This window comes from Roseomonas mucosa ATCC BAA-692 (assembly GCF_000622225.1).
Taxonomy (GTDB): domain Bacteria; phylum Pseudomonadota; class Alphaproteobacteria; order Acetobacterales; family Acetobacteraceae; genus Roseomonas; species Roseomonas mucosa.
Genome location: NZ_JHWD01000024.1, coordinates 1 through 56,357, shown reverse-complemented (window position 1 = coordinate 56,357; position 56,357 = coordinate 1). Strand labels below are relative to the sequence as shown.

Annotated in this window: 49 protein-coding genes (1 of these 49 running past the window's edge); 15 read left to right on the top strand and 34 right to left on the bottom strand. The window is 71.1% G+C overall.

Annotated features, from left to right (window positions below; all coding sequences use genetic code 11):
- Together murJ and trpS are read right to left on the bottom strand one after the other, a co-directional pair.
- On the bottom strand, nt 1-743 hold the start of the coding sequence (murJ, locus tag BT98_RS0116880) for a murein biosynthesis integral membrane protein MurJ (protein WP_019462241.1). 805 nt of this gene lie to the left of the window's left edge; 743 of the gene's 1,548 nt are visible here — the first part of the coding sequence; its start codon is at nt 741-743; its stop codon lies off the left edge, out of view.
- Nucleotides 744-976: 233 nt separating this feature from the next.
- Nucleotides 977-1,978, bottom strand: a complete 1,002-nt coding sequence (trpS, locus tag BT98_RS0116875; RefSeq protein ID WP_019462242.1) for a tryptophan--tRNA ligase — start codon at nt 1,976-1,978, stop codon at nt 977-979.
- A 316-nt stretch (nt 1,979-2,294) separates the two neighbouring features.
- Between trpS and BT98_RS0116870 the strand changes: the two genes are divergently transcribed.
- Nucleotides 2,295-3,716 carry a M20 family metallopeptidase gene (locus BT98_RS0116870; RefSeq protein ID WP_019462243.1) on the top strand — a complete coding sequence of 474 codons (1,422 nt, stop codon included), beginning with the start codon at nt 2,295-2,297 and terminating at the stop codon, nt 3,714-3,716.
- 201 nt (nt 3,717-3,917) lie between these two features.
- Here the strand turns inward: BT98_RS0116870 and BT98_RS0116865 are convergent, their stop codons facing one another.
- Nucleotides 3,918-5,405 carry an MmgE/PrpD family protein gene (locus BT98_RS0116865; RefSeq protein ID WP_027297306.1) on the bottom strand — a complete coding sequence of 496 codons (1,488 nt, stop codon included), beginning with the start codon at nt 5,403-5,405 and terminating at the stop codon, nt 3,918-3,920.
- Between the two features lie 213 nt (nt 5,406-5,618).
- Here BT98_RS0116865 and BT98_RS0116860 point away from each other — a divergent pair, with 213 nt between their 5' ends.
- From BT98_RS0116860 to BT98_RS0116850, 3 genes are all read left to right on the top strand, one after another.
- A complete protein-coding gene (locus BT98_RS0116860) occupies nt 5,619-6,326 on the top strand; it encodes an FCD domain-containing protein (RefSeq protein WP_019462245.1) in 708 nt (235 codons plus the stop codon).
- Between the two features lie 115 nt (nt 6,327-6,441).
- Nucleotides 6,442-7,260 (top strand): shikimate 5-dehydrogenase, encoded by an 819-nt coding sequence (locus BT98_RS0116855; RefSeq protein WP_019462246.1) that lies wholly within the window; start codon nt 6,442-6,444, stop codon nt 7,258-7,260.
- Between the two features lie 16 nt (nt 7,261-7,276).
- Nucleotides 7,277-7,891 carry a pyridoxamine 5'-phosphate oxidase family protein gene (locus BT98_RS0116850; protein WP_019462247.1) on the top strand — a complete coding sequence of 205 codons (615 nt, stop codon included), beginning with the start codon at nt 7,277-7,279 and terminating at the stop codon, nt 7,889-7,891.
- Between the two features lie 37 nt (nt 7,892-7,928).
- Here the strand turns inward: BT98_RS0116850 and BT98_RS0116845 are convergent, their stop codons facing one another.
- Nucleotides 7,929-9,191, bottom strand: coding sequence for an arabinose transporter (locus tag BT98_RS0116845; protein ID WP_019462248.1), 1,263 nt, complete (start codon nt 9,189-9,191; stop codon nt 7,929-7,931).
- Between the two features lie 374 nt (nt 9,192-9,565).
- Here BT98_RS0116845 and BT98_RS0116840 point away from each other — a divergent pair, with 374 nt between their 5' ends.
- Both BT98_RS0116840 and BT98_RS0116835 read left to right on the top strand, forming a co-directional pair.
- The gene (locus tag BT98_RS0116840) at nt 9,566-11,809 is read left to right on the top strand and encodes a TonB-dependent siderophore receptor (RefSeq protein ID WP_019462249.1); all 2,244 of its coding nucleotides are present in this window, start codon (nt 9,566-9,568) and stop codon (nt 11,807-11,809) included.
- A gap of 59 nt (nt 11,810-11,868) precedes the next feature.
- Entirely contained in the window at nt 11,869-12,102 is a 234-nt protein-coding gene (locus tag BT98_RS0116835) for a hypothetical protein (RefSeq protein ID WP_019462250.1), read from the top strand.
- A 115-nt stretch (nt 12,103-12,217) separates the two neighbouring features.
- Here the strand turns inward: BT98_RS0116835 and BT98_RS0116830 are convergent, their stop codons facing one another.
- From BT98_RS0116830 to BT98_RS24820, 6 genes are all read right to left on the bottom strand, one after another.
- Nucleotides 12,218-13,333, bottom strand: coding sequence for a zinc-binding metallopeptidase family protein (locus tag BT98_RS0116830; protein ID WP_019462251.1), 1,116 nt, complete (start codon nt 13,331-13,333; stop codon nt 12,218-12,220).
- Between the two features lie 145 nt (nt 13,334-13,478).
- On the bottom strand, nt 13,479-14,051 hold the full coding sequence (locus tag BT98_RS0116825) for a peroxidase-related enzyme (protein ID WP_037251289.1): 573 nt from the start codon (nt 14,049-14,051) through the stop codon (nt 13,479-13,481).
- On the bottom strand, nt 14,048-14,563 hold the full coding sequence (locus tag BT98_RS24825) for a CMD domain-containing protein (protein ID WP_019462253.1): 516 nt from the start codon (nt 14,561-14,563) through the stop codon (nt 14,048-14,050). The genes BT98_RS0116825 and BT98_RS24825 overlap by 4 nt, the downstream gene beginning before the upstream one ends.
- The gene (locus tag BT98_RS0116815; RefSeq protein WP_026033405.1) at nt 14,560-16,146 is read right to left on the bottom strand and encodes an ABC transporter substrate-binding protein; all 1,587 of its coding nucleotides are present in this window, start codon (nt 16,144-16,146) and stop codon (nt 14,560-14,562) included. Before BT98_RS0116815 ends, BT98_RS24825 begins: the two co-directional genes overlap by 4 nt.
- A gap of 241 nt (nt 16,147-16,387) precedes the next feature.
- The gene (locus BT98_RS0116810; protein WP_019462255.1) at nt 16,388-17,851 is read right to left on the bottom strand and encodes an NAD(P)-binding domain-containing protein; all 1,464 of its coding nucleotides are present in this window, start codon (nt 17,849-17,851) and stop codon (nt 16,388-16,390) included.
- A complete protein-coding gene (locus tag BT98_RS24820; RefSeq protein WP_019462256.1) occupies nt 17,848-18,834 on the bottom strand; it encodes a LysR family transcriptional regulator in 987 nt (328 codons plus the stop codon). The genes BT98_RS0116810 and BT98_RS24820 overlap by 4 nt, the downstream gene beginning before the upstream one ends.
- A gap of 161 nt (nt 18,835-18,995) precedes the next feature.
- Here BT98_RS24820 and BT98_RS0116800 point away from each other — a divergent pair, with 161 nt between their 5' ends.
- Together BT98_RS0116800 and BT98_RS0116795 are read left to right on the top strand one after the other, a co-directional pair.
- The gene (locus BT98_RS0116800; RefSeq protein WP_051004938.1) at nt 18,996-20,477 is read left to right on the top strand and encodes a sulfatase family protein; all 1,482 of its coding nucleotides are present in this window, start codon (nt 18,996-18,998) and stop codon (nt 20,475-20,477) included.
- A 222-nt stretch (nt 20,478-20,699) separates the two neighbouring features.
- Nucleotides 20,700-22,226, top strand: coding sequence for a sensor histidine kinase (locus BT98_RS0116795; RefSeq protein ID WP_019462258.1), 1,527 nt, complete (start codon nt 20,700-20,702; stop codon nt 22,224-22,226).
- A gap of 21 nt (nt 22,227-22,247) precedes the next feature.
- Here BT98_RS0116795 and BT98_RS0116790 read toward each other — a convergent pair whose 3' ends face one another.
- Both BT98_RS0116790 and xseA read right to left on the bottom strand, forming a co-directional pair.
- Nucleotides 22,248-23,090: a M23 family metallopeptidase gene (locus tag BT98_RS0116790; RefSeq protein ID WP_019462259.1), complete on the bottom strand. Its 843-nt coding sequence runs from the start codon at nt 23,088-23,090 to the stop codon at nt 22,248-22,250.
- Nucleotides 23,087-24,571 (bottom strand): exodeoxyribonuclease VII large subunit, encoded by a 1,485-nt coding sequence (xseA, locus tag BT98_RS0116785; protein ID WP_019462260.1) that lies wholly within the window; start codon nt 24,569-24,571, stop codon nt 23,087-23,089. The genes BT98_RS0116790 and xseA overlap by 4 nt, the downstream gene beginning before the upstream one ends.
- Before the next feature lie 83 nt (nt 24,572-24,654).
- On the opposite strand from xseA, the gene purD reads away from it, so the two are divergent.
- A complete protein-coding gene (purD, locus tag BT98_RS0116780) occupies nt 24,655-25,932 on the top strand; it encodes a phosphoribosylamine--glycine ligase (protein ID WP_019462261.1) in 1,278 nt (425 codons plus the stop codon).
- Nucleotides 25,933-26,175: 243 nt separating this feature from the next.
- Here the strand turns inward: purD and BT98_RS0116770 are convergent, their stop codons facing one another.
- The gene (locus BT98_RS0116770) at nt 26,176-27,267 is read right to left on the bottom strand and encodes a siderophore-interacting protein (protein WP_019462263.1); all 1,092 of its coding nucleotides are present in this window, start codon (nt 27,265-27,267) and stop codon (nt 26,176-26,178) included.
- Between the two features lie 140 nt (nt 27,268-27,407).
- On the opposite strand from BT98_RS0116770, the gene cynS reads away from it, so the two are divergent.
- A complete protein-coding gene (gene cynS / locus BT98_RS0116765; protein WP_019462264.1) occupies nt 27,408-27,857 on the top strand; it encodes a cyanase in 450 nt (149 codons plus the stop codon).
- 75 nt (nt 27,858-27,932) lie between these two features.
- Here the strand turns inward: cynS and BT98_RS0116760 are convergent, their stop codons facing one another.
- The 3 genes from BT98_RS0116760 to BT98_RS0116750 are packed head-to-tail and all read right to left on the bottom strand — an operon-like array spanning nt 27,933 to nt 31,072.
- Nucleotides 27,933-29,069, bottom strand: a complete 1,137-nt coding sequence (locus BT98_RS0116760) for an iron-containing alcohol dehydrogenase (RefSeq protein ID WP_019462265.1) — start codon at nt 29,067-29,069, stop codon at nt 27,933-27,935.
- Nucleotides 29,069-29,860, bottom strand: coding sequence for an AttM family quorum-quenching N-acyl homoserine lactonase (gene attM, locus BT98_RS0116755; RefSeq protein WP_019462266.1), 792 nt, complete (start codon nt 29,858-29,860; stop codon nt 29,069-29,071). The genes BT98_RS0116760 and attM overlap by 1 nt, the downstream gene beginning before the upstream one ends.
- A gap of 42 nt (nt 29,861-29,902) precedes the next feature.
- Entirely contained in the window at nt 29,903-31,072 is a 1,170-nt protein-coding gene (locus tag BT98_RS0116750) for an iron-containing alcohol dehydrogenase (protein ID WP_019462267.1), read from the bottom strand.
- A gap of 472 nt (nt 31,073-31,544) precedes the next feature.
- Here BT98_RS0116750 and BT98_RS0116745 point away from each other — a divergent pair, with 472 nt between their 5' ends.
- Nucleotides 31,545-32,855 (top strand): dicarboxylate/amino acid:cation symporter, encoded by a 1,311-nt coding sequence (locus tag BT98_RS0116745; protein ID WP_019462268.1) that lies wholly within the window; start codon nt 31,545-31,547, stop codon nt 32,853-32,855.
- Between the two features lie 45 nt (nt 32,856-32,900).
- Here BT98_RS0116745 and BT98_RS24815 read toward each other — a convergent pair whose 3' ends face one another.
- The 8 genes from BT98_RS24815 to BT98_RS0116705 form a co-directional block, all read right to left on the bottom strand.
- On the bottom strand, nt 32,901-33,443 hold the full coding sequence (locus BT98_RS24815; protein ID WP_019462269.1) for a cytochrome b: 543 nt from the start codon (nt 33,441-33,443) through the stop codon (nt 32,901-32,903).
- A gap of 147 nt (nt 33,444-33,590) precedes the next feature.
- Complete coding sequence (lldD, locus tag BT98_RS0116735) at nt 33,591-34,778, bottom strand: FMN-dependent L-lactate dehydrogenase LldD (protein WP_019462270.1); 1,188 nt, start codon at nt 34,776-34,778, stop codon at nt 33,591-33,593.
- A complete protein-coding gene (locus tag BT98_RS0116730) occupies nt 34,775-35,617 on the bottom strand; it encodes an FCD domain-containing protein (RefSeq protein ID WP_019462271.1) in 843 nt (280 codons plus the stop codon). Before BT98_RS0116730 ends, lldD begins: the two co-directional genes overlap by 4 nt.
- On the bottom strand, nt 35,617-37,323 hold the full coding sequence (gene lldP, locus BT98_RS0116725) for an L-lactate permease (RefSeq protein WP_019462272.1): 1,707 nt from the start codon (nt 37,321-37,323) through the stop codon (nt 35,617-35,619). The genes BT98_RS0116730 and lldP overlap by 1 nt, the downstream gene beginning before the upstream one ends.
- A gap of 747 nt (nt 37,324-38,070) precedes the next feature.
- Complete coding sequence (locus BT98_RS0116720) at nt 38,071-38,697, bottom strand: non-canonical purine NTP pyrophosphatase (protein ID WP_019462273.1); 627 nt, start codon at nt 38,695-38,697, stop codon at nt 38,071-38,073.
- Complete coding sequence (gene rph / locus BT98_RS0116715) at nt 38,694-39,440, bottom strand: ribonuclease PH (protein ID WP_037251288.1); 747 nt, start codon at nt 39,438-39,440, stop codon at nt 38,694-38,696. Before rph ends, BT98_RS0116720 begins: the two co-directional genes overlap by 4 nt.
- A 520-nt stretch (nt 39,441-39,960) precedes the next feature.
- Nucleotides 39,961-40,602, bottom strand: a complete 642-nt coding sequence (locus tag BT98_RS28555) for an NADH-quinone oxidoreductase subunit B family protein (protein WP_314209574.1) — start codon at nt 40,600-40,602, stop codon at nt 39,961-39,963.
- Between the two features lie 64 nt (nt 40,603-40,666).
- Nucleotides 40,667-42,301, bottom strand: coding sequence for a hydrogenase large subunit (locus BT98_RS0116705; RefSeq protein ID WP_051544297.1), 1,635 nt, complete (start codon nt 42,299-42,301; stop codon nt 40,667-40,669).
- Nucleotides 42,302-42,615: 314 nt separating this feature from the next.
- Between BT98_RS0116705 and BT98_RS0116700 the strand changes: the two genes are divergently transcribed.
- Together BT98_RS0116700 and BT98_RS24805 are read left to right on the top strand one after the other, a co-directional pair.
- Nucleotides 42,616-43,968 carry an amidase gene (locus tag BT98_RS0116700; RefSeq protein WP_019463410.1) on the top strand — a complete coding sequence of 451 codons (1,353 nt, stop codon included), beginning with the start codon at nt 42,616-42,618 and terminating at the stop codon, nt 43,966-43,968.
- Nucleotides 43,965-44,354 (top strand): cupin domain-containing protein, encoded by a 390-nt coding sequence (locus BT98_RS24805; RefSeq protein ID WP_019463409.1) that lies wholly within the window; start codon nt 43,965-43,967, stop codon nt 44,352-44,354. Before BT98_RS0116700 ends, BT98_RS24805 begins: the two co-directional genes overlap by 4 nt.
- 55 nt (nt 44,355-44,409) lie before the next feature.
- On the opposite strand, the gene BT98_RS24800 is transcribed toward BT98_RS24805, so the two are convergent.
- On the bottom strand, nt 44,410-45,384 hold the full coding sequence (locus BT98_RS24800) for a hypothetical protein (RefSeq protein ID WP_019463408.1): 975 nt from the start codon (nt 45,382-45,384) through the stop codon (nt 44,410-44,412).
- A gap of 237 nt (nt 45,385-45,621) precedes the next feature.
- Between BT98_RS24800 and BT98_RS0116685 the strand changes: the two genes are divergently transcribed.
- Nucleotides 45,622-45,912 (top strand): hypothetical protein, encoded by a 291-nt coding sequence (locus BT98_RS0116685; RefSeq protein WP_019463407.1) that lies wholly within the window; start codon nt 45,622-45,624, stop codon nt 45,910-45,912.
- 531 nt (nt 45,913-46,443) lie between these two features.
- Here BT98_RS0116685 and nth read toward each other — a convergent pair.
- Nucleotides 46,444-47,115 carry an endonuclease III gene (gene nth, locus BT98_RS0116680; protein ID WP_019459311.1) on the bottom strand — a complete coding sequence of 224 codons (672 nt, stop codon included), beginning with the start codon at nt 47,113-47,115 and terminating at the stop codon, nt 46,444-46,446.
- A gap of 156 nt (nt 47,116-47,271) precedes the next feature.
- Here nth and BT98_RS26240 point away from each other — a divergent pair, with 156 nt between their 5' ends.
- Nucleotides 47,272-47,802, top strand: coding sequence for a DUF2244 domain-containing protein (locus BT98_RS26240; RefSeq protein ID WP_019459310.1), 531 nt, complete (start codon nt 47,272-47,274; stop codon nt 47,800-47,802).
- Between the two features lie 75 nt (nt 47,803-47,877).
- Here BT98_RS26240 and BT98_RS0116670 read toward each other — a convergent pair whose 3' ends face one another.
- The 8 genes from BT98_RS0116670 to BT98_RS24790 all read right to left on the bottom strand — a co-directional run bounded on the left by BT98_RS0116670 (nt 47,878) and on the right by BT98_RS24790 (nt 56,351).
- Entirely contained in the window at nt 47,878-48,321 is a 444-nt protein-coding gene (locus BT98_RS0116670) for a helix-turn-helix domain-containing protein (RefSeq protein ID WP_019459309.1), read from the bottom strand.
- A 185-nt stretch (nt 48,322-48,506) separates the two neighbouring features.
- Nucleotides 48,507-50,066 carry an apolipoprotein N-acyltransferase gene (lnt, locus tag BT98_RS0116665; protein ID WP_019459308.1) on the bottom strand — a complete coding sequence of 520 codons (1,560 nt, stop codon included), beginning with the start codon at nt 50,064-50,066 and terminating at the stop codon, nt 48,507-48,509.
- 101 nt (nt 50,067-50,167) lie between these two features.
- Entirely contained in the window at nt 50,168-51,115 is a 948-nt protein-coding gene (locus BT98_RS0116660) for a hemolysin family protein (RefSeq protein WP_019459307.1), read from the bottom strand.
- Nucleotide 51,116: 1 nt separating this feature from the next.
- Nucleotides 51,117-51,584: an rRNA maturation RNase YbeY gene (ybeY, locus tag BT98_RS0116655; protein ID WP_019459306.1), complete on the bottom strand. Its 468-nt coding sequence runs from the start codon at nt 51,582-51,584 to the stop codon at nt 51,117-51,119.
- 76 nt (nt 51,585-51,660) lie between these two features.
- The gene (locus BT98_RS0116650) at nt 51,661-52,704 is read right to left on the bottom strand and encodes a PhoH family protein (protein ID WP_037251295.1); all 1,044 of its coding nucleotides are present in this window, start codon (nt 52,702-52,704) and stop codon (nt 51,661-51,663) included.
- A 53-nt stretch (nt 52,705-52,757) separates the two neighbouring features.
- A complete protein-coding gene (gene miaB, locus BT98_RS0116645; protein ID WP_019459304.1) occupies nt 52,758-54,212 on the bottom strand; it encodes a tRNA (N6-isopentenyl adenosine(37)-C2)-methylthiotransferase MiaB in 1,455 nt (484 codons plus the stop codon).
- 433 nt (nt 54,213-54,645) lie between these two features.
- Nucleotides 54,646-55,584 (bottom strand): lysophospholipid acyltransferase family protein, encoded by a 939-nt coding sequence (locus BT98_RS0116640; RefSeq protein WP_019459303.1) that lies wholly within the window; start codon nt 55,582-55,584, stop codon nt 54,646-54,648.
- 614 nt (nt 55,585-56,198) lie between these two features.
- Complete coding sequence (locus BT98_RS24790) at nt 56,199-56,351, bottom strand: RidA family protein (protein WP_280513758.1); 153 nt, start codon at nt 56,349-56,351, stop codon at nt 56,199-56,201.
- Nucleotides 56,352-56,357 lie beyond the last annotated feature (6 nt).

Genomic DNA, 56,357 nt, shown 5'->3' with positions numbered 1-56,357 from the left:
TCGATGGCGAGGTTGAGCTGGGTGACGCCGGCGCCGAGGACGCCGGGCAGCATGCGCCAGAGCACGGTCTTCACGTCGGGCGTCAGCCGCGGCTTGCGGGGCAGCAGGGGCATCCCCTTTCGCGCCGCGACGATCCAGACCATGGCGAGCTGCGCGATGCCGGAGGCCATGACGCCCCAGGACTGGGCATGGCCGGGCGTGGCGACATAGGGGGTGAGGCCCAGCAGGGCCACCATGGCGAAGAGGTTGAACAGGATCGGCGCCGCCGCCGCCGCGGAGAAGCTGCCCAGCCCGTTCAGCACGCCCGAGACCAGCGCGGTCAGGCAGATGAAGAACAGGTAGGGGAAGGTGATCCGCGTCATCTCGAGCGTCAGCTCCCAGCGCAGCGGATCGTCGTTGAAGCCCGCGGCCAGGACCGTCAGCACCTGCGGCATGAAGATCCAGCCCAGCACGGTCAGCAATGCCAGCCAGAGGGCGAGGAGGGTGCCCATGCGCTCGGCCAGCAGGCGGGCGGCCGCGGGGCCTTCCGCCGACAGCGTGGCGGAGAAGGCGGGGACGAAGGCGGCGTTGAAGGCGCCCTCGCCGAACAGGCGGCGGAACAGGTTGGGCAGCTTCAGCGCCACGAAGAAGGCATCGGCCACCGGGCCGGCGCCCATGATGGCGGCCACCAGCATGTCCCGCGCGAAGCCCAGGATGCGGCTGAGCAGCGTCCAGGCGCCGACGGTAAGGATGCCTTTGAGCATGGGTGGGGCGCGTTCCCTCTGTGCCGAAACGCGCGTGATACAGGTCCCGCGATGCGAGAAACAGCCCATGGGCGGATCGCGGGACGGCCGGTCCCCTCGCGAATGGCGGTGTCTCCCCGGGCGGGGAGACGGGTTTGCCGGGGCGCCGGGCTGTTTGTTAAATCTTCGTATTCTTCTCCGCTCCGGGTGCAGCGGCGTCCCGGCAGGGGCGGAGGCCCGGCGGCCCCTTGCGCTTAGCGGGCCGGCAGGAAGCCGACCAGCTCCTCCGCCCGGCGGACGATCGGGTCGGCGATGCCGGCGGCCTTCCCGGCGCCCTGGCGCAGCGCGGCATCCACGGCGGCAGGATCGTCCAGCAGCCGCTTCATCTCCGCCTGGATGGGGGAGAGCTTCGCCACCAGCGCCTCGGCCAGCACCTCCTTGAAGGCGCCGAAGCCCTTGCCGCCATGCTCGGCCAGCACCGCGTCCGCCGTGCTGTCGGTGATGGCGGCGAGGATGCCGACGAGGTTGCGCGCCTCGGGCCGTGCCTCCAGCCCGCGCGCCTCGGAGGGCAGGGGCTCGGGGTCGGTCTTGGCGCGGCGGATCTTCAGCGCCACCGTGTCGGCATCGTCGGTCAGGTTGATGCGCGACTGGTCGGAGGGGTCCGACTTGGACATCTTCTTCGTGCCGTCGCGCAGGCTCATCACCCGCGCCGCCACGCCCTGGATCAGCGGCTCGATGGTGGGGAAGAAATCCACCCCGTAGTCGTGGTTGAACTTCTGGGCGATGTCGTTCGCCAGCTCCAGGTGCTGCTTCTGGTCGTCGCCTACCGGCACCTGGGTGGCGTGGTAGGCATGGATGTCGGCCGCCATCAGGTTCGGATAGACATAGAGGCCGACCGAGGCGCCCTCGCGGTCCTTGCCGGCCTTGTCCTTGAACTGCGTCATGCGGTTCAGCCAGCCGATGCGGGCGACGCAGTTGAAGATCCAGGCGAGGCGCGCATGGGCCGGCACATGGCTCTGCACGAAAAGGATGCAGCGCTCCGGGTCCAGGCCGCAGGCGATCAGCGCCGCAGCCATCTCGCGCGTCTGCCGCGCCAGCTCCTTCGGGTCCTGCCAGACGGTGATGGCGTGCTGGTCCACCACGCAGAAGAGCGAGGCGTCGCCGTTCTGCATCGGCACCCAGTTGCGGATGGCGCCGAGATAGTTGCCGAGGGTGGGAATACCGGAGGGCTGGATGCCCGAGAAGACACGCTGCATCGGGGGTGGAGACCGGAGCTCTTGTTGATGGAGCGGCGGTCTTCCGCCCCTGGCGCCCCGGCGTCAAGGGCGGGGCGCCTCCCGCCGGCCGCGGGAGGCCGGCTGGCCCTGGGCAGGCGACGGCGGCCCTCGTGACGGAATCGCAACATGGCACGGGGCCTGCTTGCCTGCGCCGGGCAACCGGATCGTTCCGGCAGGGAAGCACGGGTTCACGGAACGGACATCTCCTGCCAGCCTTCGCCCCGGCATCCGCGAGGCGGCCCAACCCATCCCGATGCGGCGGACCGGTATGCGGCGCCGCAGGAGAGAACACGCCATGAAGAATTCCGAGCCGATCTGGCAGTTCGTCGAGAACCACCGCGCGGTCTTCGAAGGGCTCAGCGACCGGGTCTGGGAGATGCCGGAGCTGAACTTCCAGGAGAAGCGCTCGGCGGCGGAGCATGTCGCGATGCTGAAGGAGCAGGGCTTCCGCGTCACCGAGGGCCTCGCCGGCATTCCCACGGCGGTGATGGGGGAGGCGGGCGAGGGCGGGCCGGTGATCGCCATCCTGGGCGAGTACGACGCGCTGCCCGGGCTGAGCCAGGAGGCCGGCGTGGCCGAGCACCGCCCGCGGCCGGGCGAGCATGCCGGCCATGGCTGCGGCCACAACCTGCTGGGCGCCGGCGCCATGCTCGCGGCCACGGCGGTGAAGGACTGGCTGGCGGCGAACGGGGTGAAGGGCCGCGTGCGCTATTATGGCTGCCCGGCCGAGGAAGGCGGCGCGGCCAAGACCTTCATGGTGCGCGACGGCGTCTTCGACGATGTGGACATCGCCATCTCCTGGCACCCGGCGCCCTTCTCCGGCGTGAACCCGGCGCATTCGCTGGCGATCCTGCAGGTGGACTACAGCTTCACCGGCCGTTCCTCCCATGCCGCCGCCGCGCCGGAGCTGGGCCGTTCCGCGCTGGACGCGGCGGAGCTGATGAATGTCGGCGTGAACTACATGCGCGAGCACATGCCGAGCAGCGCGCGCATCCACTACGCCTATCTGAACGCCGGCGGCATCGCGCCGAATGTGGTGCAGGGCGCGGCGAAGATCCGCTACCTGATCCGTGCCGCCGAGCTGCCGGAGCTTCGCAGGCTGGCGGAGCGGGTGGAGAAGATCGCCCAGGGCGCCGCGCTGATGACCGAGACCACGGTGGCATCCCGGGTGGTCAGCGGCATGAGCAACCTGCTCCCCAACACGCCGCTGGAACAGGCGATGTACGACAACTTCCAGCGCCTGGGCGCGCCGGAATTCGACGAGGCCGACCGCGACTTCGCCCGCGCCATCCAGAACACCGTGCGGCGGGAGGATATCGTGGCCGCGCATCGCCGCTTCGGCCTGCCGGTGACGGATGCGCCGCTCTGCGACCGCGTCGCGCCGCTCGACGCGCCGCCGCCGCCCAGCGTCGGCTCCACCGATGTCGGCGACGTCTCCTGGGCCGTGCCGACGGTGCAGGCGCGCGGCGCCACCTATGCCATCGGTACGCCGGGGCATTCCTGGCAGCTCACGGCGCAAGGCAAGACGCCCTATGCCCACAAGGGCATGGCGCATGTGGCCAAGGTGATGGCCGGCACGGCGGTCGATGTGCTGCAGAGCCCGGAACTGCTGGCCCAGGCCAGGGCCGACCACCAGGCGCGGCTGGCCCGCACGCCCTATGACTGCCCGCTGCCCGCGGGGCTGGAGCCGGTCTTCGACATGGCCGAGGGGGCCTGAAAGGGTGTGGCCTGGGAGGAGGTCCGGGGAAAGGCCGGTCCTCCTCCCAGGCACGGCTGGGCAGGCTGGGAGCGGGTCACGGCCAGTCCGGGTTCGGGATTCACCGACACCGCGGATGAGGCGTGTGCCGGGTGGCAAGCCCGTCGACGGCCTGCATCCGTCACCCGCGCCGGAAGAGGGGCTGTCCAGGCCTTGCCTGCGTCAAGCCGATGCCCCCATGCGGCCGATCTCGCCCGCATCCTGCAGGCTCCAGGCCTTCCAGCAGAGGTCCAGGAGCTGTCTGCTGCGATCCGTGGGAAGAATGCCTTCGGTCTGGCCCATGAACTTCTCGACGAGCTGTTGATCGGACATGGGGTGCAGTTGGCTTCCCACGGCGTGCTCGACGAAGACATGCATCGTGCGGCCGTCGTTGAGCGTCACGACCATGTCGGCCTGATCTGGCTTGATGGCGGGGTCCACCGTTGCCTCGACCTTCTTGCGCAAGGTCACCACGGTGGGGTCCTTCACGGCGGCATCGGTGAAGGCCTGTTCGCCCGCACGGCCCGTGACCAGTGCGACAGCCACGGCATGGAAGATGCTGAACTTGCCTTCCAGGCCGGTGCGTGGCTCGGTCTTGCCCATGAGGTTGAGCACCAGCGGGTGGACCTTCAGGGCTATGGAGCGGATGTCCCCGGGCCTGGGGCTGTTGGCGTTGCGCAACTGGATGGCGGCGTCGATCGAAGGGTGGGCGACGATGCCACAGGCGAAGGGCTTGTAGGTGTTCAGCGCCAGTTCGTATCGCTCGCCCAGGCCTGTTGTCACTTCGTCCCAGTTGTGCCGCGTGCTCAGCGCCTGCCCCCAGCCGTCGAAGCCTTCGATCGCCACATCCGAGGCGGTGTAGCCTTGCTGGGCCAGCAGGGCCGCGATCATCCCGTTCTGCGCGGCCTTGCCGGGATGGAAGCTCTTTGTGTCGGTGCCGAACTGCACCTTCAGCCCCACCGGCTGTGTGGCGGCCAGGCCCATGGCCCAGGTCATGCGCTGTTCATCCAGGCCCAGGACGCGCCCTATGGCGGCTGCGGCGCCGAAGACGCCCGTGGTGCCGGTGATGTGCCAACCCATGGCGTAGTGTTCGGGGAACACCGAGTTCCCGATCCGGCACTCGATCTCACATCCCAGGGTCAGCGCATTCATGAAATCCTGGCCCGACACCGGCCGGAACTGCGCGAAGGCCGTCAGGGCCGAGGCGACTGGCCCCGCCGGATGGATGATGGTCTTGAGATGCGTATCGTCGAAGTCCAGGACATGGGAGCTGATCCCGTTGACCAATGCGGCATTCGGTGCATCCAGCCGCTCGGTGCGGCCGAACAGGCAAGCCTGCTCCGGGCCGGAAAAAGGCTTCAGGGCTGCCACGGCGCGGCCTGGAGCATCCTGGCGTGACCCGCCAACCGCGCAGCCCACCCAGTTGAGGAGGGTGCGCGTGGCTTCCTTGCGGACTGCTTCCGGCACCTGGTCGGCGGGTGCCGATGCGGCGTAGCGGGCAATGATCCTGGTGACGGGCGGCGGTGCGGAACCCTTCGGCGCTGCCCCGGGGGCTGTAGCGGATGCAGGCTGGTTGCCGCCGCCGCTGTGCTGCTGCGCAATCGCCGGGCGAGCAAGAGCGGCCACGGCGATGGTGCCCATGATGATGTTGCGACGGTCGGTGGCGGTCATGGCGTGTCCCTGAGACGGTTTTCTTGTTGGAAGAGCGGCATGCTCGGCTTCTGACGGCACCCACGGATCGTGCGTGGCAGGCCAGGAGCGCACCGCCCATCCTTGCTGGAGCGAAAGGCAGCGCATGCCGCCGCCACAGAGTTAGCAGATTGTCGACAATATGACAATTGACAATTCCCTGGAACTCCTCAGTTCGCGATCCTATAGGGCGGTATGCTCGGCCCAACCCATCCGCTGGATCTGCTCCGCTCCCAAACTCTTGCAGGTGCGGTAGAGCAAGAGATCATTCGCCGCATCAAGGCAGGCGTCATCGTGGCAGGCACGAAGCTTAACGAGGCCGACCTGGCTGAATCCATGCAGATCAGCCGGGCGCCGGTGCGCGAGGCGTTCCGCTCGCTCGAAACCGCGGGACTGGTCCGTTTCGAGAAGAATCGCGGCGTCTACATCCGTGAAATCACGGATGAGGAGGCAGCGGAACTCTATGCCGTGCGCCGCAACCTGGACGAGATGGCCGGCCGGCTCCTGGCTCCCAGGATTACCGACCGGCAGACCGGCGAACTGGCAAGCATGCTGGAGGAACTGGAGGCGGCGTCTGTCTCAGGCGATGTGGCTCGTTACTTTCCCCTTAACATCGCTTTCCATGACCGCCTGATTGAAATGGCCGGCAACAAGACCCTGCTCGGCTTCTACCGGCAGGTCATCGACCGCATGCACCTGTTGCGGCGCCGGGGCTTTGAAACCGACAGCAGCAGCGCCGCATCCCACGAGGAACACCTGGCGATCCTGCGAGCCTTGCAGCTCCGGGATGCCGACGCTGCGTCCCGCGCCATGGGCCAGCACGTCAGCAACGGCTTCGAGCGGACGATCGGCGCCAAGCTGGCCGCCGGGGGGGAGCCTGCCACAGGGGCGACGAGGGGATGACGGTTGCCGTGGAGCGGCCGAAATCCTTCCGTGCCGTGATCTGCGCTTTGGACCGGAGATGGTCGCCGGTGAGGTTGACCACTAGTCTGGGCCGGACCGACAGAGGAGAGAGCCGATGCTGCCGACCATCAACAAGGATACGGTGCTCTGCATGTCGCTCTCCGGGCGGCCGGGCAACACCGGCACCCGTTTCCACAACTATCTGTACCGCGAGCTGGGGCTGAACTTCCTCTACAAGGCCTTCACCACGAAGGACCTCCCCGGCGCCATCACGGGCATCCGCGCGCTGGGCATCCGCGGCTGCGCCGTGTCGATGCCCTTCAAGGAAGCCTGCATTCCCTTCCTGGACAGGCTCACCGACTCCGCTGCGGCGATCCGGTCGGTGAACACCATCGTCAACGATGACGGGCATCTCACCGCCTACAACACGGACTACATCGCGGTGGAGAAGCTGATCGCGCGCCACGCCGTTCCGCCCGGCACGCCCTTCGCCCTGCGCGGCAGCGGCGGCATGGCCAAGGCGGTGGCCTCGGCACTGCGGGACGCGGGCTTCCGGCAGGGCACCATCGTCGCGCGCAACGAGGCCACGGGCCGCGCCCTGGCGGAGAGCTGCGGCTATGCCTGGCAGGCGGAGCCCGGCACGCTACGCCCCGCCATGCTGGTGAATGTCACGCCCGTCGGCATGTCGGGCGGACCGGAGGCAGAGGACCTGTCCTTCCCCGAGGACACGGTGGCAGCGGCGGAGACCGTCTTCGACGTGGTGGCCCTGCCGGTGGAAACGCCGCTCATCCGCCTGGCGCGCCGGTTGGGCAAGCGGGTGATCGACGGCGGCGAGGTGATCACCCTCCAGGCGCTGGAACAGTTCGTGCTCTACACGGGCATTCGCCCGGAAGAGGATCTGGTGCGCCGCGCCGCCGAATACGCCCGTGGCTGAGCAGGAGGAGCCCCGCATGACACCGCCCGAATCCCCGGATGCGGAGGAGATCCGTGCGCATTACGGCCAGCCCGACCCGCGCGTGGTGGCCAAGCAGCTCACCCGGCTGGACCGCCATGCCCGGGCCTTCATCGCCCTCTCGCCCTTCCTGGTGATCGCCTCGGCGGATGCGGAAGGGCGCTGCGACGCCACGCCGCGTGGCGACGCGCCGGGCTTCGTCGCCGTGCTGGACGAGGCGACGCTGCTGATCCCCGACCGGATCGGCAACCGGCGCGTGGACACGATGATGAACGTCGCCGGCAATCCGCAACTGGGGCTGATCTTTCTCGTCCCCGGCATCAACGAGACGCTGCGGGTCAACGGCCGGGCGGCGATGACGCGCGACGCGGCGCTGCTGGCGCCCCTCGCCGCCCAGGGCAAGCCGCCCCTGGCCGGGCTGCTGGTCTCGGTGGAGGAGGTCTTCTTCCACTGCGGCAAGGCCATGATGCGCTCCGGCCTCTGGGATGCCTCGCGGCAGGTCCCCCGCGCCTCCTTCCCCTCGCTGGGCCGCATCCTGGCGGACCAACTGGCCGAGGATGCGGAACGCAGCGAGGCCTGGATCGCGGAAAGCTACAGCAAGCGGCTCTACTGATCCGCCGGCCTTGCCGGGCGAAGCCATGCCCCGCCGGTCAGGCCGGGCCCGCCTCCGCCCGGAGCCGCATGGCGAGCACCATCCCCAGCCCCAGCAACGCCGCCAGGGCGGAGACGCCGAAGATGGCGGCATAGCCCAGGGCATTCGCCACAAGTCCGGCCAGCGGCCCGGTCACGGCATAGGACAGGTCCTGGAACGCCGCGAAGCCACCCAGGGCGGTGCCGCGTATCTGCGGTGGCACGTGCTTCACCACCTCCACGCCCAGCGCGGGGAAGACCAGGGAACAGCCCGCCCCGGTGACGGCGGCACCGGCCAGGGCGAGGAGCGGGGTCCCGGCGCTCCAGAGCAGGAGCAGCCCGGCCGTCTCGACCGCGAGGGAGGCCAGGGCGACGGGAATGCCGCCGAACCGGTCCGGCGCATGGCCGAGGAGGATGCGCACCAGCACGAAGGCGCCCCCGAAGCAACTCAGCGCCAGACCGGCATGCGGCCAGCCCCGGTCGGTGAAGTGCAGCGTGGCGAAGGCGCCGATGGCGGCAAAGCCGATCCCCTGCAGCGCCACCGCGAGGCCCGGAAGGCGGATCCGCCCGACGATGCCCCAGAAGGAGCCCCGCGTGCCGCCGGCCGGCCGGGTCGCGGTGATGCCGGTGGTCGTGACGAGGGCGAGCAGCGGCAGCAGCAGCGTGGCGAGGCCGACGATGGCCATCCCGCCCCCGGTCGTCCCATCCAGGCCGGAGAGCCAGAGCCCCGCCGGTGCCCCGGCGGCGAGGGCGCCGTACATGGCCATGCCCATCCAGGACAGCACCCGCCCGGTGCGGGGCTGCCCGACCAGGCCGATGCCCCAGGCCAGGGCGCCGATGACGAGCTGGCTTTCCCCGAAGCCCAGCACCAGGCGGCCGGCCATCAGCAGCAGGAGCCGGGGCAGCGCTTCCAGCGGCAGCAGGGCCGAGAGCATGTAGACTGCCCCGGACAGGGCGCAGAAGACGAGGCCCGACCGCATGGAGCGGCGCGCCCCGGAATGGTCGGCGAGGCGCCCGGCATAGCCGCGGGTCAGGATGGTGGCGACGAACTGGATGCCGATGCTGAGCCCGGCCACGACATTGCCGAAGCCCAGCCCATCATGGACATAGAGCGGGATGACCGGCAGCGGCAGCGCCACCGTCATGTAGGCGAGGAAGACCGCCAGGGCGAGGCGCGGCAGGGCCGCCGCATCCGGCGTGCTGCTGGCGGAAGGGATGCCACCCGGAGAGGTGACTTCGTGGAGGGGGGTGGAGCGCGGCGTGGAAGCGCTGGTCGGGTCCATGGGACTATCCTCTCCGCGCCGTATGGAGAAGCAGGCGGCCCAGCGAGCACGGCGCATCCCCATCCGGCACGATGTCCAGATGTGATGCGTTGGCTCACGTCGAACGCTTACGGCGGCCCATGGAGCGGCCACGCCCGCGATATGCCATGGCGGGGCAGGGGCACGTCAAGACGGTCTCGCCGGCTGCCATGATGCCGTGCACGTCATGGTCACGCCGGAAATGACATCGATGTCATTTATCGTGTCCTTCATGCGACACCCAGGCGTATCCGCAAGGTCACAACAGGATGAAGGTCCAAGGCCTTATTGAGATTGATTATCAATTAGATTAGGCGCCAGAGCGCATTCTGCCGCTTGATGGACGTCGCATACACATGGCCCTCCGACCGATCCCGATCTGCCTTCCCCTCGTGGCTTCCTGGCGTGGTCTCCTGCTGATGACCGTCGCCGTGACCACCCTGGGCCCCTCCACCGGCTTTGCCCAGGATGCGGCTGCCCAAGGCCAGGCAGCGGATCAGGCTGCCGCCGGCACGCTCACCCTGCCGACCGTCGATGTGCAGGGCACGGCCTGGCGGAGCTGGCAACCGGTGGACGGCTATGTCGCTCCCGTGGCCACCACCGGCACCAAGACCGACACGCCGCTGATCGAGTCGCCCCAGTCCACCAGCGTCGTCACGCGGCAGCAGATGGACGACCAGGCGGCGCAGACCGTCTCCCAGGCGCTGCGCTTCACGCCGGGCGTGTTGTCCGAGATCCGTCCCACCTCCCGCTACGACAGCAACTTCATCCGCGGCTTTGGCGGCCAGGGCGTCGGCGCGGCCTATGTGAACTTCCTCGACGGGCTGCGGCAGCAGCGCGGCGTCTCCTACGCCATCCCCTCGGTCGATCCCTGGCTGCTGGAGCGCATCGAGGTGCTGCGCGGCCCGGCCTCGGTGCTCTATGGCCAGACCGGCTCCGGCGGCATCGTCAACCTCGTCAGCAAGCGCCCGACCGAAACGCCGATCCACGAGGTCCGGCTGGAGGCCGGCAACCGCGCCCGGCTGCAGACCGCCTTCGACTTCGGCGGCAAGCTGACCGAGGATGGCCAGTTCCTCTACCGCCTGACCGGCATCGGGCGCACCGCCGACACACAGTACGAGAACGTCAAGGAACAGCGCATCGCCATCGCTCCCGCCCTGACCTGGCGGCCGGATGCCGATACCACGCTGACCTTCCTGAGCAGCTACCAGCACGATCCCGAGGGCGGCTTCTACAACTTCGTCCCGGCGGTCGGCACGGTGCTGCCGAACCGCAACGGCAAGCTGAAGCCGAGCTTCAACCCGGGCGAGCCCGATTTCGACAAGTACGACCGCACCGTCGCCTCGGTTGGCTACCAGTTGGAGCACCGGCTCGACAGCATCTGGACCGTCCGGCAGAACTTCCGCTATTCGCACATCGATTCCGAGTTCTCGGCGGTCTCCTTCCGCTCCCTGGCGGCAAACCAGCGCACCGCGTCCCGCGCCACGACGCTCTCGATCGAGCACGCGGACACGCTCGCCCTCGACAACCAGGCGCAGGCGGACTTCAACACCGGGCCGGTGCGGCACACGGTGCTGGCCGGGCTCGACTGGTCGCGCAGCTCGGCCAAGCGGCGGCTGGGCCAGGGCACGGCGACCACGCTTGACATCTTCGCGCCTGTCTATGGCAGCTACATCGCCCGGCCGCGGATCGGCGCCTCCGGCACGACCTACCAGAACACGGACCAGCTCGGCCTCTACGGGCAGGACCAGATGGTCTGGGACCGCTGGCACCTGACCGTGGGCGTGCGCAACGACTGGGCGACCAGCGAGACCTATACCCGCACCTACAGCACCCGCTCCAGCCAGGACGACAGCAAGTTCACCTGGCGCGCGGGGCTGCTCTACCTCTTCGACAACGGCTTCGCGCCCTACGTCAATTATTCCACCTCCTTCCTGCCCAACAGCGGCACCTATGCGCCATCGCGCGGCGGCAGTTCCTTCGACCCGACGACGGGCGAGCAGTACGAGGCGGGCGTGAAGTACCAGCCGCCGGGGATGAACAGCTTCGTCCAGGTCGCGGCCTATCATATCAAGCAGAAGAACGTCCTGACCCAGGACCCGATCAACACCAACTACAGCATCCAGACCGGCGAGATCCGCTCGCAGGGTGTCGAGGTCGAGGGTCGCGCCAGCCTGACCAGCAACATCGACCTGATCGGCACCTACAGCTACATCGACGCCGAGGTGACGCGTTCCACCACCGCGAACGTCCAGGGCAAGCGCCCACAGCAGGTGCCCGAGCACATCGCCAGCGCCTGGGCGAACTACCGCTTCACCGACGGCTTCCTGCGCGGCCTCTCGCTGGGTGCCGGCGTGCGCTATGTCGGTTCGACCTACGGCGACGAGACGAACAGCTTCAAGGTGTCGGACTTCACCCTGTTCGACGCCGCGGTGCGCTACGACGTCGGGGAGCGCTTCCCGCAGGCCAAGGGCCTGGAGCTGACGCTGAACGCGAACAACATCGCGGACAAGGCCTATGTCTCCAGCTGCTCCTCCTCCAACGCCTGCTATTTCGGCGACCGCCTGCTGGTGATCGCCGGTGCCCGGGTGCGCTGGTAGGAGCACCCGCAACCATCCGGCGGGACGGCGCTTCTCCTGGCTTTGAGGAGGATCTCGCCATGTCCCGCTGGATGCTCGGAATGACGGCCTGCCTGAGCCTGGCCGGGTTCGCCGCCTGCAGCTCGCCGTCGCAGCCCATCTATACGCCCGGCGTCGCCGCCATCCCCGACCCCTATTGCCGTGAGGCCGCGGCCAATGCGACCGGGGCCGCCTATACCGCCTCCGTGACCGGCCTGCCGGCCGACCAGCGCCGCGCCGCCCGGGCACAGGATTTCGCCTCGCGCGGGTGCTGAGAAGATCGGTGGGCGCGGCGCTTCGTGGCTACCCGCCGGGGGCAAGGCTCCGCCTTGCCCCCAAGGAGCTTCCCCGGCGCAACGAGGCAAGCCACGGGCCGGGCTGGCCGCCGCGTCAGGCCGGGCCGGGGGGAAGGGGTGTTTCCACGGCCAGCGGCTGCCCACGGACCAGCCGGTGGATGAAGCCCAGCTTCTCCACCGCGTGCGGGGACAGCACAAAGGGGTAGAGATCCGCCAGGCCCATCGAGCGGTTCAGGCTGTTGACCGCGAAGCTGAGCGGCAGCCAGGCATCCACGATCGCCCCGATCGTCTCGGCGGTGTATGGATCGAAATCGATATTGGTGCTGAGGGAGCCGTCGTCCGGCACCTCGGCGGGGTGGACGCTGATCCCGAAGGCGCCAGCCATCTCCAGCGTGTCCACGATGTGCAGGTAGTGCGTCCAGGTCTCGGCGAAATCCTCCCAGGGATGAGCGCTGGCATAGGCGCTGACGTAGTTCTCCTGCCAGTCCGCCGGCGCGCCATTGGCATAGTAGGTGTCGAGCGCCTGCTGGTAGTCCTGCCGCTCGTCGCCGAAGAGGTCGCGGAAAGCCTCCAGCTCGCCATTCGCGCCACGCTCGACCAGCAGATCCCAGTAGTGATGCGCGATCTCGTGCCGGAAATGGCCGAGCAGGGTGCGATACACCTCGCCCAGATGCTTGCGCATCTCCTCGCGCCGCACGTCGTCGGCCTCCTTCAGCGCGATGGTGATCACGCCGTCGTCATGGCCGGTCATGACCTTGGTACCGCCGGCCATGTCCTCCTTGAAGTCGAAGACCAGCCCGTGCTCCGGGTCCTCCTGCCGTGTGTGCAGCGGCAGGCGCAGGCGCAGCAGGCTGTAGAAGAGCCGGTGCTTGGCCACTTCCAGCGCCCGCCAGTGCTCGATGTTCCCCGGCTCGGCGAGGTTCGGAACGATCCGGTTGTGCCGGCAGGCGAGGCAGAAGTCCTCCGCGGAATCCGCCGGAACCAGCCAGTTGCAGACATCATGCTGCGCGTTGCGGCAGAAGCGGTAGCGGCGCGTCCCATCCCGCGCGCCCAGGGCCCGCCAGGTCCCGCCCCCCGCTTCGTCGTCCGGCTCCAGGGCCGACATCGTCTCCTCCTCGGCCAGGTAGCCGAGGCGGTGCTGGCAATGGGTGCAGGTGGTGTTCTCGAAATAGAGGACCTGGCCGCAACTCTGGCAGGTGAAAAGTTTCATGATGGCCGTCCGGCGGTTCGTATCGGAACAACAACGCCGGCTGTCCCGCGAGTTTCCGTGAGCCTGCCATCTCCGCGCCGGACAGGGAAGGAGGGTGGCGGGCGGGGCGGCACCCCGTCCCGGAGCCTCCCCCCGGCGCCTATCCCTATCCCTCCGGCGGTACCGAGCGGCCGAGCGACTGCATCAGCCGGTTCGCGTTCGCGAACATCGCCACGGCATGGATCAGGTCCAGGATCTCCAGATCCGACAGGCCGGCCTCCCGCAACGGCACCAGGTCGGCGGGCATCATGTCCTGGGGGGTGGCGGTCAGCTTCGCGCTGTAGTCCACGATGGCACGCTGCCGCGCGTCCAGCCCCTCCGCCGCGATGCCGTGCTCCAGCAGGGCGCGCATCACCGCCTCCTGCTTGCCCAGTTCCACGAAGCGCCGCGCATGGACCGAGGTGCAATAGACGCAGCCGTTGACGATGGAGACGATCGCCGTGGCCAGCTCCCGCTCCGCCCGCGGCAGCCCCTTCGGCGCGTACATCACCTTGGTAAAGAGCGCCCCCCGCTCGCCCAGCGAGCCAGGATCGTGCACCAGCGTGCGGAAATAGACCGAGCGGCGCTGCGCCGGCGGACAGGCATCCAGGGCGGCGATCTGCTCCGGGGTGGCGCTGGCTTCCTCGACCGGGGGCAGGCGCGGCTCCCAGCCAACCTCCTCCATGGTGAATCGGCTCATGCGGCTTCTCCCTGAAGCTCGCCCCGCAACTGGCGCAGCCCGGCGAGCAGGCGCACCTGATAGGGCACGAAGGACACGAGTTGCGTCACCGCCACGATGTCGCGCGCGGTGAGGCCCATGGCCAGCAGCCGGTCGATATCCGCCTGCCCGCAATCGGCGGGGCGTTGCGCCACCATGTCCGCATAGCGGAACAGCACGGCGAGGCGGCCCTCGCCTGCCGGGGCGGGGAAGGCCTCCGCCGCCGCGATCTCCTCCGCCGAGCCGCAGGCGGCGAGCAGCGCGCGGTAATGTGCCGCCAGCACCGCGTCGCCCTCGATCAGCGCGCCGCGCAGCGCCAGCGCCGCCCGCTCGGCCAGGGAGACCCGGCCCGGCCGCGGCGGCAGCACCAGCTCGCGATAGGCGCCTTCCTCGTGCTTCAGGATGTCGGCGCGCTCGCGCCGCAGCCGTCCAAGCGGAGAGGCTGCATCGATGCCGAGCAGGTGCTCGGCCAGATCGGGTATTTCCATGTTCATGACGTGCGGCTCACCATCATCGCGGTGGTACGGTCGCTGGTCTGCGGCGTGACCTTCAGGTGCCGCTTCGCCGCCCAGAGGTTCTGGTAGTGGAAGAGCGGGATGATGCCGGCATCCTCGGCCACCACCTGCGCCGACTTCCGCAGGATCGCCTCGCGCTTGGCGTCGTCGAACGCGGCCATCGCATCCTCCAGCGCCTGGTCCACCTGCGGGTTGCTGTAGCGTCCCCAGTTGGAGACGCCGCGCCCCTGCCTGGGATCGACGCTGCCCAGCACGTTGATCAGCGCGTAGCTGCCCTCGCCCGTGCCATTGCCCCAGGCCAGCGTGGTCATGGCGTAGTCGCCCGTCTTCACGCCGGAGGAATAGACCGACCAGGGCACAGCCTCGACCTGCGTCTTCACGCCGACGCGGGTCCACATCTGCGCCACCGCCTGCGCAACCTGCGGGCCCAGCACGTAGCGATCGTTCGGCAGATGCAGGGTGAGCTGGAACCCGTCCGGATAGCCCGCCTCGGCCAACAGCGCCCTGGCCTTGTCGGGCTCGAAGGCGGGCGGCCTGATCGAAGGATCGTAGCCGAAGCTGCCCTCCGGCATCCATTGCCCTGTCGGCGTGGCGGTGCCGTTCATCAGCCGATCGCAGAGTGCGTCGCGGTTCACCGCCATGGTCAGCGCGCGCCGCACCCGGATGTCCAGCATCGGGTTCTTCGGCAGAGGCGAGCCGTCATTGGCGAGTGCGAAGGGGCTCGGCTTCTCCGAGAAGCTCGGCTGGAGCAGCAGCATCCGCAGGCCGGGATAGGCGTAGAGCACCACCTCCTTGCGCGAGCGGATCTGCGCCAGGTCGGAAACGGAGACCTTGTCGATCACATCCACATCGCCCGCCAGCAGCGCCGCCGTGCGCGCCGGGGCGCTGGCGACGTAGCGGTAGTCCACCTCGTCCCAGTCCGGCTTGCCACCCCAGTAGTCGGGCCGCGCCTTCATCCGCACGCGCTCGCCAGGGGTGAAGGACACGAAGGTATAGGGCCCGGTCCCCACCATCGCCTTGCCGCTGTTGAAGTCGTTGCTGGACGCGCCCTCGGTCGCATGGCGGCTGACGATATGCACCGAGGCGAGGTTCAGCGGCAGCAGCGGGTTCGGCTCCTTGGTCGTGACGCGCAGCGTCAGTGGGCCGGTCGCTTCCACCTTCTCCACCGTGCGGAGATAGCCGGCGAAGCTCGCCGTGCTGCCCGGCACGTCCGGGGCGCGGGCATAGGAGAACACCACGTCATCGGCGGTGAAGGCCTTGCCGTCCGACCAGGTGACGCCCGGGCGCAGGATGAATTCCCAGACCCTCTCGCCCACCGGCTTCCAGGACAATGCCAGCCCCGGCTGCAAGCCGCCCTCGGTGTGGTTCTCGATCAGCAGATCGAAGAAGTGCAGGTCCACCGAACGGTCGCCGGCGAAGTTGTTGAGCTGCGGATCGAGCGAGGAGACCGGATCGCCGAAGGCGATGGTCAACTTCCGGCTGCCCTGCTGCGCCTGCGCCCTTCCTGGCCATGGCAGGAAGGCGGCGGCGCCGAGGCCGGCGAGAAGATGTCGTCTCTGCATCCCGGGAAATCCCTTCATCGCTTTGCGTCGCTCCTGTGGCTGCCCCCGGAAAGGCGCCGCCTCTTCCGGACCCTCTCCGCCCAGGGGAATGGCATTCCCCTGAGACCCCGCCTTTCTGGGCGCCCGTGGCATTCCTGCTTCCCGATCCCGCGCCGGGGGAGATGGCGGACAGGCGGGGTCCTGGAAAGGGTCAAAGAACGGCTCCCCCGCGGCGGCGCCTTTCCCCGGGGCCACGGGAGCCTCAGGCCGCCACTCCGGCCGACGCCCATTCATCTCCCAGCAGTTCCGGCACCGCGAAGGCGCGCAGCCGGTCGTAATGGATCTCGCGGTCCTCGACGAAGAAATGCCGGGCGATGGACTGGGCGAGGCGCTGCGCCCCGGCGCTGACGGCGGGGATGTCGCCGGTCAGCTTCCCGTGGCTGAGCGAGGAGGGGTAGTTGAAGCAGTGGATGCGCGAAAGGGCCGGGCAGGCGCCGGGATGCTTCTCCAGGAAGCTGAAATCCGGCGCGAGGTCCGGCGAATGCGCCAGTTCGGCATTCTCCTCGCCAGGGGTGGGGGCGAAGCGGTCGCGCCAGAAGCGGATCTCGGGCGCGACGAGCGCCAGCTCCGGCCTTTGTGCGAGGTCCACGCCGAAGCCCGTGGCGAAGATCACGAAATCCACCGCCTGCCGGCCCTGCGGCGTTTCCAGCACCAGCGCGCCACCTTCCTCGCGCAGCGACAGGACCGGACTGCCGAGATGCAGCCGTGCCTGCGGATGGCGCGAGACGCGCAGCGTGCTGTCGCGTGGCGGCGGCGTCTGCTCGCTCAGGACATGGTGCATGAAGCGCCACTTCCATTCGTCCGGCAGGCCGGCGAAGCCGTGCACCACGCCCTGGCTGCCGATGCCGGTGAACTTGTTGACGCGCGGCAGCGCCCGGCGCCGCACGAACATGTCCAGGCTGGCCGCGCCCGCCTCCAGCGCCGTCGCGGCATTGTCCATGGCCGAGGCGCCGGCGCCGATCACCGCCACGCGCCGGCCGCGCAGCGCGGCGAAGTCGATATCGTCGCGCGAATGCGCCCAGAAGCGCCGGCCAATCCCGCGCGCCAGTTCCGGCACGAAGGCGCCGCCGAGTCCGTCGCGCCCGGTGGCCAGCACCACGCGCCGCGCCAGGATGGTGGAGCCGGCGCTGTTCTCCACCGCGATCAGCTCGTCCGCGCGCGGGCGGAGAAGGGAGACGCTGACGCCGTTGCGCACCGGCACCTGCATCACGCGGCGGTACCAGCGCAGGTAGTCCATCCACATCGGGCGCGGGATCTTGCCCAGCGCGTCCCAGGCGGCGCGGCCGTGCTGCGCCTCGTACCAGGCGCGGAAGGTCAGTGCCGGCAGGCCCAGCGCCGGCCCGGCCAGCGTCTTGGGCGAGCGCAGCGTCTCCATCCGCGCCCAGGTGGCCCAGGGGCCTTCCTCGCCCTCGGGCGCGCGGTCCAGCACCTGCTGGTTGTCGATGCCGAGCAGGCGCAGCGCCGCCGAGGCCGCCAGCCCGCACATGCCGCCGCCGATGATGGCCACGTCGGTCACGGGCCGATCGTCTGCCTCCCGCGTCGGGACCCAGGGCTTGCCGGGCAGCTCCAGCCATTCGAGGTCGGCGCGCAGCCGCGCCTCCAGGGCCGGAAGGCCGTGCGGCGCTTCCGCCACGGCTGGGTCGCGGGAATGCACGGGCTCGGTCATCGCGCCGGCTCCTCGTTGTCTCGGGGGTCGTCCTGGGGGGAGGCCGCCTGGCGGGCGGTCAGCAGGTCCATGGACCGGGGCGGATGAAGGCGGAAACCCGGCAGCTCCTCCGCCGCCTCGCGGGCCGCCTCGATCACCCGGCGGGTGAGGAGGGAGGGCGGCCGTGCCGCCGGGGTCAGCACGCTCCAGAAGAAGGGGATCGCCGTGTCGAGCGGCCGGATCGCGAGCCCCGTGGCCGGCAGGCCCTGTGCCGTCACCGGGTCGATCAACGCCACGCCCAGCCCGGCCCGGGCCGCGGAGGCTGCCAGGATCGAGGCATTCACCGCCATCAGGCCGCGCGGGCGCGCCTCGGCACGGGCCAGCGCCGTCTCGATCCGGTGGCGCAGGCGGTGCGGGTCGGCCACCGTGATCAGCCGCTCCCCGTCCAGGGCGCGCAGCGGCAGGCAGGTCTCCCCGGCCAGGGGATGGGCGGCTGGCAGCACGGCGACGCAGCGGCTCTCGCCCAGCCAGTGGACGTCCAGCCCCTGATGGTCCACCGGCAGGCTGGCGAAGCCCAGCACGGCGCGGCGGTCGAGCAGTTGCCGCACCACCTCGCCCGCCGGGACGGCGCCGAGCCCCAGGTTGCGCGGCAGGTCCTCCGCCGGCAGCCGCGCCAGGGCGCGGGGGATCAGGCCCATGGCCAGGGCGGGGATGGCGGCGATGTCGAGCGAGGCCAGCTCGCCCCGGGCGATGGCCTCGGCCCGTTCCTCCAGGCGCCGCAGGCCGGCCAGGGAGGGCTCCACCTCGTCATGGAACCGCAAGCCCTGTTCGGTCGGGGTGATGCGGGGGCCGTTGCGTTCGAAAAGGGTAAAGCCGAGGGCCGCTTCCAGCTCTTGCAACTGGCGCGAGATCGCCGGCTGCGAGCGGCCCGTCAGCCTTGCCGCCGCGGTCAGGCTGCCGCCCGCGATGATGGCGCAAAAGGTTTCAAGCTGCCGGAGTTCCACAGCCCCAGCCAATCATGCACAAACGTATTGATGCAAGTCCTATCATGCGTGGATTTTATGGGCCTGCCGCGATGACGGACTGTGGCAGGATCGGCGCCGTCCTTGCTGGGCGCAAAAGAACGAGTTAGTTATGGCGCATAACTAATAAACGGGAGGAAACAATGGCGACGGAAATGAGCCGGCGCGGGCTGCTGTCCGCCAGCGCCATGGGCGCGACCACGCTGGGTGCCGGGCTGGGCACCGCACTGGCGCCCCCCGGTGCGCAGGCCCAGACGCAAGGCCGAGCCCCGAACCAGGCCACGCGACAGCCCAACATCATCTTCATCATGGCCGACGACCTGGGGGTGGCGGATGTTTCCTGCTACGGCCAGCGCGCCTTCCGCACCCCGGCGGTGGACAGCCTGGCCGGGCAGGGGCTGCGTTTCCTGCAGGCCTATGCCAGCTCCGCCGTCTGCTCTGCGACGCGCACGGCGCTGATCACCGGCCGCTACCAGTACCGGCTACCGCTCGGGCTGTGGGAACCGCTGTCGCGCACCAACGAGGTCGGCCTGCCGCCCGAGCATCCGACACTGCCCTCGCTGCTGAAGCGTGCCGGCTACAGCACCGCCCTGGTCGGCAAATGGCACCTGGGCGCCCTGCCGAAGTTCGGCCCGCTGAAGAGCGGCTACGACCGGTTCTGGGGCTTCCGCGGCGGCACCATCGACTACTACACGCATCGCGGCACGGACGGGAAACCCGATCTCTGGGACGGCGACCTGGCGATCGACCAGCATGGCTATGCCACCGAACTGCTCGGCCGGAAGGCGGTGGAGGTGGTGCGGGACTTCGCGCAGGCGGGCCGCCCCTTCTTCCTCAGCCTGCACTTCAACGCCCCGCACTGGCCCTGGGTCGGCCCGGGCGACGAGGCGGAATCCGAGCGGCTGAAGGGCAAGGACCTGCGGAACTTCGACGGCGGCACGCTGAAGACCTACGGCCGCATGGTCGTCTCGATGGACGAGCAGATCGGCCTCGTGCTGGCGGAGCTGGAGGAAAGGGGGATCGCCCGCGACACCATTGTCATCTTCACCAGCGACAATGGCGGCGAGCGCTTCTCGGATGTCTGGCCCTTCAACGGCCGCAAGACGGAGCTGCTGGAAGGTGGTCTGCGCATCCCCGCCGTCATCCGCTGGCCCGCCCGGATCAGGCCCGGCGGCACTTCGGAGCAGGTGATGGCCAGCATGGACTGGCTGCCCACCCTGCTGGCCGCCGCCGGCGGGCAGGCCGATGCGGCCTATCCGCCGGATGGCATGGACCTGCTGCCGGCCCTCGACGGCGCGGCGCCTGTGCCGCGCCGGCTGTACTGGCGCTACAAGGCCAATGCCCAGCGGGCGATGCGCGACGGCGACCTGAAGTACCTGAAGATCGGGGAGAACAGCTTCCTGTTCAACGTGGTCGAGGACCCGATGGAGCGGGCGAACCTGAAGGCCCGCCAGCCCGCCGTCTTCGAGCGCATGGAGCAGGACTGGCTCGCCTGGAACGAGACGATGCTGCCGGAGATCGAGGAAAGCTTCACCGAAGCCTATAGTGCCTCGCAGCTGGCCGATCATTTCGGGGCCAGGCCGCCCAGCGGGAAGCCGGACCTGCCGCCGCCGCCGAAGCGCTGAACCGGCCTGCCGGCGGGCCTTGCCCCGGCGCGACTCCTGCGAAGGGTAGCATCGCCCAGCTTGAGGTGCCGCGCCCGTGGCGCCCCGGGGGTGCTCGGGGGTGGGCTCCGCCGGCCCTCGGAAAGCCGCGCGGCCACGGCGCATGGACGACCCGAGCGCGGCGCGGGGGCATCCGGGCCGTGGCCTGTTTCCAGGGGGCGGGGAACGTGTAGAATTCCGGGCATGCTGTCCCCCGACATGGAGCCCCAGCGCGCCGAAGCCTATCAGAGGCTGCGGCAGCAGGAGCTGATCGCCGAATTCGGTCTTTTCGCCCTGAGGGGCGACAGCCTGCAGCCCTCGCTGGACGAGGTCTGCCGCGTGGCGGCCGATGGGCTGGACGTGCCCTTCGCCAAGGTCCTGCGCTTCCTGCCCGGGGAGAACGCCTTCCTGGTGCAGGCGGGGGTCGGCTGGCATGCCGGGGTCGTGGGCCATGCCCGGCTGGGAGCGGATCTGGAAAGCCCCGCCGGCTATGCCTTTCGCACCGGGCGACCGGTCATCTCCAACCATTTGACGGAGGAAGCCCGCTTCCGCACCCCCGCCCTGCTGGTGGAGCACGGGGTCAGGCGCGCGCTGAACGTGCTGATCGGCAGCGGCCAGGCCGTGCCCTACGGCGTGCTGGAGGTGGACAGCGGCGACCGCACGGATTTTGAGCCGCGCGACATCGCCTTCCTCCAGGCCCTGGCCAACGTCATCGCGGCGGTGGCGGACCGGCAGGCGCGCCAGGTGGCCCTCGCGCACAGCGAGGCGATGCTGCAAAGCGTCTTCGAGAGCAGCCCCGACTGCATCAAGGTGCTGCGGGGCGACGGCACGCTGGTCCGCATGAACCACAACGGCCTGTGCCTGATGGAGATCGACGATTTCGCCAAGGTGGCGAACTGCCCCTGGGAAAAGCTCTGGCCCGCGGACCAGGCGGAACATGTCCGCGCCGCCATCCGCGCGGCGCGCCAGACCGGGATCGGGCATTTCGAGGCCTTCTGCCCCACGACCAAGGGCACGCCGAAATGGTGGGACGTGCTGGTGGCACCCCTGGGCGGGCAGGGGGAGGACGAGCAGTTCGTCGCCATCTCGCGCGACGTCACCGACCGGGTGAAGGCCGTGGAGGCCAAGGACGCGCTGCTGCGGCAGCAGGACCTTCTGATGCGCGAGGTGCATCACCGCATCCGCAACAGCCTACAGCTCGTGCATACGTTGCTGCAGCTTCAGGCCGGGCATGTGAACGACGGCGGCGCCCGGGCGCATCTGGCCGAGGCCGCCCTCCGGGTGCTGACCGTCGCGGCGGTGCACAAGCGGCTCTACGAGGGCAACGACGTCACCGAGGCGGACCTCGCCACCTATCTTGGCGGCCTGCTGGACGACCTGCGCGGCAGCCTGTCCGACGAGATCGTCGGCCGTCCCATCCATCTTTCGACCGAATCCCTGATGCTGTCGCCGGACAAGCTGACCTCCCTGGGGCTGATCGTGACCGAGCTGGTGACCAACGCGCTGAAATACGGGCACGGCACGGTCTCCGTCTCGGTGCAGCCGCTCGGGAAGGTGGCGCGGATCGCGGTCGAGGACGAAGGCCAGGGCTTTCCGGCCGATTTCGCCCCGGTTCGCAGCCGTGGCCTCGGCATGCGCCTGTTGCTGACCCTGGCCCGCAAGCCCGACGGCGTCCGGGTGGACCGTGGCGTGCCCTGGGGCCGGATCGTCGTGGAGATGCCGCTGGGCTGACGCCCCCTCCGGCCGGCCCCGCTACAGCCCCAGCACGGGCCCCGGGTCGATCGAGACGCCCCGGCAGAAGAGGCCCAGGTGCAGGTGCGGCCCGGTGACGCGGCCCGTGGCACCGGAAAGCGCCATGGTCTCGCCGCGCCCCACCCGCTGGCCCTCCCGCACCTCGATGCGCGACAGGTGGGCGTAGAGGCTGGCCACGCCCTGCCCGTGCTCGACGATCAAGGTATTGCCGGTGAAGTAGAGGTCTGCCGCCAGGGTCACCCGCCCCGGCGCCATCGGGGCGGTCGGCGTGCCGGTCGGCACGGCGATGTCCAGGCCGAGATGCGGCGCCCGCGGCTCCCCGTTCAGGATGCGCTGGCTGCCATAGACGCCGCTGATGCGGCCCCGTGCGGGCCAGTCGAAACCCTCGGCATAAAGCGCCACCGGGGTTTCCACCGCGCGGGCGGCGTTGATCCGCACCTGCTCGGCGCGGATGCGGGCGAGGTCCTGCGCGTTCGGCGTCACCTGCCGGGACGGCAGGCCGTTCAGGCGCTGGATGTCCCAGTGGCGGGGGGCGATGGCGAGGCGGCGGATCTCGGTGCGGCCGCCGGGCGGGGTGATGCCCAGCGCCGCCTCCGGCCCGGCATCGCGGCTGAAGCCCAGGGCGAAGTGGCCATCCGCCGAGACCGGCACCGGCTTGCCATCCAGGGCGAGGCGCGTGCCGGGCGCAGTGCGGCCGGCGACGAAGCCGCCCTGGGTCAGGCCGGCCGGGTTCATCTCCAGCGCGGGCGCGGAGGCGGCGGTGCCGGGCCGCGACTCGGCGGAACCGGCGCAGCGGGCGAGCAGCAGGGCTGGCAGGGGCAGCAGGAGGCGGCGTGCGATCACAGCAGGGAACCCTGTTCCTTGGCCTTGGGTGTGCGCGGGCGCTTCGGGGGGGCACCCCGGGTGTCGGCGGCCTCGATGACGCCATCGGCGAATTCGATCTGCAACCTTGCCCCGGGATCGACCTGCGCGGCACGGGTGACGGGCCTGCCCTCGCCGTCGCGCACCAGGGCGAAGCCGCGCTCCAGCAGCCCCTGGTAGGAGGCGCCTTCCAGCCGGGCGGAAAGCCCGTCCAGCGCCAGCCGCCCCTCGCGCAGCCGGAAGCGCAGGCGCGGCGTCGGGTCGGGTAGGCGGGCGAACTGCCGCGCCGCGCGGTCCAGGACCCGCGACACGGCAGCGCCGGAGCGGGATTCGAGGAGCTGCAGCCGCGCCCGCCGGGCCGCCAGCATCTCGCGCGGGTGCAGCAGGCGGGCGGCGGCGTCGTTCAGCCGTGCCCGGCGGTCGCGCAGCAGCACGCGCGGCGCCAGGGCGAGGCGCTCCCCCCGGTCGTCGAGGCGCTGCCGGGCGTTCAGCAGCATCCCCGGCAGGTCCGGCAGGGCCGCCGTCGCCCGGGCGAGGCGGTAGCGCACCTGGTCCAGGTGAGACTGCCCGGCGCGGGTGAGGCGCAGGGCGCGCTGCTGCACCTGGGCCAGAAGCTCGGTGCGGGAGGGCACGGCGAGCTCGGCGGCGGCGGTGGGGGTGGGGGCGCGGCGGTCGGAGGCGAAGTCGATCAGCGTCGTGTCCGTCTCGTGCCCCACCGCCGAGATCAGCGGGATCTGGCTGGCGGCGGCGGCGCGGACCACGATCTCCTCGTTGAAGGCCATCAGGTCCTCCAGCGAGCCGCCGCCGCGCGCCACGATCAGCACGTCCGGACGGGGGAAGCCTTCCGGCAGGGCGTTGAAGCCGGCGATGGCCGCCGCGACCTGCTCCGCCGCGCCGGTGCCCTGCACCGCCACCGGCCAGAGCAGGATGCGGGAGGGAAAGCGCCGCAGCAGGGTGGTGCGGATGTCCTGGATCACCGCGCCCTGGGCGCTGGTCACCACGCCGATCACGCGCGGGAGGCCGGGGAGGGGGCGCTTGCGCTCCTCGCCGAAGAGGCCCTCCGCCTCCAGCGCCTTTCGCAGCCGCTCGACACGGGCGAGCAGCGCGCCCTCTCCGGCATAGTCCAGCCGGTCCACCACGATCTGGTAGGTCGAGCGGTCGCCATAGGCGGTGATCTTGCCGGTCGCGATCACCTCGGTGCCGTTCTCCGGCCGCAGGCCAGTGCGCCCGGCGCTCCAGGCCCAGATCACCGCGCGGATCTGCCCGCCCTCGTCCTTCAGCGAGAAGTAGAAGCGGTTGGCGCCATAGGGGCGGCATTCCGTGACCTCGCCCCGGATGCGGACGCGGCCGAAACTGCTCTCCAGCGTGCGCTTCACCGCGCCCGATATCTCGGCCACGGTGTATTCGGGGATGTTGGAGGCTCCAGGGGAGCCCTTGGCGGCGGAGGCGGCGGTTTCGCTCATCGCCGTCCATTATGCTACGCGCCGGGGCGACCGACAAAACCGGGCCTTTCCCGAGGCGCCGGGCGACTGGTGGAGATCGCGCGATGAAGGTGCTGCTGGTGGGCGGCGGGGGGCGGGAGCACGCCCTGGCCCGGAAGCTGCTGGATTCCTCCCTGCTGACCGGGCTCTGGGTGGCCCCCGGCAACGCCGGGATCGCGCGGATCGCCGAATGCCTGCCCGTGGCGGCCGAGGACGTCGCCGGGCAGCTCGCCCTGGCGAAGGAGAAGGAGGTGGACCTCGTGGTGGTCGGCCCCGAGGCGCCGCTGACCCTGGGCCTGGCCGATGCCTGCGCCGAGGCGGGCATCCGCTGCTTCGGCCCCTCCGCCGCCGCGGCGCGGCTGGAGGGCTCCAAGAGCTTCACCCGCGAGGTCGCCGAAGCTGCCGGCGTGCCGGGGGCCGAATGGGCCTGCTTCACCGACAGCGCCGAGGCCATGGCCTATGTCCGGGCGAAGGGCGCGCCGATCGTGATCAAGGCCGACGGCCTCGCCGCCGGCAAGGGCGTGGTGGTGGCCGCCACGCTGGAGGAGGCCGAGGCCGCCGTCACCGACATGCTGGATGGCGGCATCCACGGCGCGGCGGGCGCCTCGATCCTGGTCGAGGAATGCCTGGCCGGCGAGGAGGTCTCCTTCTTCGCCCTCTGCGACGGCAGCCATGCCCTGCCCCTGGTCGGGGCGCAGGATCACAAGCGCGTCGGCGATGGCGACACCGGCCCGAACACCGGCGGCATGGGCGCCTATTCTCCCGCCCCGGCCTTCACCGAGGCGCTCCAGGCCGAGGCGATGGAGCGGATCGTCCGGCCGACCCTGGCGGAGATGGCGCGGCGCGGCGCGCCCTTCCGCGGCGTGCTCTTCGCGGGGCTGATGCTGACGGCGCAGGGGCCGAAGCTGATCGAGTACAATGTCCGCTTCGGCGACCCGGAATGCCAGGTGCTGATGACGCGGCTGCGCTCCGACCTGCTGGCGGCGCTGATCGCCGCCTGCGACGGAGAGCTGAAGGATTTCGGCCTGCGCTGGTCGCCCGACCCGGCCATGGTCGTGGTCGTGGCGGCGCGCGGCTATCCCGGCGCCTATGCGAAGAACACGGCGATCCGCGGGCTGGACGAGGCCGGCGCCGTGCCGGGCGTGGTGGTCTATCACGCGGGCACCTCCGCCGGGCCGGGCGGCGAGATCCTCGCCACCGGCGGGCGCGTGCTGGGCGTCACCGCCACCGCGCCGACGCTGCGCGCGGCCCGCGACGCCGCCTATGCCGCCGTGGATGCGCTGGACTGGCCAGAAGGCTTCTGCCGCCGCGACATCGGCTGGCGGGCGCTCGGGGCGGGGTGATCGGGGGCAGCGCCCCTGGCCCGGAGGAAGGCTCCGCCTTTCCCCCGATCCCCGCTTATCCGCCGGGACGCTGCGCCCCCTGGACCCGGTGGGTTGGCCCCCGCTGCGGCCGGATCGCGCCGGAGAGCATGGCTTTCCGGCGGACTGCCGGTGCCACCAGGGTGGGCAGCGTGTCCTGATCCCCTTCCCCGGGGCCGGCCACGAAGCGCGCCGCCAAAGCCCGGGCGACGGCCGCCATCCGCATCAGCCGCGCTCCTGCCGCCAATAGGCGGCGCAGTAGCAGCGGTCCTTGTCCAGCCCGCGCTCGTCGCGCAGGTGGCAGCGCATGGACTGGGCGACCTGGAACTCGGCAGCGGCCCAGGCGGCGGCGGTGCCGCTTTCCGGCCAGTGCAGGGCGCGCAGGGCGGCGGGCAGGAGGTTGGGCGTGCCGGCGGGAAGTCCGTTGCGGTGCAGCCAGCGCAGCGCGACGCCGGGCGGGTGGGGCAGGTCCTGTTCCTCCCGCGCATCCGCGACCTCGACGATCGCCACGCCGCGCGCATCGGAGGGCAGTTCCTCCAGGATGCGGCCGATGGCGGGCAGGGCGGTCTCGTCGCCGGCCAGGACCACCCAGTCCGCGACCGGCCCCTCGCCCCCGCCCGGGCCCAGGATGCCGACCGGATCGCCCGGCGCCGCCCCCAGCGCCCAGCGCGAGCCGGGACCCGAACCGGCCTCGTCGTCGCCCTCATCCTCGCCATGCACGACCATGTCCACCTCCATCCAGGCAGCGGCGGGGCCGATGCGGCGGATGGTGTAGACGCGCGGGATGGCCGCGCGCGGCCCCTGCGGCCAGACGGGGGCGCCGTTGGGTCCGGCGACGGGCCATTCGGGGTCCAGCACGCCCGGCGGCGGGATCAGCAGGCGCAGGTGCATGCCGCCGACCGCGAAGCGCCCGAGGTCCGGCCCCGCCAGGCGGATGCGGCGCATATGCGGCGTGACGGCGGCGTTGGAGACCACGCGCATGGCGCGGAAATAGGGGAGCTGCGCCGTGTCGCAGCCATCGCCGGCCCAGGCGAAGTCCGGCTTCAGCCCCTCTTCGAGATTCTCCACATACCAGGCCAGGAGGCCGCGCAGCATGGAGAGGGAGGCGGCGTCCTCCGAGGAAACATCGAGGCGCAGTGCCCGTCCTTCGGTCGTCAGCATGGCGCGGCCCAGCCGGTGCGAGATCCAGGCGAGGCCCTCCTCCCGCCGCACGGTGGCGCCGTAGTCGCCCAGCCCTTCGCAGAGCCGGTCGAGCTGACGCGGCGGGTCCGGAAGCTCGATCCGGGTGCGGGCACGCAGGGTCGTGATCGCGTTCATTCTCGGGGCCCTGAGATGGGACTTGTCCAGGCAGGACTTGTCGTGACACCCCAGCCTGGGAGGCTGGTGTATAATTGATAATGATTATCAATACAGCCTGAAACGGCCTTCCGCAACCGCCTTCCGGAGCAGCAGAGCCCATGACGGCACGCGCCGAACTCACCGAGAAGATTGTCCGCATCAAGATCGAGCGGGACCTCACCTGGGCGGGCCTCGCCGCCCTGGCCGGGGAGCTGAGCAAGGAATACGTGACCGCCGCCCTGCTGGGGCAGATGCCCCTGCCCGGGCCGGCGGCGGAGGCGATCGGGACGGAACTCGGCCTCGACAGCTACGAGATCAAGCTGCTGCAGCAGCCGCCCTATCGCGGCTCGCTGCCGACGCAGGTGCCGACCGACCCGCTGATCTACCGCTTCTACGAGCTGATCTCGGTCTATGGCACGACCTTCAAGGCGCTGATCCACGAGGAGTTCGGCGACGGGATCATGAGCGCCATCGACTTCCGCATGGATCTGCAGCGCGAGCCCAACAATGCGGGCGACCGCGTGAACATCACGATGAGCGGGAAGTTCCTGCCCTACAAACAGTACTGAGGCGCTTCCCCGCGCGGCTGGCGGCCGGGGGGAGGCGAAGCCTCCGCCCGGGGCCGGAGCCTGCGCGCGCCGCCGCTACAGCACCGCGCGATACATCGCGACGACATCCTCCCGCACCATGTCGCGCGGGTTGTTGGCGAGGAGGCGTTGCAGCCCGCCGACCACTTCCTCCGCCATGCCGGGAAGATCCGCCTCGGTGACGCCGAGCTGGCTCATCCTCGTTTCCAGCCCGACACTTCCGGCGAGCTCCTCCAGCGCCGCGACGAAGGCCTCGGCGGCCTCCCGCGCGCTGGCGAAGCGGCGGCCCGGCAGGAGGCAGGGGGCGAGTTCGGCATAGGCTTCCGCCGCTGCCGGAAGGTTGAAGCGGAAGACCGGCCCCATCACCAGCGCGTTGCTGTGGCCGTGCGGCACATGGAAGCGTGCGCCGAGCGGATAGGACAGCGCATGCACCGCCGCGACGGAGGCGTTGACGAAGGCCATGCCGGCCAGCATCGCGCCCTCCAGCATCGCCTCGCGCGCCGGAAGGTCCGTGCCATCCGCCACCACGCGGCGCAGGTTGCCGCCGAGCAGGGCCAGCGCCTTCACCGCCAGCGCGTCGGAGACCGGGTTCTTGCGCGTGCGGCTGGTATAGGCCTCGACGGCATGGACCATGGCGTCGAGCCCCGTGGCGGCGGTGACGCGCGGCGGCATGCCGAGCGTCAGCCCCGCATCCAGCAGGGCGATATCGGGCAGGAGCTGCGGCGCGTAGATCGCCTGCTTCTCGTTGCGCTCGCTGGTGACGACCGAGGCCCAGGTGACCTCGGAGCCGGTGCCGGCGGTGGTGGGCACCTGGATCAGCGGCAGGCGCGGCCCGTGCGCCTTGTCCTGGCCGTAAAGCTCCTCGACCGCCTGGCCGGAGCGCAGCAGCAACGCCACCAGCTTCGCCGTGTCGAGCGAGCTGCCGCCGCCCAGCCCCACCACCCCATCCGCCGCGAAATCCCGCGCGGCAGCCAGGGTGGCGCGCACCGTGGCCACGGGCGGATCGGCCTGCACGCCATCGAGCACCCGCGCGGTGAGGCCGGCGGCGGTGAGGGCGGAACGGGCGTGCGCGGCCAACCCGCCCTCGACGATGCCACGGTCGCAGACGATGGCGACACGCTTCGTGCCCAGCCTGTCGAGGCCGCCCGTCTCCACGACGATGCGGGGGACGGAAAGGAAGGTGAAGCCGCCCATCAGTCGTAGTATTCCGGCGCCTTGCGGAAGCCGGGCCAGGCATCCGGGTCGTGGCCGGTCACCACCTGGGCCTTTGTGCGTTCCGCCAGATGGCGCAGCTTCTGCACGGAGCGCACCGTGTCCACCGTGGAGGCCAGGAAGCCGGGCAGCGCCTTCTCCTCCCAATGGTCGGTGGTATAGGCGGCATCGACGGTCAGCAGCATCGGCCCGCTCCTCGGCGGGCGGACCAGGAAGCTCTGGTGCCCCGGCGCGTGGCCCGGGGTGAAGACCGTGGTGAGCGTGCCGTCGCCATAAAGGTCGAAATGGTCGTCGTCGGTGCCGTTCAGGAACTCCCAGCGCAGGCCGGGGCGGTCGAAATCCTTGCGGATATAGCCGCCGGCCGCGAACCAGTCCGGGGTGAAGGCGTATTCGTATTCCGCCCGCTGCACCACATGCGTGGCGTTCGGGAAGCGGCCGATCGCGCCGGTATGGTCGAGATGCAGGTGGGATTGCAGCACGAAGCGCACGTCCTGCGGCCGGATGCCGAGGCCCTCAAGCTGCGCGACGCAGCCTTCCTCGGGCTTCATGTCCGGCCAGTACACGTCGCAGATCCCGCCCCAGTGGCCGCGTGCGTCGGTGGCGACCTCCACCGCATTGCCGCCGTCGATGATGGTGTGGCCCTGCGGATGGGTGATCAGGAAGAAGGGGACGGGGATCTCGTAGGGCGCGCCGTCGCCCTGGTTCATCTTGATGTTATGGACCTTGCACTTCAGCGTGCCCGACTGGAGCATGTAGAGCCGGATGTCGTTCATGGCGTTTCCCCGTCCTGTCGTCGCGCGTGCCTTGCCGGCACGTCAGAAGGCTTCGCGGTAGAGGGCGAGGGCGTCGGCCTCCGTCACCTCCACCGGGTTGTTCACCAGTAGCCGCGTCTGCTTCATCGCATCGGCGGCCAGCATCGCCAGGCTGTTGTCGGTGACGCCGACATCGCGCAGGCGGCGCGGGGCGCCGCTGCCGTCCATCAGCCGCTGCATGCTGTCCACGAAGTGCAGGGCGCGTTCCTCGGCCCCACCCGCGCCGGGACCGTTCAGCACCGTATCCAGCTCGGCATAGAGCGGTGCGGCGGCGCGGGCGTTGAAGCGCAGCACCGGCCCCAGCATCAGCGCGTTGGAGAGGCCGTGCGGCACGTGGTAGTGGCCGCCCAGCGGATAGGCCAGCGCATGCACGGCGGCGACCGGCGCATTGGCGAAGGCCTGGCCCGCCAGCATGGCGCCGAGCAGCATGGCCTCGCGCGCCGCGCGGTCCCGCCCGTCGCGGCAGGCGGCGAGGAGATTGCCGCCGAGCAGGCGCAGCGCCTCCCGCGCCAGGGCGTCGGAGAGCGGGTTCTTCTTGTGCCGGCTGGTATAGGCCTCGATGGCGTGCACCATGGCGTCGATGCCGGTGGCGGCGGTGTGCAGCGCCGGCAGGCCCAGCGTCAGCTCCGCATCCAGCAGCACCGCATCGGCATAGAGCTGCGGCGCCACCACGCCCATCTTCGTGGTTTCGCCGGTGGTGAGGATGGAGATGTTGGTGACCTCCGACCCCGTGCCGGCGGTGGTGGGCACCAGGACCAGCGGCAGGCGCGAGCCCGTCACCTTGCCGATGCCGTAGATCTGCGGCAGCTCCTGCTCCGTGACCAGCAGCACCGCGGCCAGCTTCGCGACGTCGAGCGAGGAGCCGCCGCCCAGGCCGAGCACGATCTCCACCCCGGCCTCGCGCGCCTGCCGCACGCAGTCGAGCAGCACGGATTCCGGCGGGTCCGCCACCACCGCGTCGAAGACGGTGGCGCGGAAGCCCTCGGCCTCCAGCCCGGCCAGGACGGGGCCGAGAAGGCCGGCCTTCACCAGCCCCGCATCCGTCACCACCAGGGCGCGGCGTCCGGCGAAGCGGGCGGCCAGCATCTCGCCCAGGCGTTTTGCCCCGCTCCATTCCACCTGGATCGACGGGACCGTGCGGAACTCGAAGGTTGGCAGAGGGCCGGTGGACATGCGCTGCTCCGTTCGGGCTGTTCTGATGTTCCGGCTATCCCGCTGCCGGCGCCCGGCGCCCGCCGGTAGCGGGCGGCTCAGGGAGCGGACGAAAAGGGCGGGGCACGGCGTTTTCCTCGGATGAACCGTTTCGGTTCTGCTTTATACGAAGGGGCCGGCGAACCACGCCGGATTCGATTTCCAGAACGATCCTCCTGGGCCGCCGAAGCTGTCAAGCATCAGCCGGCGGGGTGCTTTCCGGGGCCGGGAACATGGCGGGCGCGGCCTGCAGGCTTCGGGATCGGGAGGGCCGGCGCCGCCTCCGGGCATCGCTGGTTCGCCCCGCGGAAACGAGGGGGGATCCGCCCGCGCGCTGCAAAATGAAGGGAAATTTAATCAATCATCCTGGCATCGCAGCGAAGTGATCCCTAACAGGACCCGCTCCGGGCTCCATGCCATTCCAGGCTGCCGAACGGGGAATGAAGACCACGCCATGCAGAGACTGACCACCTATATCCTCGTCGCCATGCTTCTCGGTATCGGCGTCGGCTATGCCTGCCACGAGGTCTGGCCCGATCCGAACACCTCCCGCGTCATCGCCGGCTACATCTCCCTGATCAGCGACATCTTCCTGCGTCTGATCAAGATGATCATCGCGCCGCTGGTCTTCTCCACCCTGGTCGTGGGCGTCGCCCATATGGGCGATGTCGGCGCTGTGGGGCGGATCGGGGGCAAGGCGATGCTGTGGTTCGTCACCGCCTCGCTGGTCTCGCTGCTGCTGGGCCTGGTGCTGGTCAACCTCCTGCAGCCGGGGGCCAGCCTGGACCTGCCGCTGCCCCAGGCCGGGGCGACAAGCAGCGTCCAGGCCTCCTCGCTCACGCTGCGGGACTTCGTGGCGCATCTCGTGCCGGTCTCGATCTTCGATGCCATGTCGCGCAACGAGATCCTGCAGATCGTCGTCTTCTCGCTGCTCTTCGGCATCGCCGCCGCATCCCTGGGCGAGAAGGCGCGCCATGTCGTGCAGTGGATCGAGGAGCTTTCGCACGTCATCCTGCGCGTCACCGGCTATGTCATGCTGATGGCGCCGCTGGCGGTCTTCGCCTCCATGGCGGCGATCGTGACCACGCAGGGCCTGGGCATCCTCGTCACCTATGGCAAGTTCGTGGCGGAGTTCTATCTCGGCCTGGCGATCCTCTGGTGCCTGCTGGCCGCGGTGGGCTTCCTGTTCTTCGGGCGGCGGGTGATCGAGCTGGTCTCGCTGGTCCGGCAGCCCTTCCTGCTGGCCTTCAGCACCGCGAGCAGCGAGGCCGCCTATCCGCGCCTGATGGAGCAGCTCGCGCGCTTCGGCGTGAGCCCGAAGGTGATCAGCTTCGTGCTGCCGCTGGGCTATTCCTTCAACCTCGACGGCTCGATGATGTACTGCACCTTCGCCGTCGTCTTCATCGCCCAGGCCTACAACATCGAACTCACCTGGGGGCAGCAGGCGGTCATGCTGCTGGTGCTGATGCTGACCAGCAAGGGCATGGCCGGCGTGCCGCGCGCCTCGCTGGTGGTGATCGCGGCCACGCTTTCCACCTTCAACATCCCCGAGGCCGGGCTGCTGCTGATCATCGGCATCGACCAGTTCCTGGACATGGGCCGCTCCGCCACCAACGTCATCGGCAACTCCCTGGCGGCGGCCGTGGTCGGCAAGTGGGAAGGCGACCGGACGCCCGGGCCCGGCTCCCAGCCGCAGCCGGAACCGTCGCCCGGCACCTTCGACGAGGCCGAGGCGCGGGAGGCCGCCACGGCCCCGGTGGCCTGAAGGGAAACCCTGCTCCCCCCGGCGGAAGCCTGCCGGGGGCGCCCTTCAGACGCGCCGCCGGCGGCCGCGGGTCATCAGGCCCAGCACGTCGTCGTGCCAAGCATAGCGGTGCACCAGGGCCATCGCGACATGGCCGAGGATGAGCGCCAGCAGCACCCAGCCGAGGAAGCTGTGCAGCAGGTCCCCGGGGGCCGTCATCCAGGCGATCTTGCCCTCGAAGCCGCTCATCACCGGGATGCCATAGGGGGTGAAGGGCTCGCCGGAGCCGTATTGCCGCAACAGCGCCAGACCCGGGACGAGGATCATCAGCAGGTAGAGCACTAGGTGCCCCATCGTGGCGAGGCGCCCCAGCCGGCCCGGATGCGGCGGGCGGCGCCGGATGTTCAGCAGCCCCCAGGCCCCCCGCAGCAGCACAAGCACGAGCAGCGTGAAGCCCATGGTGAAATGCGTGCTGCCGACAAACTTCGTCACCCCGGCCTCGGGCACGGTGACGTAGAGCAGGGCACCGGCGAAGTGCCAGGCGAAGCAGGCGGCCATCAGCCAGTGCAGCATGCGGCTGACGATGCCGTAGCCCGCAGGACTGTCCATGCGGGAACCCTCCTTCGGCTCTGGCCGGGGCGGTCCCCCGTGCCTTCCCGTCCGGGATCTGGTCCCGCATCCCCCGGCTGCCTAGCCATGGCCGGGCAGGTTGTGACCCGGTGGCGGCGGACGGAGGGCCCGCCGCCTGGGCCGGGTCTAGGAGAGCGCGCCCTGCCGCTCCATCCTGGGGGCCACGGAGCCGCGCTCCAGGAAGCTCTCGTCCAGGTCGGACACCCGCGCCGCGCCGGTAAGCGTCATGGCCACGCGCATCTCCTTGTCGATCAGGTTCAACAGGTTCAGCACCCCCGCCTCGCCCCCCGTCGCCAGCGCATAGACGAAGGCCCGGCCCAGCATGACCGCATCGGCCCCCATGGCCAGCGCGCGGACCACGTCCAGCCCATTGCGGAAGCCGGAGTCGGCCAGGATCGAGAGCTTCCCCTTCACCGCCGCGGCGATGGCGGGCAGGGCCCGCGCCGAGGAGAGCACGCCGTCGAGCTGCCTTCCGCCATGGTTCGACACGACGATGCCATCCGCGCCGAAGCTCACCGCGTCACGCGCATCCTGGGGGTCGAGGATGCCCTTGATGACCATCGGCCCCTCCCAGAAGTCGCGGATCCACTCCAGGTCCTTCCAGGAGATCGACGGATCGAAATTGGCGCCGAGCCAGCCGATATAGTCCGCGAGCCCGGTCGCCTGGCCGCGGTAGCGCGACACGTTGCCCAGGTCGTGCGGCTTGCCCTTCAGCCCGACATCCCAGGCCCAGAGCGGATGCGTCATCGCCTGGACCATGCGGCGGAACGGGGCGTTCGGGCCGCTCATGCCCGAATGCGCGTCGCGGTAGCGCGCGCCGGGCATCGGCATGTCCACGGTGAAGACCAGGGTCGTGATCCCGGCCGCCTTGGCCCGTTCCAGCGCGTTGCGCATGAAGCCGCGGTCGCGCAGCACGTAGAGCTGGAACCAGATCGGCTTCGTGACCGCCGCGCTCACCTCCTCGATGTCGCAGACCGAGACGGTGGAAAGGGTGAAGGGGATGCCCTTGGCCTCGGCCGCCCGCGCCGCCTGCACCTCGCCGCGCCGGGCGAACATGCCCGTCAGCCCGACCGGCGCCAGCACCACGGGCATCGACAGGTCCTGCCCCAGCACGCGCGTTTCCAGGCTCAGCTCGGACATGTTCTGCAGCACGCGCTGCCGCAGCGCGATCTCGGCCAGGTCCTCGACATTGCGGCGCAGCGTGCGCTCCGCATAGGCGCCGCCATCGGCGTAGTGGAACAGGAAAGGCGGCAGCCGGCGGCGGGCGGCCTCGCGATAATCGGACGGGGAGGAGATGATGGGCGAGAAAATCACGGGTCTGTCTTCCGGTCAGGGCCGCCGGTTCGCCCGGACAGCAGGGAACGAGGCGGGTTGGAACGGGCGAGGCGGGCCTCGTCCTCGTCGATCGCCTTCAGGGTGAGTCGCACGAAATCGATATGGGCATCCGAGGCGGCGCGCGCACGGTCGGGATCGCCGCCGAGCACCGCCTGCATCAGCAGCCGGTGCTGCTCCGCCAGGGCCTCGGAGACCCTTGGCACGAGATAGAGCTTCTCCAGGCTCTGCGAGGTGCTGGCCGCCAGCAGGTCGAACATGCCGCGGATGATCTGCTGCAGCACGAGGTTGTGCGAGGCCTCGGCGATGGCGAGGTGGAAGGCCGCGTCCACCTGGGCCAGCACGGCCGGCGTCGCCGCCTCGTCATCCCGCAGCGTGGCCTCGAAACGCCCGCGCAGACGGCTGCGATCCTCCTCCGTGGCGCGGCGCGCGGCATGGGCGGCGGCGGCGCCCTCCAGCGCGAGACGGATCTCCAGCACGTCGTAGCGGTAGTCCGGGTTGTCGCGGAACAGCTGCTCCAGGGGCTCCACGATCGCCTGACGGCCCCAGTTGTCCCCCCTGGTGCCCTCCCCGCCGCCCGGCAGGGCGCGGACGAAGGTGCCGCCGCCCTGCCGGCTCGACAGCAGGCCCTGGCTGGCGAGCATCTGGATGGCCTCCCGCACCGAGGAGCGCGACACCCCGAACTCGCCGGCCAGCGCGCGCTCTGCCGGCAGCCGGTCGCCGATCCCGAAATCCCCCGCCAGCATCCGCTTCCGCAGCACCGTGGCGAGCTGCGAGGCGAGCCGTCCGCCCTCGGCGGGGGATGTCGCGTCCTGCTCCATCAGGGGATCATACCGGTCAGCCAGTAGGCCTGCGCCAGGGTGATCAGCCCGGCCATGCAGGCGAAGGCGAGGCTGTGCCGCACCGTGAAGCGGAAGAGGTCGGATTCACGCCCGACCAGCCCCACGGCGGCGCAGGCGATGGCGATGGATTGCGGCGAGATCATCTTGCCCGTCACGCCGCCCGTCGTGTTCGCCGCCACCATCAGGATGTCGGACACCCCGATCTGCTGCGCCGTCGTTGCCTGCAACGCGCCGAAGAGCGCGTTCGAGGAGGTGTCCGAGCCGGTCAGGAAGACGCCGACCCAGCCCAGGAAAGGCGAGAAGAAGGGAAAGGCCGCCCCGGTATGCGCCAGGGCCAGGGCCAGCGTCGCCGAAAGGCCGGAATAGTTGGCGATGAAGGCGAAGGCCAGCACCATGCCGATGGAGTAGATCGGCGTGCGCAGCTCGGCCAGCGTCTCTCCGAAGGTCCGCACCGTCTCCAGCGGTCGCTGGCGCAGCAGCAGGGCCGAGAGCAGGGCGGCCAGGAAGATCGCCGTGCCGGTCGCGGAGAACCAGTCGAAGCGGTAGATCGCGTCATAGGGCACGGGCCCGGCGGTGATCGGCGGCATCTTCTCGACCAGCCGGTGCAGCGAGGGCACGGGAATGGCGATGACCCAGCCGCTGAGCGCCCCGCCCGCCGCGAAGAGGCTCTTGAAGGGCTTGATGCTCCAGAGCGTCACCATGGCCGTGAGGATCAGGAAGGGCGACCAGGCCAGGATGATCTCGCCCGGCGTGTGGCGGCGTGCGGCGGCCGGTGCCATGCCGCCGACCGTTGCGACCTGCGCCCCGGCGGGCTGCGCCCGGACCATGCCCGAAGCCTCCGCCTCCGCCGTCTCGAAGCGGAAGATCCGCGCCGGCTTCCAGACGCGCAGGAAGAGGGTGAGGCAGAGCAGGGAGGCCAGGGAGGAGGTGATGTCCGGCAGCTCCGGGCCGATGAAGTTCGAGGTCAGGAACTGCACGATGGCAAAGGAGCCGCCCGCGACCACGACCGCCGGCCAGGTCTCGCGCACGCCGCGCCAGCCGTCCATGATGGCCATGACCCAGAACAGCACGATCAGCGTCATGAAGGGCAGCTGGCGGCCCGCCATCTGGCCGATGACGAAGGGGTCCAGCCCCGTCACCTGTCCCGCCACGATCACGGGGATGCCCATGGCCCCGAAGGCCACCGGCGCCGTGTTCACGATCAGGCAGAGCCCGGCCGCGTAGAGCGGGCGGAAGCCCAGGCCGACCAGCAGCGCGGCGGTGATGGCGACCGGTGCGCCGAAGCCCGCCGCGCCCTCCAGGAAGGCGCCGAAGGAGAAGCCGACGATCAGCAGCTGCAGCCGCTGGTCCTCGGTGACCGAGAGGATGGAGGCCCGCACGATCTCGAACTGCCCCGTCCGGACGGAGATCTTGTAGAGGAACACCGCCCCGATGATGATCCAGGCGATCGGCCACAGCCCGTAGACAAAGCCATAGGCCCCGGAGGCCAGGGCCTGCCCCGCTGGCATGCCGTAGAACAGCACGGCGACCGCGAGGGCGAGCACGACCGTGATCGTGCTGGCGACATAGCCCTTCAGCCGCAGAACCGTCAGCGCCAGGAAGAAGAAGGCGATCGGCACGAAGGCGATCAGGCTCGACAGCCAGATATTGCCCAGGGGGTCGTAGTTCTGCGGCCAGGCCGACATGGATCGTCCTCCACACTCACGGATGCGAGTGGCTCTTGGTGAGGCTAAATTGGTCTGTCCAATTCAGCTTGTTTTCACTTCAAGTTGTTTTTATCGAGGCGGCCATCAGGCGGTCAACTATCTTTTAACTGTCCTATTCACGTTATTGGTCTGACCATTCGAATGCTTCGCAGCGGATGTGCCGTGTTGCCGATCGGAGGAGGAATGGGCGAGCGGGGTGTGTATGGGACCGCCTGGCGGTGCCGTTCCGGCACGGAGCGCGATGTGCCTTCCATCCGGTAACCCGGCGTGGGGAAGGCTTCGTCTTCCCGTGTCAGCCCGAAGCAGGCAGGAGCCGAGGCCGGACCACGCCCCGGAGGACCCCCGCGCTAATCCCGGCGTGAGGCATGTGGTTGACTCCGGGGGAGAGGTTCTGCCTCTCCCGCCGGGGACCGAAGCCGTTCCCCGGGCCCCGGGCCCCGGGCCCCGGGCTCTCGTTGGCTCCGGTGGAGGCCGTCAGCCTGCGGCCTGAACCCCAAGGAACAGGTGGAGACGCGGGGCTCCCGAGAAGGAAAACACCGCCTTCGCGCGGGTGCCACCCGCGGTCCGCCGGAGAGCATGGCTCCCTGGCGCGATCCGGTCGAAGCGAGAACCAACGAGCCGGGTCAGGGCACGCGGTGTCCTGGCGGATGGGGACAGGGGGTCGACGCATTGCGTCGATGGCGGAGCCTTGTTCCCCGGGCGGAGCAGCGCCGGCCCCCGGCCCAATCAGCCCAGCGGCGGCAGGCAGGCCCCGGCCAGCAGCGCGAAGGCGCGGGCGCGGTGGCTGATCGCGTTCTTCCGCGCCGGGTCCATCTCGGCGAAGCTCAGCGTCTCGCCCGCCGGCACGAAGATCGGGTCATAGCCATGCCCGGCCTCGCCTCGGCCCGGCCAGATCCAGGTGCCATGCGCCTCGCCCAGGAAGCCTTCCGTGTGTCCGTCCGGCCAGGCGAGCACCAGGGCGCAGGAGAACCAGGCACCGTGGTCCTTTCCCTCCGGATCGGCCTCGCCGGCCTTGCGGGCGACCTCGGCCATGGCCCTGGCATAGTCGCGCGTGCCGTCCGGCTGCTTCGCCCAGTCGGCGGTCCAGACCCCCGGCATCCCATCCAGCGCCGCGACCGAGAAGCCGGAATCATCCGCGAGCGCCACCTGCCCCGTGGCCGTGGCAGCGGCCAGGGCCTTGATCCGCGCATTGCCGAGAAAGCTGCTTTCCGTCTCCTCCGGCTCCGGCAGGCCGAGATCGCCCACCCCCGTCACCTCCAACCCCCAGGGGGCCAGCAGGGCGGCGACCTCGCGCACCTTGCCGGCATTGTGGGTGGCCAGGATCAGGCGCTTCTCCGTCAGGCGGCGGGTCATGCGGGGGCTCCCTCGGCGATGGCCTGCCGCTGCGCGGCGAAGAGTTCCTCCGTTCCGTGCCGGGCCAGAGCCAGCAGGCCGTCGAACTGCGCCCCGGTGAAGGGCGTGGCTTCCGCCGTGGCCTGGATCTCGACGATCCCGCCGGCATCGGTCAGCACGAAATTGGCATCCGCCCCGGCCGCGCTGTCCTCGGCATAGTCGAGGTCGAGCACTGCCTCGCCCTGCCACAGCCCGGCCGAGACCGCGGCCACATGCCCGGTCAGCGGGTTGCGCGACAGGATGCGCATCCGCCGGCAATGCTCGAAGGCGAGGTGCAGCGCCACCCAGGCGCCGGTGATGGCAGCGCAGCGCGTGCCGCCATCGGCGGTCAGCACGTCGCAGTCCAGCACCACGCTCATCTCGCCCATCGCGGCACGGTCGGTCACGGCGCGGAGCGAGCGGCCGATCAGGCGCTGGATCTCCTGCGTGCGGCCGGACTGCTTCCCCTTCGCCGCTTCCCGGTCTCCGCGCTGGTGCGTGGCGCGGGGCAGCATGCCGTATTCCGCCGTTACCCAGCCCTGGCCCTTGCCGCGCAGGAAGCCGGGCACCCGCCCCTCCACGCTGGCGGTGCAGAGCACCTCGGTCAGCCCCATGCGGATGCGGCAGGAGCCCTCGGCATGGCGGGCCACGCCGGGTTCGATGGAAACAGGGCGCAACGCGTCAGGGGCGCGGCCAGAGGGGCGCGTCATGGGGAGCTCCGTCATCCGGTCAAGGTATCCGATCCCGGCAATCGGATCCGGGGCCGAGGCATCGGCGCGACAGGGCCGGGTGTCAACCACCGATCCGGATGATGGACGCAGCCATCATGGTCGTCTTGCACATCATTTCCGCCATTGCGCCGTCCCGGGGGACAAGGCTCCGCCTTTTCCCCCCGTCCCCCTTATCCGCCAGGAACCTGAGGTTCCTGGACCTCCCGTTCGTTGCCTCTTCGCTGCCGGCCGGATCGCGCCAGAGAGCATCGCTCTCCGGCGGACTGCCAGTGCCACCAGCGCGGACAGGGTGCCTTATCTTCTTTCCGGGAGCCCCGCGTTGCCACCTGCTCCCAGGGATTAGGGCGAAGACTGACGACAACCACGGGAACCCACGAAAGCCCGGGGTCCGGGGACCGGCTTCGGTCCCCGGCGGAGAGGGGGTCCGGGGCGAGAGGCGGCGCCTCTCCCCCGGGGGCCGGCCATGGAGCGCAGCGGCCAGAACGAACGGCCCTTCGCACAACGGGCACTCGGTTCAACCCGGCTGGCTGCCCGGGCTTTCCGTGTCACCCGTTCGCGGCCTGACCGGGCCTGTCTCTTCCGGCGAGGCGTCCGCCTGCCCTTTTTCCGGCGGCGGGGCGGGCGCCGCTCCGCCGGCCCGGAGCAGGGCCAGCAGCCCTTCCAGCACCTGTTCCGGGGCGGGCGGGCAGCCGGGGATCAGCAGGTCCACCGGCAGCACCGTGCCGACTCCGCCCTCCACCGCCGGGGAGGTGTGGAAGCAGCCGCCATCCACCGCGCAGTCGCCCACGGCCACCACCCAGGCGGGACGTGCCATGCAGGCATGGGCACGGCGCAGCGCCTCCGCCATGTTGCGCGTCACCGGTCCGCTCACCAGCAGCAGGTCGGCCTGCCGCGGCGAGTCCACGAAGCGCAGGCCAAAGCGTTCCAGCTCGTAGGGCGCCGCATCGAGGGCGGCGATCTCCGCCTCGCAGCCGCCGCAGGAACCGGCGTCGATCTCCCGGATCGCCAGGCTGCGCCCCAGCCGGGCACGGGCGCCGGCGGCCATCCGCGCCGCCAGGGCGGCGACCAGGTCATCCGGCGGCCGCGGCGGCGCCTCCGCCGGCGGGGCATGGAGCAGGTTCCGGATCAGGCGCGACCAGGACAGGCGGGCGCTCACCGGGCGCTTCCCATGTCAGGCCGGGCCGCGCCACCACCGGGCCTCCGGCCGGGCTCCGGCGGGCTCACAGATCCACCCCGCTGCAGGTCAGGCCGAAGGAATGCTCGCAAAGGGGGAAATCGGCCAGTTCGCCTCCCTCCATCACCGCCTCCAACAGGGGCCAGTGCAGCCAGGACGGGTCGCGGACGAAGCAGGCGCGTACCAGCCCCTCGCCATCCAGCGAAAGCCAGTGCAGCACCTCTCCCCGTGCCCCTTCCACCACGCCCGCTCCTTCCCCGGCGCGCGCCGGCAGGGGGATGGCGATCTCCCCTTCGGGCAGCGCGTCGAGCAGCAGGGGCAGGAGCTGCAGGCTTTCCCGCGCCTCGGCCAGGCGCAGCGCCAGCCGGGCGGCCGCGTCGCCACCCTGGGAGCGTGGGATCTCCATCCGGTCATAGGGCGCGTAAGGCAGGTCCCGCCGCGCATCGAAATCCCGACCGGAGGCCCGGCCGACCACGCCCCCCGCCGCGAAGCGCTCCGCCAGGGGGAGCGGCAGGCGCCCGGCCCCGCCCAGGCGCTCGGCCGCCGGGGCGGGCTGCGGCGGCAGCGCCGCCAGTCCCGCCGCCACCACCTCCAGCGCCGCACGCAGCGCCGCCTCGCCCTCCGGCATCAGGTCCGCCGCCAGCCCGCCCGGAACCACCACATCCATGGCCAGCCGGTGCCCGAAAGCGGCGCCGATCGCCCGCCGCAGGATCTCCCGCAGGCGCGCCGCCGCCGCCGCGCACTCGCCCGCCCCCGCCGCGCGGCAGGCGGCGGCCCAGGCGTCCAGATGGTTCGCCACGCGCTCCATCTCCGCCAGCACGCCGCGCAGCACGGTGGCGCGGGGCGGGACGGCGCGGCCGGCGGCCGCCTCCGCCGCCATGGCGAAGGCCCAGCCATGCGCCACCGCATCCACCCCCGACAGGCGCGCGGCGAAGCGGGCGGCGCCACGCGGCGACTTGCCGCGGATCAGCCCCAGCGTGCCCTTGTGGGCATAGCCGAGCCGCGCCTCCAGCCGCGTCACGCGCTCGCCCAACAGGTCCAGGCGCAGATGTGCGGGTTCCGCGATCCCGGCGCGCACGGGGCCGAGGGCGAGCTGGTGCAGCCCCTCGCCCTCCGGCGGCGGGCGGAATTCCGGCTGCGGCGGCGGGGCCGACCGGCGCACCGGCACGGCGGCAAGCGGCCGGTCGAAGAGCCAGCGGCCGTGATCCAGCCAGGGGCGCGGATCGGCCGCCCCTGAATCCACGGCAGGAATGGGGGCGGACGGGCCGCTCCTGGTGGAGCCGAAGGGAGTCGCGCCGGAGGCGGCGGGGACGGAGAACACCGCGACGGCGGGAACCGGTCCACCCCCGTCCTGCGCGCTGGCGCCCCAGAGGTCGCGCGCCGCGCGCTCGAACAGGGCGGCGCCCGGCCGCGCGGGCGACAGCGCCGCGAAGCGCCCCTCGCGCAGCGGCGCCGAGGCCAGCAGCAGCCGGGCCGGCGCGCCGCCCTCCGCGGCACGCTTCAGGAAGGCGGCATGGACCAGCCCCGGCTCGGCCCAGAGGCCCAGCAGTTCCAGCGCCGGCTCCTGCCGCAGCGCGTCCGGCAGGGCATCCCAGTCCGTGCTGCGGAGCAGGTAGCGCTCATGCGGATGGCAGCTCTGCGGGCTGCCGGAACGGATCAGGCGGGAAGCGGCTTCGGTCATGCACCCCAGGGGGTTCCGGGACGGATCGGGACGGACGCACCAAGCGGCAGGCGGGCCGGTCTGGCAAGGTGGCCGCACGGGCTTGTCATGCCGCCGGGTGGAAGACATGGCCTTTCCGCCGCCGGAGGATGCGCCGTTCCGGCCGCCCCGCCGCTTCCGCGCCTCCGCGAACCGGCCCCTTCCGGCGCGGAGGCGCCTTGCCAAACCGGCGGGGCGGGTTTCCCCTGCGGCATCGCGCTTCCCCACCGGCCCCCCCGCGCGCGGAGCCGGGTGGCGGCGGCCAGAGGAACCGCCGGAGGGCGGAAGGGGTGAGCATGGAATACCGCAGCATCGAGGCCGCCGCCGAGGCCCTGGCAGACTGGCGCACCAGCAGCCTGGAACTGGTGGAGGCCGCGCTGGCGCGGATCGCCGAGCCGGAGGGCGAAGGGGCGCGTGCCTTCGTGGCGGTGCAGGCGGAACAGGCCCGCGCCACCGCCGGGGCGATGGACGCGCTGCGACGGGCCGGGCGGGCGCCGTCGCGCTGGGCGGGCATCCCGATCAGCATCAAGGACCTCTACGACCAGGCGGGCGTCACCTCGACGGCAGGCTCCACGGCGCTGAAGGACGCGCCGCCCGCCACCCGCACCGCCCCCTCCGTGGCACGGCTGGAACGGGCAGGCTTCGTGGTGCTGGGCCGCACCAACATGGTGGAATTCGCCTTCTCCGGCCTCGGCGTGAACCCGCATCACGGCACCCCCCGCTCGCCCTGGGACCGCGCCACCGGCCGGTTGCCGGGCGGCTCCTCCTCCGGCGCCGCGGTGGCGGTGGCGGACGGCATGGGCCTGGCCGGGCTCGGCTCGGACACGGGCGGCTCCTGCCGCGTGCCGGCGGCGCTCTGCGGCATCGTCGGCTGGAAGCCCACCGCCAGCCGCGTGCCGCTCACGGGCACCGTGCCGCTCAGCCACACGCTGGACAGCCTCGGCCCCCTCGCCAACACCGCCGCCTGCTGCGCCGTGCTCGACGCGATCATGGCGGGGGAGGAAGAGGGCGCAGCCCCGGCCCCCGCCGCGCTGTCCGGCGCCCGCCTCGCCGTGCCGCGCAGCACCTTTCTCTTCGACGGCATCGAGGCCGCCGTGGCCGAGGCCTTCGACGCGGCGCTGCGCAGGCTGGAGAAGGCCGGCGCGCGGATCGAGGAGATCGACTTCCCCGAGCTCCGCGACATCCCCCCCGCCAATGCCAGGGGCGGCTTCGCGGCAGCGGAATCCTGGGCCTGGCACGCGCCGCTGATCGTGCGCGCCCGGGATGCCTACGACCCGCGCGTGCTGGCGCGCATCGAGAAGGGCGCGGCGATGACGGCGGCGGACTATCTCGACCTCCAGGCGGCGCGGGCGCGGATCGTCGCCGCCGCGAATGCCCGCACCGAGGGCTTCGACGCCTTCCTCTGCCCCACCTGCGTCGTCATCCCGCCCCCGATCGCCGCGGTGGAAACAACGGAGGAATACAACCGCCTGAACCTCCTGCTGCTGCGGAACACGGCGGTGGGCAACTTCCTCGACCGCTGCTCCATCAGCCTGCCCTGCCAGGCCCCCGGCACCGCCCCGGTCGGGCTGATGCTGACGGGCGCGCAGGGGGCGGACCGGGCGCTGCTGGCGCTGGCCCAGGGCGCCGAGGCCGCGTTGCGGGCATGAGCCCGGCGCCGCGCTTCGGCCGGCTGGCGGACGGGGCACGGCCGGCGGCGGGCGGGGAGGCCTTCACCAGCCTCGCCAGCCTGCCCGGCGCCCGGATCGAGCGCATCGCCTCGCGCGGCCCCCTCGGGCCGGAAAGCCTGGGCTGGTACGAGCAGGACTGGCCGGAATTCGTGCTGCTGGTCTCCGGCGCGGCGTTGCTGGATTTCGGCGGCGGCCAGGAACGCCGCCTCGCCCCCGGCGACTGGGTGCTGCTGCCGGCGGGGTGCCGCCACCGCGTCGCCTGGGTCGCCCCGGACGAGGACACGCTCTGGCTCGCCGTGCATGGCGGGCCGGAGGGTCCCGCCCCGACACTGCCCACCGGAAAGGCGGACGGAACCGGGCCCTGACGCCTCCCCGGGCCACAGGCCGGGCCGCTTCCCTTCCGCCCCCGCCGTGCCGCCATCAGGCGCCGCAGGCCGCGGAAACGGGCCGGATGCCCTGTGGCTGCGTCTCCGGCCGCAGGTAGAAGCGGTCCAGCTCGGCGCAAAGCCGCTCCTGGAGCGCGGCGGGCACCTGGTCGCGCCCCCGGTCCCCGGCGCCATCCAGGAAATCCCGCAGCAGCGCGTCGATCCCCGCGGCCTGCCCGGACGGCAGGCCGAGCTGGCGAAGGTCCTCGCCGATGCTCCCGTCCTCCGTCCGCAGATGCCGGTTCGTCGCCGCGGCCGGGCATGGCGTCCGGACCAGCACGATGCGGGAGGCGGAGGGGCGCGGCTCGTATCCGACCAGGGCGGCCCCGGCGATGATGCCGCAAAGCGCGCTGGCGGGCGGGCCGGGAATGTAGAGGCTGGCGTAGAGCGGCGGGATGTCGCCCTGGGCGCGCAGCAGGACATGCGCCGTGCGCCCGCGCAGCAGGACCTCGCCCATGAAGTGGAAGGTGCCGCCGAACAGGGCCTCGGTATAGTCCGCCAGCAGGTGCTGCCCCCGCTGGGATGGCAGGAACTGCAGCGCCCCCCGGATCAGGTTGTCGGGATGGTAGGGCGACCAGGCCCGGGAATAGCAGGCATAATGGCCGCAGAGATGGCCGCCGCTCACGTCCGGCGGCCTTTGCGCCTCCGCCGGCTGGTGCGGCGGCAGTTCGGCGCGTCGCAGCAGGTCCGCCGCATCGGCCTCGAACAGGGTGCAGACCTCGCCCAGGAAGGCGTCCAGGGTACAGGAAGCGATCCAGGCACCGGCGCGGCGTGTTCCCAGCACCTTCGCCCAGTCGTCATAGAGCTGGACCGAGCGCGGCAAGGCGCGCCCCTGGAGCCATTTGTGCGAGCGCTCCAGGTCGAAATGCGTGGCGGGATTGGCCACCCGGAAGCGGGCGCAGAGTTCCTTGCGGCCGGAGCAGCCCAGGGCGGCAGCGGTGAGGCGCAGCTTCTCGGCGATGGCGGCCATGGGACCGGCCCTCCTCACGAGGGAGTTCCATCCGGGCGGAAAGCCGGCGGGGCCTCTCCCCGTGGCGGCCATCCGTGGAATCCCCCTGTCATAGCCTGGAAATTCCACGATCGCTGTACCCGACGGCACACCCCGCCGCGGCAGGATGATGGCCCTCGCCGATGCGGTGGAGCCCTCCCGGAACAGGCTCCGCCACCGGCCCATCACCGCTCCTCGCGAGCCTGGGAGACGCTGGACATGACCCTGCGAACCATGGTGGCCCCCCTGTCCTTCCGGGCGGCGCGCTGGCCCGGCCAGCGGCTCGCCCTGCCGCGGATCGACCTGCTGGCGCTCTACGGCGCCTGGATCGGCCGGATGGAGGATGCCCGGCGGCTCAGCGAGATGGAGCCCCGCCAGGCCCGCGACATCGGCTGCGCCGCCGGCACGGAACGCGCCCCGGAAACTTTCGCCGCCGATCCCCGCCCGCTCTGGGGACTGGGCCTGACCCCGATGCCGAAGGCATCACAGGAGATGCGCGGGAAAGGTTGATACGAAAGGCGGCTCACCCCGGCTGCCAGCCGGTGCTTCACGTCGGGCGTCGCGCTGTCCCGGGGGACAAGGCTCCGCCTTTTCCCCCGGCCCCCCTTATCCGCCAGGACCCTGCAGGCCCTGGACCCGATGAGTTGGCTCCGGCTGCCGGCCGGATCGCGCCGGAGAGCCTGGCTCTCCGGCGGACTGCCGGTGCCGCCAGCGCGGACACGGGGTCTTCTTCTTTTCGCGAGCCCCGCGTCTCCACCTGCTCCCCGGGGATCAGGCCGAAAACCAGCGGCAGCCACCGGAACCCACTCAAGCCCGGGGTCCGGGGACCGGCTTCGGTCCCCGGCGGAGAGGGGGTCCGGCGGGAGAGGCGGCGCCTCTCCCCCGGCGGCCAGCCACGAAGCGCGATGCCGGAACCGGCCCCGTCGCCGGGCCGCCACGCGGCACAACGACCCAGGGCGGTAGTCCCGGCTTCCGCCGGCGGCCGGCATCGTGCCGTGCGCGGGGCGGGTGGAGCGGCCGTCCGCTGCGGGGGCGTGGCGGTCAGGCTGTCCTGGACCGTTGCGGCGGGACGAGCACCTTGTCGCGGTAGTTGCAGAATTCGCGTGCCGCGCAGCGCCAGCATTCCGGCAGCCGGGCCTTGCAGACATAGCGCCCGTGCAGGATCAGCCAGTGATGCGCGTCGCGCAGCCATTCCTGGGGGCAGCGCTTCAGCAGCGCCTCCTCCACCTCCCGCACATCCTTGCCCGGGGCGAGGCCGGTGCGGTTGCCCAGGCGGAAGATATGCGTGTCCACCGCCATGGCGAGCTGGTGGAAAGCGACGCTCAGCACCACGGAGGCGGTCTTGCGGCCGACGCCGGGCAGGGCCTCCAGCGCCTCGCGGCTGTCGGGCACCTCCCCGCCATGCCGGTCCAGCAGCATCTGCGACAGGGCAACCACGTTGCGCGCCTTGCCTTGCCAGAGGCCGATGCTGCGGATGTGCCCGCCCACGCCCTCCACGCCCAGGGCCACCATGGCGGCGGGGTTGTCCGCCACCGCGAAGAGGCCGCCGCGCGCCGGGTCGGTCGCCCGGTTCACCGCCGCATCGGTGGTCTGGGCGGAAAGGACCACGGCCACCAGCAGGGTGAAGGGGTTGCCGTAATGCAGCTCGGTCTGCGCATCCGGATTGGCGTCGCGCAGCGCCTCCAGGAAGCGCAGGGCCTGGGCGGGCGGCATCCGCCGGGCCCGGCGTGGCTCCCCCGCCGTGCCGTGCAGGGCGGTGGCGGGGCGGCGGGCAGGCCGGGACCGGGCAGCGGGCGGCTTTTCGGAGGATTCGGCTGGCACGGCGATCTCGCTAGCCTATCTTTCCCCACCATGACAGTGGATGTGCCCATGGGGGAAGCGCCCATCGGGGAGGCCCGGCACCTGGAGGAGCCCGTGCTCTTCGAGGCCGTCAGCGTGCCGCCCCGCTCCTGGACGCCACGGGCCTTCCTGGTGCTGGCGCTGCTCCTGGGCTCGGCGGCGGCGGCGCTCTGCGTGGTGTTCTTCCTGCTCGGCGCCTGGCCCATCCTGGGCTTCATGGGCTTCGAGATCCCGCTGGTGCTGGCCCTCATGGCGCTGCACCACCGGCGTTCCGGCCGGGTGTCGGAGATTCTTTCCCTGACGGCGGACCGGCTGCGGGTCCGGCGCACCGACGCGCGGGGAAGGCGGGAGGAGTTCCTGCTCCAGCCCTACTGGACCCGTGTGGAGCTGCGCAGCCACCCGGGTTCGGCCGGCCAGCTCCGGCTCCTGTGCCGCGACCGGGGGATCGAGATCGGACGCTGCCTCTCGGGCGAGGACAAGCGGGATCTGGCGCGGGCCCTGGAGACGGCCCTGTGCCGCTACCGGGAGCCCCGCTTCGACAACCCCCAGCTTCGGGACTGAGATCCGCATGGCCTGACCGCAGGGACGGGCATGGCGTTCAGGCGATGCCGACAGCCCCCGGCCAGGGGGCCTGTCTCAGTCGACCGGGGCGAGGCTCTTGATCAGGTCGAAGACCCGCTTGCGCACGGCCGGTTCCGTGATGCGGTAATAGGCGCGCACCAGTTCCAGCGTCTCGCGCCGGTTCAGCGTGTCGTCCTCGAAGCCTTCCTGCCCCTCGGCGAAGCCGGCCAGCCGGGTGCGGCTGCCGCCACCCACGCCATCGGGCATGTCGTCGAAGAAGAAGCCGATCGGCACGTCCAGCACGCGCGCGATGTCGAACAGGCGGGATGCGCCGATCCGGTTCACGCCACGCTCGTATTTCTGGACCTGCTGGAAGGTGAGGCCCAGCGCCTCGCCCAGCTTCTCCTGGCTCATGCCCAGCAGGGTGCGTCGCAGGCGGACGCGTCCTCCCACATGGACATCGATGGGGCTGGGGCGATGCTCCCGCTCGCCACGCTCAGCCGGCTCGTCCCTCGACATCTGACCGTTCTCCAATTTTCCGTTCGGCCGGCTCTTGCCAGGCACATCATCCGTACGACGGCGCGTTTCCTGGGCGTCTCGGGCGAAGGCTATCGACTGCACCATGGAGCGGCTGCCCCCTCTGTTCTCTCTATAACCTGCGATTGCAGAAAGAATTTGTCAACTCTTTTGAGATTTCTCTTTTTTTAGATCATCTCTCCCAGCTTTTCCAGCACAATTTTTGGCTTCCGCCGCCGGAAACCCGCCAGAAAACAGATCAGAGCCAGAAGTCCGGGTCCCCACAATCCCGTTTTCGAGAACAATGTCGGGGGCAAACGGCCAGGGAGCGGAGTGGTTACAGCCCCCATCAGGCCCAGGCCCAGATGAGCCCTCTCGCGCCCCTGCGAATCGAATACGGCCGAGATGCCCGTCTGCGCCGCGCGGGCCAGGGGCAGCCCCTCCTCCACGGCCCGCAGCCGGGCCGCCGCCAGGTGCTGGTAGGGTCCGGCCGACTGGCCGAACCAGGCGTCGTTGGTGATGTTCAGTATCCAGTCGGGCCGGTCCCGCTGCAGCACCACGGCCCCCGGAAAGATCACCTCGTAGCAGATCAGGGGCGAGAAGCCGGGCAGGCCCCCAAGCCGCAGCGTCACCGGCCCCGTGCCGGCGGAGAAGTCCATCCCGCCCCGGATGACGCGCAGCGGCAGCAGGCCGGACAGCGGCATGTACTCGCCGAAGGGCACCAGATGGCTCTTGTCGTAGCCGCCCAGCAGCTCCCCTTCGGAATCCACTCCGACCAGGCTGTTGTACACCGCCCGGAGGCTGCGGTCGGGGCCGAACTCCGCCCGGTCCGTCCCGCCCAGCAGGATTCCGCCCGGCGGCAGGGTCTCCGCCACATAGCGCCGGGCATCCGGGTCCTGCGCCAGCAGGAAGGGGCTCGCGGTTTCCGGCCAGACCGCCACGATGCGGTTGCCGGGCGGCGCGGCCTCCACGGCGCGGGCCGTCCCCTGCTTCGTCAGGTCGAGATAGCGGCGGAAGATCGCCCAGCGCGAGGCCGGGTCCCATTTGAGCTGCTGCGCGATGTTGCCCTGCACCAGCACCAGCGTCACCGGCTGGTCCGGCGGCGCATCCTGTTGCAGGCGCCAGACGCCGAGCAGGCCGAAGCCCGCCAGCCCGGCCAGCGCCCCGGCCATGCCGCGCCGGCCGAGAAGCGGGGCGCAGGCCAGCAGCACCGTGACCAGCGAGAGCCCATAGGCGCCGATCCAGGCCGCGCCCTGCACCGGCAGGGCATCGAAGGCCCAGGCCGAGCCCAGCAGGTTCCACGGGAAACCGGTGAAGGCCCAGCCCTTCAGCATCTCCGCCCCGGTCCAGGCCCCGGCGAAAGCCAGGACGCGGCGCCAGCCGGGCGGCGAGGCCCAGGCCGCCAGGGCCGGCAGGATGGTGAAGGCCCCCATCGGCAGGGCCAGCGCCGGTACGGCCAGCGGCACCGCCCACCACAGGCGGTCCGCCTCCACCAGGATCGCCTCGGTGATCCAGTAGAGGCCCGCGACCTGGAAGCCCCATCCCCAGGCCCAGCCGACAGCCAGGGCGCGCCAGCGGCCGGGCGCGACGTCGAGCAGCAGGAGCAGGCCCGGCAGGGTCAGCCACAGCACGGGCACGAGATGCAGCGGCGCCAGGGCCAGGGCTGTCAGGGCGCCCAGCAGGGCGGAAGCCGCGAGCAGGCGCCAACCATGGAGCCTTGCGGCGAATCGGGACAGATTCGTGAACACGCCGGGCTGGTAGCCAGGGGTTGACCCCCCGGCAAGCCACAGTTGGTGACGATCGGGGGAGGCGGCTGGCTCCCCCTCCCCGGCCCGTCCCTTCCCCCTCGCTACTCCGCGGCCTGCCGCGTGTCCGCCGGGTTGTCCACCAGGGGACGGCGCACCCGCAGGCGGCGGATGCGGCGCGGGTCGGATTCCAGCACGCGGAACTCCAGCCCCGAACCGGGATGCGAAACCAGCTCGCCCTTCTTCGGCACCCGGCCGGCCAGGGTGAAGACCAGCCCGCCCACCGTGTCGATGTCCTGGTGATGCTCTTCCGGCGTCAGGATCGGGCCCATGCGGGCCTCGAAATCCTCCACCGGCATGCGGGCATCGACGTCGAGCGTGCCGTCGGGGCGCTCCACGATCTGCGGCAGCTCCTCCTCGTCATGCTCGTCGGAGATGTCGCCGACGATGGTCTCGACCAGATCCTCGATCGTCACGAGGCCGTCGATGCCGCCATACTCGTCCACCACCAAAGCGAGGTGGATGCGGGCCATGCGCATCTGCAGCAGCAGGTCCAGCACCGGGATCTGCGGCGCCACGAAGAGCGGCTTGCGCAGGATGGCCTTGAGGTCGAAGGCCGCCTCGTGCCCCACCGCCGCGAAGACATCCTTGATGTGGACCATGCCCACGATGTCGTCGAGGTTCTCGCGATAGACCGGCAGGCGGCTGTGTCCCTCGCGCTGGATCAGCTCGATGGCCTGCTGCAGCGTCAGCTTCTCGGGCATGGCGACGATGTCGGCGCGCGGCACCATGACGTCCAGCGCCGTCTTGCCGCGCAGCTTCAGGACATTGCCCAGCAGCAGGCGCTCGGCGGCGTCGAGCTCGGGCGGCTCGCCCGGATCGCCCTCCTCGCCACTGCCATCCACCAGCGCCTCGAAGCGCTCGCGGACGCTTTCCGCCTCCTTCCTGCGGGTCAGCGCCCCCAGCCACCAGAGCAGGCCGCGCTCGCCCCCGCGCTCACCCTGGCCGTTCTGGCCATTGCCGTTGCCGGCGGCCGGCGTGTGCTCGCTCATCTCAGGCCACCCCTCGCCAGGGATTGGGCAGGGCGAGGCGGCGCATGATCCGTGCCTCCGCCCGCTCCATCCGCCGGGCCTCGCCCGCATGGAGATGGTCGTAGCCCGCCAGGTGCAGCGCGCCATGCGCCACCAGATGGGCCAGATGCGCGTGCATCGGCCGCCCGGCCGCCCGGGCCTCCCGCCGCACGACGCCCAGCGCCACGGCGATGTCGCCCAGCAGGCCCGGCATCTCCGCCGGAAAGGACAGGACGTTGGTCGGCTTGTTCTTGCCGCGATGCAAGCTGTTGAGGCGCTTGATCTCGCGGTCGTCGGTCAGCAGCACCGTGACCATGCCGCCGACCGGGGCGCCGCCGCCGGCCTCGGCCAGCGCCGCCACGGCGGCCTCCTGGGCCAGCCGCGCGACGCGCGGCACCGCCGCATGCCAGCGCGGGTCCTCCACGACGACATCGATGCATGGCTCCGCCATGACGACATCGACGCATGGCCCCTCCCCGGAGCCATGCCCGTCAGCCAGAAACGATTCCCGGGCGACGCCCGGGCTACTACTCGACGGGTCCATCCCTGTCCTTTCCGCGCCGGCTTGCCCTCATGGCTCCGGCCCTGTCGTCCTTGGCATCGAATCGTGCGTAAGCCGCAACGATCCGGCCCACCAGCGGATGGCGCACCACATCGCCCTCCGCGAAACGCGTGACGCCGATCCCCTCGACGCCCTCCAGCACACCCAGCGCCTGCACCAGCCCCGAGCTCTGGCCCGGCGGCAGGTCCACCTGGGTCGGGTCGCCCGTGATCACCATCCGCGTGCCCTCCCCCATGCGGGTGAGGAACATCTTCATCTGGGCCGGCGTGGTGTTCTGCGCCTCGTCCAGGATGGCGAAGGAATGCGCCAGCGTCCGCCCGCGCATGAAGGCCAGCGGCGCCACCTCGATCTCGCCCGTGGCGATCCGGCGCGTCACCTGCTCGGCCGGCATCATGTCATGCAGCGCGTCATAGAGCGGGCGGAGATAGGGGTCCACCTTCTCCTTCATGTCGCCGGGCAGGAAGCCCAGCCGCTCGCCCGCCTCGACCGCCGGGCGGCTCAGCACGATGCGGTCCACCCGCCCCGCCATCAGCAGGGCGACGCCCTGGGCGACGGCGAGATAGGTCTTGCCGGTGCCGGCCGGGCCGATGCCGAAGACCATCTCGTGCCGTGCCAGCATGTCCATGTAGCCCGCCTGGGCCGGGGAACGCGGCGCGATGGCGCCCTTGCGCGTGCGGATCGCCGGCAGGTCGGACAGCGGCAGGCGCGGGTCCTCGGCCTGTTCCGCGCCCTTGACCGCGAAGCGCAGCGCCGCCTCGACCTCCGACATCCCCACACCTTCCCCCCGCCGCAATCGGGCCCAGAGGCCACGCAGCGTGGTTTCGGCGGCCTCGGTCTCGACCCCGCCGCCGGTGACCGTCACCCGGTTGCCGCGGGCGGCAATGCGCACGCCCAGCTTCTGCTCGATCCGCGCGATATGGCGGTCGTGATGGCCGAGCAGCAGCGGCAGGAGGGTGTTGTCGTCGAAGGTCAGGGAAACCGACCGCGTCCCCGGCCCGGCATCGGCCAGGAGGGGACGGGCGAGGGCCTGGGGATCCGCCCGGAGGGCGATGGCGGGGCTGGTCAAGCGGTGGCGTGCTCCGATACCGGTTGAACGGGGTCCAGAAGGCCGGCCACCGGAGAGGTGGCGGCCAGAAGCGTGGCTGACAGTGAATTGGGGTGCGCGGCGTCCAGGCGCACCCTCGCCATCCCGCCTATCAGCCCTGCGGGGGCGGAAAAATGAACCGGCTGCAGCCAGGGGGAGCGGGCGGCGAGCTGGCCGGGGTGGCGCCCGGCGCCGGTGACCAGCACCTCGACCTCCCGCCCCACGCAGCCGGCGTTGAAATCCTGCTGCTGCTCCCGCAGCAGGGCCTGGAGCGCCTGCAGCCGGGCATCCTTCTCGGCCTCGGGCACCTGGCCATGCATGTTGGCCGCCGGGGTGCCGGGACGGGCCGAGTACTTGAAGGAATAGGCGAGCGCGAAGCCGGTCTCGCGCACCAGCGCCATGGTGTCGGCGAAATCCCTCTCGCTCTCCCCCGGATGGCCCACGATGAAGTCGGAGGACAGGGCGATGTCCGGCCGCGCCCGGCGCAGCCTCTCCACGATGCCGCGGAACAGGGCGGCGTCATGGCCCCGGTTCATGGCGCGCAGGATGCGGTCGGAGCCCGACTGCACCGGCAGATGCAGGAAAGGCATCAGCGCCGGCACCTCGCCATGGGCGGCGATCAGGTCGTCGTCCATGTCGCGCGGATGGCTGGTGGCATAGCGCAGGCGGACGAGGCCCGGGATCTCCGCCAGCGCGCGGAGCAGCCGGCCCAGCGTCCATGTCCGCCCGTCCGGCCCCTCGCCGTGATAGGCGTTCACGTTCTGGCCGAGCAGCGCGATCTCGCGCGAGCCCTGGGCCACGAGGCGCCGCGCCTCGGCCAGGATGGCGCCGGCGGGGCGGGAGAACTCGGCGCCGCGGGTATAGGGCACGACGCAGAAGGAGCAGAACTTGTCGCAGCCCTCCTGCACCGTCAGGAAGGCGACCGGCCCCTGCGGCGTGGCGGCCTCGGGCAAATGGTCGAACTTGTCCTCGGCCGGGAAGTCGGTCTCGATCACCTGCCCGGCGGCGCGGCTGGCGCGGGCCACCATCTCCGGCAGGCGGTGATAGGTCTGCGGCCCCAGCACGATGTCCACCCAGGGGGCGCGGGCGGTGATCTCGGCACCCTCGGCCTGGGCGACGCAGCCGGCGACGGCGATGATCGTCTCCTTGCCCCCGGCCGCGCGCTCGCGCTTGGTGTCGCGCAGCCGGCCGAGGTCGGAGAAGACCTTCTCCGAGGCACGCTCGCGGATATGGCAGGTGTTGAGGACGACCATGTCGGCCTCCTCCACCGCCTCGGTCGGGGCATAGCCGAGCGGCGCCAGGACATCCGCCATGCGGGCGCTGTCATAGACGTTCATCTGGCAGCCCCAGGTGCGGATCAGCAGCTTCTTGCGGGGAGCGGCGGGAGCCTGCCCTGCCTGCGTCGGGGCGGGTTCGGTTCCGGGCATCGCCATCGTTTCAGTCATGCGCACAAACCATCCTTCCGCCCGGCGGTGGAAAGGCCGGGTCGCGGCGGGGATGTGCGGCCCCTGGATGCAGGGGTCAAGCGACTCCGGAGGGGGGCTGGCGTGCCATGTGCCGCAGCGTCGCGGATGCTGCGGTGCGTGGTCAAGGGTGCCGGCACCCCGGCGCGGGCGGCACGACGCCCCTGTGGAAAGGCCCCGGGGCGCGGCCGGTCCAGGCGAAACGCCTGAATCCAGTGGGTTCCGGCGCCTCGTGCACCAGGATGCGGCGATGGGGATGGCGGGGCGGCGGGGGCAGTCTCCAAAATGTCACCCCCCCCCGAACCCGGAGCCCCGCCCGGGGCGGCCAGGGCAGGGCCTTGGCGCCCCGGTCCGGGAAGACCGCCGCCGCCGCCTCCAAAACCGGAACGGGCGGCCACCGCCCTCAGTGCCCCGCCGGCCCGTCCGGGGCGGACGGGCCAGCGGGGTGCGGTTCGGACAGCCGGTTCTGCCGCAGGGCGGCCGCGCCCTCCGCCACCCTCCGTTCGGCCATGGCGGAAAGCTGCTTGCGGTTCGGAACATCGGAGGGATGGACGGGCGGGTGCAGCAGCACCGTGGCCCGGGCCCCCGGCAGGCGCGCCAGCATCCAGGCATGGCCGGCGATGCCCATGTCGCCGTACCAGGCGAAGACAGGGCGGTCGATGCGCGCCAGCGGCATGTAGCCCAGTCGGTCATAGACCACCGAGACCGGCTGCACCCATTCGGCCGCATCGGCGATGCCGAGGAAGGAGGAGCGGAAGGGCAGCACCCGGTTGCCGTCGTTGCTGGTGCCTTCCGGGAAAAGGAGCAGGTTCTCGCCCTGGGCCAGATGCTCCCGCATTGCCGCCGCCTCCTCCCCCGTCCGGGCGCGGGTGCGGCTGACGAAGATCGTGCGCCCCAGCTTCGCCACCGTGCCGATCACCGGCCAGCCCCCGACCTCGGCCTTGGCGACGAAGCAGGCCTTCAGCGTGCCGCCGAGCACCATGATGTCGAGCCAGGAGCTGTGGTTGGACAGGTAGAGCGCGCGCGGCCCGGCCGGTGCCGCGCCGAGCACCCGCACCTCCAGCCCGAAGAGCCGGCAGGCATTGCGCCAGAAGAAGCGGGCGAAGCGGATCTTGCCCTGCCCCGGCAGGGCCAGCAGCACCGCCTGCACCGGCATGCAGCAGAGCATCCAGAGCAGCAGGCAGAGCAGGCGCCGCACCGCCCGCAGGCGCCCGCCCAGCGGCCGGGGACCCATGACGTCGGAAAAGGCCCGTCCCGGCAGGGCGGCATGGTACCGCGGCGGCTGCCCGCGCCGGCCCGGGTCGGCGACGGACGGAGAAACCGGGGCGTCGTCTCCGGACATCACCTCCCCGGACCTCGTTCCCCTCGGCATCGCACCAGATGGTGCCGGGGCATGAGAAAGACCGGGCTTTGCGCCCACGGCCGATCCGGCGGGTGACCGGCCGGCGACCGGAGCAGCGGGTGTGACGGCCTCCATGCCCCCTCGCCTAGCGCGTGCGGCGCCGTACCGCAATCGTGCCGCCCCGCCCCTTGTTCCGGGAAGGGAAGGCTGGCCTTCCGCGTTGCGCTTCGTGGCTGGCCGCCGGGGGAGAGGCTCCGCCTCTCGCCCCGGACCCCCTCTCCGCCGGGGACCGAAACCGGTCCCCGGACCCCGGGCTTTCGTGGGTTCCCGTGGTGACCGTTATCCTGGGGCCTGCTCCCTGGGAGCAGGTGGAGAGGCGGGGCTCCCGAAAAGAAGGACACCGTGTCCGCGCTGGTGGCACCGGCGGTCCGCCGGAGAGCATGGCTCTCCGGCGCGATCCGGCGTCAGCAAGAGCCAACTCACCGGGTCCAGGGCCCGCAGGGTCCTGGCGGATAAGGGGGTGCGGGGGAAAAGGCGGAGCCTTGTCCCCCGGGGACAGAGCAACGCCAAACATGGAGCGCAACCGGAAAGCCATCACCCTGCCGGACCGCGCCTCAGCCTGGCAGGGCGGCGATGGCCTGGATCTCGAAGCGCATGCCCGGCGCGACCAGCCCGGCCACCACGACGCTGGCCCGGTTGGGATAAGGCGGCTGGAAGAATTCGCGATAGACCTCGTCCACCGGGGCCATGTCGGCCGCGTCGAGCAGGTAGAC

Coding starts and splice junctions, on each gene's coding strand:
- trpS (WP_019462242.1), bottom strand. CDS start 1,978: ATGCAGCGTGTCTTCTCGGGCATCCAGCCCTCCGGTATTCCCACCCTC.
- BT98_RS0116870 (WP_019462243.1), top strand. CDS start 2,295: ATGAAGAATTCCGAGCCGATCTGGCAGTTCGTCGAGAACCACCGCGCG.
- BT98_RS0116865 (WP_027297306.1), bottom strand. CDS start 5,405: ATGACCGCCACCGACCGTCGCAACATCATCATGGGCACCATCGCCGTG.
- BT98_RS0116860 (WP_019462245.1), top strand. CDS start 5,619: ATGCTCGGCCCAACCCATCCGCTGGATCTGCTCCGCTCCCAAACTCTT.
- BT98_RS0116855 (WP_019462246.1), top strand. CDS start 6,442: ATGCTGCCGACCATCAACAAGGATACGGTGCTCTGCATGTCGCTCTCC.
- BT98_RS0116850 (WP_019462247.1), top strand. CDS start 7,277: ATGACACCGCCCGAATCCCCGGATGCGGAGGAGATCCGTGCGCATTAC.
- BT98_RS0116845 (WP_019462248.1), bottom strand. CDS start 9,191: ATGGACCCGACCAGCGCTTCCACGCCGCGCTCCACCCCCCTCCACGAA.
- BT98_RS0116840 (WP_019462249.1), top strand. CDS start 9,566: ATGGCCCTCCGACCGATCCCGATCTGCCTTCCCCTCGTGGCTTCCTGG.
- BT98_RS0116835 (WP_019462250.1), top strand. CDS start 11,869: ATGTCCCGCTGGATGCTCGGAATGACGGCCTGCCTGAGCCTGGCCGGG.
- BT98_RS0116830 (WP_019462251.1), bottom strand. CDS start 13,333: ATGAAACTTTTCACCTGCCAGAGTTGCGGCCAGGTCCTCTATTTCGAG.
- BT98_RS0116825 (WP_037251289.1), bottom strand. CDS start 14,051: ATGAGCCGATTCACCATGGAGGAGGTTGGCTGGGAGCCGCGCCTGCCC.
- BT98_RS24825 (WP_019462253.1), bottom strand. CDS start 14,563: ATGAACATGGAAATACCCGATCTGGCCGAGCACCTGCTCGGCATCGAT.
- BT98_RS0116815 (WP_026033405.1), bottom strand. CDS start 16,146: ATGCAGAGACGACATCTTCTCGCCGGCCTCGGCGCCGCCGCCTTCCTG.
- BT98_RS0116810 (WP_019462255.1), bottom strand. CDS start 17,851: ATGACCGAGCCCGTGCATTCCCGCGACCCAGCCGTGGCGGAAGCGCCG.
- BT98_RS0116800 (WP_051004938.1), top strand. CDS start 18,996: ATGGCGACGGAAATGAGCCGGCGCGGGCTGCTGTCCGCCAGCGCCATG.
- BT98_RS0116795 (WP_019462258.1), top strand. CDS start 20,700: ATGCTGTCCCCCGACATGGAGCCCCAGCGCGCCGAAGCCTATCAGAGG.
- xseA (WP_019462260.1), bottom strand. CDS start 24,571: ATGAGCGAAACCGCCGCCTCCGCCGCCAAGGGCTCCCCTGGAGCCTCC.
- purD (WP_019462261.1), top strand. CDS start 24,655: ATGAAGGTGCTGCTGGTGGGCGGCGGGGGGCGGGAGCACGCCCTGGCC.
- BT98_RS0116770 (WP_019462263.1), bottom strand. CDS start 27,267: ATGAACGCGATCACGACCCTGCGTGCCCGCACCCGGATCGAGCTTCCG.
- cynS (WP_019462264.1), top strand. CDS start 27,408: ATGACGGCACGCGCCGAACTCACCGAGAAGATTGTCCGCATCAAGATC.
- BT98_RS0116760 (WP_019462265.1), bottom strand. CDS start 29,069: ATGGGCGGCTTCACCTTCCTTTCCGTCCCCCGCATCGTCGTGGAGACG.
- attM (WP_019462266.1), bottom strand. CDS start 29,860: ATGAACGACATCCGGCTCTACATGCTCCAGTCGGGCACGCTGAAGTGC.
- BT98_RS0116750 (WP_019462267.1), bottom strand. CDS start 31,072: ATGTCCACCGGCCCTCTGCCAACCTTCGAGTTCCGCACGGTCCCGTCG.
- BT98_RS0116745 (WP_019462268.1), top strand. CDS start 31,545: ATGCAGAGACTGACCACCTATATCCTCGTCGCCATGCTTCTCGGTATC.
- BT98_RS24815 (WP_019462269.1), bottom strand. CDS start 33,443: ATGGACAGTCCTGCGGGCTACGGCATCGTCAGCCGCATGCTGCACTGG.
- BT98_RS0116730 (WP_019462271.1), bottom strand. CDS start 35,617: ATGGAGCAGGACGCGACATCCCCCGCCGAGGGCGGACGGCTCGCCTCG.
- lldP (WP_019462272.1), bottom strand. CDS start 37,323: ATGTCGGCCTGGCCGCAGAACTACGACCCCCTGGGCAATATCTGGCTG.
- BT98_RS0116720 (WP_019462273.1), bottom strand. CDS start 38,697: ATGACCCGCCGCCTGACGGAGAAGCGCCTGATCCTGGCCACCCACAAT.
- rph (WP_037251288.1), bottom strand. CDS start 39,440: ATGACGGAGCTCCCCATGACGCGCCCCTCTGGCCGCGCCCCTGACGCG.
- BT98_RS0116705 (WP_051544297.1), bottom strand. CDS start 42,301: ATGACCGAAGCCGCTTCCCGCCTGATCCGTTCCGGCAGCCCGCAGAGC.
- BT98_RS0116700 (WP_019463410.1), top strand. CDS start 42,616: ATGGAATACCGCAGCATCGAGGCCGCCGCCGAGGCCCTGGCAGACTGG.
- BT98_RS24805 (WP_019463409.1), top strand. CDS start 43,965: ATGAGCCCGGCGCCGCGCTTCGGCCGGCTGGCGGACGGGGCACGGCCG.
- BT98_RS24800 (WP_019463408.1), bottom strand. CDS start 45,384: ATGGCCGCCATCGCCGAGAAGCTGCGCCTCACCGCTGCCGCCCTGGGC.
- BT98_RS0116685 (WP_019463407.1), top strand. CDS start 45,622: ATGACCCTGCGAACCATGGTGGCCCCCCTGTCCTTCCGGGCGGCGCGC.
- nth (WP_019459311.1), bottom strand. CDS start 47,115: ATGCCGCCCGCCCAGGCCCTGCGCTTCCTGGAGGCGCTGCGCGACGCC.
- BT98_RS26240 (WP_019459310.1), top strand. CDS start 47,272: ATGGGGGAAGCGCCCATCGGGGAGGCCCGGCACCTGGAGGAGCCCGTG.
- BT98_RS0116670 (WP_019459309.1), bottom strand. CDS start 48,321: ATGTCGAGGGACGAGCCGGCTGAGCGTGGCGAGCGGGAGCATCGCCCC.
- BT98_RS0116660 (WP_019459307.1), bottom strand. CDS start 51,115: ATGAGCGAGCACACGCCGGCCGCCGGCAACGGCAATGGCCAGAACGGC.
- ybeY (WP_019459306.1), bottom strand. CDS start 51,584: ATGGCGGAGCCATGCATCGATGTCGTCGTGGAGGACCCGCGCTGGCAT.
- miaB (WP_019459304.1), bottom strand. CDS start 54,212: ATGGCGATGCCCGGAACCGAACCCGCCCCGACGCAGGCAGGGCAGGCT.
- BT98_RS0116640 (WP_019459303.1), bottom strand. CDS start 55,584: ATGTCCGGAGACGACGCCCCGGTTTCTCCGTCCGTCGCCGACCCGGGC.